General features: G+C 66.3%; 53 protein-coding genes (1 of these 53 running past the window's edge). 33 read left to right on the top strand and 20 right to left on the bottom strand.

Features of this window, described 5'->3' with window-relative positions:
* Positions 1-446 precede the first annotated feature (446 nt).
* Positions 447-1,658, top strand: coding sequence for an APC family permease (locus QW861_RS29940; RefSeq protein ID WP_315753885.1), 1,212 nt, complete (start codon positions 447-449; stop codon positions 1,656-1,658).
* An 82-nt stretch (positions 1,659-1,740) separates the two neighbouring features.
* Positions 1,741-3,036 carry an MgtC/SapB family protein gene (locus QW861_RS29945; protein WP_315753883.1) on the top strand — a complete coding sequence of 432 codons (1,296 nt, stop codon included), beginning with the start codon at positions 1,741-1,743 and terminating at the stop codon, positions 3,034-3,036.
* 20 nt (positions 3,037-3,056) lie between these two features.
* On the opposite strand, the gene QW861_RS29950 is transcribed toward QW861_RS29945, so the two are convergent.
* The 5 genes from QW861_RS29950 to QW861_RS29970 all read right to left on the bottom strand — a co-directional run bounded on the left by QW861_RS29950 (position 3,057) and on the right by QW861_RS29970 (position 8,946).
* On the bottom strand, positions 3,057-5,018 hold the full coding sequence (locus QW861_RS29950; protein WP_315753881.1) for a putative bifunctional diguanylate cyclase/phosphodiesterase: 1,962 nt from the start codon (positions 5,016-5,018) through the stop codon (positions 3,057-3,059).
* 248 nt (positions 5,019-5,266) lie between these two features.
* Positions 5,267-5,824, bottom strand: a complete 558-nt coding sequence (locus tag QW861_RS29955; protein WP_006610584.1) for an HNH endonuclease — start codon at positions 5,822-5,824, stop codon at positions 5,267-5,269.
* A gap of 220 nt (positions 5,825-6,044) precedes the next feature.
* Entirely contained in the window at positions 6,045-7,016 is a 972-nt protein-coding gene (locus QW861_RS29960; RefSeq protein WP_315826615.1) for a peptidyl-alpha-hydroxyglycine alpha-amidating lyase family protein, read from the bottom strand.
* Between the two features lie 75 nt (positions 7,017-7,091).
* Positions 7,092-8,183, bottom strand: coding sequence for a DUF2855 family protein (locus tag QW861_RS29965; RefSeq protein ID WP_315826616.1), 1,092 nt, complete (start codon positions 8,181-8,183; stop codon positions 7,092-7,094).
* 109 nt (positions 8,184-8,292) lie between these two features.
* Positions 8,293-8,946 (bottom strand): DNA-3-methyladenine glycosylase 2 family protein, encoded by a 654-nt coding sequence (locus QW861_RS29970; protein WP_316193849.1) that lies wholly within the window; start codon positions 8,944-8,946, stop codon positions 8,293-8,295.
* Between the two features lie 93 nt (positions 8,947-9,039).
* On the opposite strand from QW861_RS29970, the gene QW861_RS29975 reads away from it, so the two are divergent.
* The 3 genes from QW861_RS29975 to QW861_RS29985 all read left to right on the top strand — a co-directional run bounded on the left by QW861_RS29975 (position 9,040) and on the right by QW861_RS29985 (position 12,488).
* On the top strand, positions 9,040-9,906 hold the full coding sequence (locus tag QW861_RS29975; RefSeq protein ID WP_315753873.1) for a nucleotidyltransferase domain-containing protein: 867 nt from the start codon (positions 9,040-9,042) through the stop codon (positions 9,904-9,906).
* The gene (gene gluQRS / locus QW861_RS29980; protein WP_315718164.1) at positions 9,906-10,775 is read left to right on the top strand and encodes a tRNA glutamyl-Q(34) synthetase GluQRS; all 870 of its coding nucleotides are present in this window, start codon (positions 9,906-9,908) and stop codon (positions 10,773-10,775) included. Before QW861_RS29975 ends, gluQRS begins: the two co-directional genes overlap by 1 nt.
* A 558-nt stretch (positions 10,776-11,333) precedes the next feature.
* The gene (locus QW861_RS29985) at positions 11,334-12,488 is read left to right on the top strand and encodes an ATP-binding protein (RefSeq protein ID WP_409999241.1); all 1,155 of its coding nucleotides are present in this window, start codon (positions 11,334-11,336) and stop codon (positions 12,486-12,488) included.
* Here the strand turns inward: QW861_RS29985 and QW861_RS29990 are convergent.
* Entirely contained in the window at positions 12,415-13,308 is an 894-nt protein-coding gene (locus QW861_RS29990) for a YihY/virulence factor BrkB family protein (protein ID WP_315718152.1), read from the bottom strand. The two genes, QW861_RS29985 and QW861_RS29990, sit on opposite strands and share 74 nt — an antisense overlap.
* A gap of 130 nt (positions 13,309-13,438) precedes the next feature.
* Here QW861_RS29990 and QW861_RS29995 point away from each other — a divergent pair, with 130 nt between their 5' ends.
* From QW861_RS29995 to QW861_RS30020, 6 genes are all read left to right on the top strand, one after another.
* Entirely contained in the window at positions 13,439-13,633 is a 195-nt protein-coding gene (locus tag QW861_RS29995; protein ID WP_315718162.1) for a twin transmembrane helix small protein, read from the top strand.
* 45 nt (positions 13,634-13,678) lie between these two features.
* Complete coding sequence (locus QW861_RS30000; protein ID WP_315736202.1) at positions 13,679-14,251, top strand: cob(I)yrinic acid a,c-diamide adenosyltransferase; 573 nt, start codon at positions 13,679-13,681, stop codon at positions 14,249-14,251.
* A gap of 133 nt (positions 14,252-14,384) precedes the next feature.
* Positions 14,385-15,134 (top strand): electron transfer flavoprotein subunit beta/FixA family protein, encoded by a 750-nt coding sequence (locus tag QW861_RS30005; RefSeq protein WP_315718150.1) that lies wholly within the window; start codon positions 14,385-14,387, stop codon positions 15,132-15,134.
* Positions 15,134-16,078 (top strand): electron transfer flavoprotein subunit alpha/FixB family protein, encoded by a 945-nt coding sequence (locus tag QW861_RS30010; RefSeq protein ID WP_315718148.1) that lies wholly within the window; start codon positions 15,134-15,136, stop codon positions 16,076-16,078. The genes QW861_RS30005 and QW861_RS30010 overlap by 1 nt, the downstream gene beginning before the upstream one ends.
* A 99-nt stretch (positions 16,079-16,177) precedes the next feature.
* Entirely contained in the window at positions 16,178-17,056 is an 879-nt protein-coding gene (locus QW861_RS30015) for a 3-hydroxybutyryl-CoA dehydrogenase (RefSeq protein ID WP_315718147.1), read from the top strand.
* An 80-nt stretch (positions 17,057-17,136) separates the two neighbouring features.
* Complete coding sequence (locus tag QW861_RS30020) at positions 17,137-17,334, top strand: putative motility protein (RefSeq protein ID WP_315718145.1); 198 nt, start codon at positions 17,137-17,139, stop codon at positions 17,332-17,334.
* 9 nt (positions 17,335-17,343) lie between these two features.
* Here the strand turns inward: QW861_RS30020 and tlpA are convergent, their stop codons facing one another.
* The gene (gene tlpA, locus QW861_RS30025; RefSeq protein WP_315753871.1) at positions 17,344-18,033 is read right to left on the bottom strand and encodes a thiol:disulfide interchange protein TlpA; all 690 of its coding nucleotides are present in this window, start codon (positions 18,031-18,033) and stop codon (positions 17,344-17,346) included.
* Positions 18,034-18,131: 98 nt separating this feature from the next.
* Here tlpA and argH point away from each other — a divergent pair, with 98 nt between their 5' ends.
* The 5 genes from argH to argC all read left to right on the top strand — a co-directional run bounded on the left by argH (position 18,132) and on the right by argC (position 22,866).
* Positions 18,132-19,523: an argininosuccinate lyase gene (argH, locus tag QW861_RS30030; RefSeq protein ID WP_316193850.1), complete on the top strand. Its 1,392-nt coding sequence runs from the start codon at positions 18,132-18,134 to the stop codon at positions 19,521-19,523.
* Positions 19,524-19,606: 83 nt separating this feature from the next.
* Positions 19,607-19,900 (top strand): LPS translocon maturation chaperone LptM, encoded by a 294-nt coding sequence (gene lptM, locus QW861_RS30035; RefSeq protein WP_315718142.1) that lies wholly within the window; start codon positions 19,607-19,609, stop codon positions 19,898-19,900.
* Positions 19,901-20,176: 276 nt separating this feature from the next.
* Positions 20,177-21,442: a diaminopimelate decarboxylase gene (gene lysA / locus QW861_RS30040; RefSeq protein WP_316193851.1), complete on the top strand. Its 1,266-nt coding sequence runs from the start codon at positions 20,177-20,179 to the stop codon at positions 21,440-21,442.
* Positions 21,443-21,533: 91 nt separating this feature from the next.
* Positions 21,534-21,821, top strand: coding sequence for a hypothetical protein (locus QW861_RS30045; RefSeq protein WP_316173137.1), 288 nt, complete (start codon positions 21,534-21,536; stop codon positions 21,819-21,821).
* Between the two features lie 70 nt (positions 21,822-21,891).
* The gene (argC, locus tag QW861_RS30050; RefSeq protein WP_316193852.1) at positions 21,892-22,866 is read left to right on the top strand and encodes an N-acetyl-gamma-glutamyl-phosphate reductase; all 975 of its coding nucleotides are present in this window, start codon (positions 21,892-21,894) and stop codon (positions 22,864-22,866) included.
* A gap of 99 nt (positions 22,867-22,965) precedes the next feature.
* Here argC and QW861_RS30055 read toward each other — a convergent pair whose 3' ends face one another.
* On the bottom strand, positions 22,966-23,790 hold the full coding sequence (locus QW861_RS30055) for an SDR family NAD(P)-dependent oxidoreductase (protein ID WP_316193853.1): 825 nt from the start codon (positions 23,788-23,790) through the stop codon (positions 22,966-22,968).
* 53 nt (positions 23,791-23,843) lie between these two features.
* A complete protein-coding gene (locus QW861_RS30060) occupies positions 23,844-24,830 on the bottom strand; it encodes an alcohol dehydrogenase catalytic domain-containing protein (protein WP_316193854.1) in 987 nt (328 codons plus the stop codon).
* 132 nt (positions 24,831-24,962) lie between these two features.
* Here QW861_RS30060 and QW861_RS30065 point away from each other — a divergent pair, with 132 nt between their 5' ends.
* The 3 genes from QW861_RS30065 (at position 24,963) to QW861_RS30075 (ending at position 29,605) form a co-directional block, all read left to right on the top strand.
* On the top strand, positions 24,963-25,817 hold the full coding sequence (locus tag QW861_RS30065) for a LysR family transcriptional regulator (protein WP_041751260.1): 855 nt from the start codon (positions 24,963-24,965) through the stop codon (positions 25,815-25,817).
* Between the two features lie 448 nt (positions 25,818-26,265).
* Entirely contained in the window at positions 26,266-29,106 is a 2,841-nt protein-coding gene (locus tag QW861_RS30070; RefSeq protein ID WP_316193855.1) for a hypothetical protein, read from the top strand.
* 46 nt (positions 29,107-29,152) lie between these two features.
* On the top strand, positions 29,153-29,605 hold the full coding sequence (locus QW861_RS30075) for a hypothetical protein (RefSeq protein ID WP_316193856.1): 453 nt from the start codon (positions 29,153-29,155) through the stop codon (positions 29,603-29,605).
* An 86-nt stretch (positions 29,606-29,691) separates the two neighbouring features.
* On the opposite strand, the gene QW861_RS30080 is transcribed toward QW861_RS30075, so the two are convergent.
* A complete protein-coding gene (locus tag QW861_RS30080) occupies positions 29,692-30,516 on the bottom strand; it encodes a hypothetical protein (RefSeq protein WP_316193857.1) in 825 nt (274 codons plus the stop codon).
* Positions 30,513-31,100, bottom strand: a complete 588-nt coding sequence (locus tag QW861_RS30085; RefSeq protein ID WP_316193858.1) for a hypothetical protein — start codon at positions 31,098-31,100, stop codon at positions 30,513-30,515. Before QW861_RS30085 ends, QW861_RS30080 begins: the two co-directional genes overlap by 4 nt.
* A gap of 1,256 nt (positions 31,101-32,356) precedes the next feature.
* Here QW861_RS30085 and QW861_RS30090 point away from each other — a divergent pair.
* A complete protein-coding gene (locus tag QW861_RS30090) occupies positions 32,357-34,999 on the top strand; it encodes a TIGR02302 family protein (RefSeq protein ID WP_316193859.1) in 2,643 nt (880 codons plus the stop codon).
* A gap of 65 nt (positions 35,000-35,064) precedes the next feature.
* On the opposite strand, the gene QW861_RS30095 is transcribed toward QW861_RS30090, so the two are convergent.
* The gene (locus tag QW861_RS30095) at positions 35,065-35,895 is read right to left on the bottom strand and encodes a MurR/RpiR family transcriptional regulator (protein WP_316171800.1); all 831 of its coding nucleotides are present in this window, start codon (positions 35,893-35,895) and stop codon (positions 35,065-35,067) included.
* 225 nt (positions 35,896-36,120) lie between these two features.
* On the opposite strand from QW861_RS30095, the gene QW861_RS30100 reads away from it, so the two are divergent.
* Positions 36,121-38,469: a phosphocholine-specific phospholipase C gene (locus QW861_RS30100; protein ID WP_316193860.1), complete on the top strand. Its 2,349-nt coding sequence runs from the start codon at positions 36,121-36,123 to the stop codon at positions 38,467-38,469.
* 55 nt (positions 38,470-38,524) lie between these two features.
* Here the strand turns inward: QW861_RS30100 and QW861_RS30105 are convergent, their stop codons facing one another.
* Both QW861_RS30105 and greA read right to left on the bottom strand, forming a co-directional pair.
* Positions 38,525-38,989 carry a metallophosphoesterase family protein gene (locus QW861_RS30105; protein WP_315753845.1) on the bottom strand — a complete coding sequence of 155 codons (465 nt, stop codon included), beginning with the start codon at positions 38,987-38,989 and terminating at the stop codon, positions 38,525-38,527.
* 29 nt (positions 38,990-39,018) lie between these two features.
* Positions 39,019-39,501 carry a transcription elongation factor GreA gene (greA, locus tag QW861_RS30110; RefSeq protein WP_315753843.1) on the bottom strand — a complete coding sequence of 161 codons (483 nt, stop codon included), beginning with the start codon at positions 39,499-39,501 and terminating at the stop codon, positions 39,019-39,021.
* 221 nt (positions 39,502-39,722) lie between these two features.
* Here greA and QW861_RS30115 point away from each other — a divergent pair, with 221 nt between their 5' ends.
* The 7 genes from QW861_RS30115 (at position 39,723) to QW861_RS30145 (ending at position 46,243) form a co-directional block, all read left to right on the top strand.
* Positions 39,723-40,538, top strand: a complete 816-nt coding sequence (locus QW861_RS30115) for an IclR family transcriptional regulator (RefSeq protein ID WP_315753841.1) — start codon at positions 39,723-39,725, stop codon at positions 40,536-40,538.
* Positions 40,539-40,566: 28 nt separating this feature from the next.
* Complete coding sequence (locus QW861_RS30120) at positions 40,567-41,511, top strand: dihydrodipicolinate synthase family protein (protein WP_315753839.1); 945 nt, start codon at positions 40,567-40,569, stop codon at positions 41,509-41,511.
* A 72-nt stretch (positions 41,512-41,583) separates the two neighbouring features.
* Positions 41,584-42,411 carry an ABC transporter ATP-binding protein gene (locus QW861_RS30125; RefSeq protein WP_315753837.1) on the top strand — a complete coding sequence of 276 codons (828 nt, stop codon included), beginning with the start codon at positions 41,584-41,586 and terminating at the stop codon, positions 42,409-42,411.
* The gene (locus QW861_RS30130) at positions 42,404-43,243 is read left to right on the top strand and encodes an ABC transporter permease (RefSeq protein ID WP_315753835.1); all 840 of its coding nucleotides are present in this window, start codon (positions 42,404-42,406) and stop codon (positions 43,241-43,243) included. The genes QW861_RS30125 and QW861_RS30130 overlap by 8 nt, the downstream gene beginning before the upstream one ends.
* 21 nt (positions 43,244-43,264) lie before the next feature.
* Positions 43,265-44,335, top strand: coding sequence for an ABC transporter substrate-binding protein (locus QW861_RS30135; RefSeq protein ID WP_316193861.1), 1,071 nt, complete (start codon positions 43,265-43,267; stop codon positions 44,333-44,335).
* Positions 44,332-45,039 (top strand): SDR family oxidoreductase, encoded by a 708-nt coding sequence (locus tag QW861_RS30140; RefSeq protein ID WP_315718115.1) that lies wholly within the window; start codon positions 44,332-44,334, stop codon positions 45,037-45,039. The genes QW861_RS30135 and QW861_RS30140 overlap by 4 nt, the downstream gene beginning before the upstream one ends.
* Before the next feature lie 34 nt (positions 45,040-45,073).
* On the top strand, positions 45,074-46,243 hold the full coding sequence (locus QW861_RS30145; protein ID WP_316193862.1) for a mandelate racemase/muconate lactonizing enzyme family protein: 1,170 nt from the start codon (positions 45,074-45,076) through the stop codon (positions 46,241-46,243).
* Positions 46,244-46,631: 388 nt separating this feature from the next.
* Here the strand turns inward: QW861_RS30145 and QW861_RS30150 are convergent, their stop codons facing one another.
* Together QW861_RS30150 and QW861_RS30155 are read right to left on the bottom strand one after the other, a co-directional pair.
* Positions 46,632-47,012 (bottom strand): response regulator, encoded by a 381-nt coding sequence (locus QW861_RS30150; protein ID WP_315718112.1) that lies wholly within the window; start codon positions 47,010-47,012, stop codon positions 46,632-46,634.
* A 54-nt stretch (positions 47,013-47,066) separates the two neighbouring features.
* Positions 47,067-47,921 carry an MJ0042-type zinc finger domain-containing protein gene (locus tag QW861_RS30155; RefSeq protein WP_316187402.1) on the bottom strand — a complete coding sequence of 285 codons (855 nt, stop codon included), beginning with the start codon at positions 47,919-47,921 and terminating at the stop codon, positions 47,067-47,069.
* A 214-nt stretch (positions 47,922-48,135) separates the two neighbouring features.
* On the opposite strand from QW861_RS30155, the gene ftsE reads away from it, so the two are divergent.
* The 4 genes from ftsE (at position 48,136) to QW861_RS30175 (ending at position 51,505) form a co-directional block, all read left to right on the top strand.
* Complete coding sequence (ftsE, locus tag QW861_RS30160; RefSeq protein ID WP_006615648.1) at positions 48,136-48,795, top strand: cell division ATP-binding protein FtsE; 660 nt, start codon at positions 48,136-48,138, stop codon at positions 48,793-48,795.
* Entirely contained in the window at positions 48,788-49,756 is a 969-nt protein-coding gene (locus QW861_RS30165) for an ABC transporter permease (RefSeq protein ID WP_316186161.1), read from the top strand. The genes ftsE and QW861_RS30165 overlap by 8 nt, the downstream gene beginning before the upstream one ends.
* Positions 49,757-50,011: 255 nt before the next feature.
* Positions 50,012-50,725, top strand: coding sequence for a YdcF family protein (locus QW861_RS30170; RefSeq protein ID WP_315718108.1), 714 nt, complete (start codon positions 50,012-50,014; stop codon positions 50,723-50,725).
* A gap of 12 nt (positions 50,726-50,737) precedes the next feature.
* Positions 50,738-51,505 carry a lysophospholipid acyltransferase family protein gene (locus QW861_RS30175; protein ID WP_315718107.1) on the top strand — a complete coding sequence of 256 codons (768 nt, stop codon included), beginning with the start codon at positions 50,738-50,740 and terminating at the stop codon, positions 51,503-51,505.
* A gap of 3 nt (positions 51,506-51,508) precedes the next feature.
* On the opposite strand, the gene QW861_RS30180 is transcribed toward QW861_RS30175, so the two are convergent.
* Positions 51,509-52,105 carry a gamma-glutamylcyclotransferase gene (locus QW861_RS30180; protein WP_409977989.1) on the bottom strand — a complete coding sequence of 199 codons (597 nt, stop codon included), beginning with the start codon at positions 52,103-52,105 and terminating at the stop codon, positions 51,509-51,511.
* A 99-nt stretch (positions 52,106-52,204) separates the two neighbouring features.
* On the opposite strand from QW861_RS30180, the gene QW861_RS30185 reads away from it, so the two are divergent.
* The gene (locus tag QW861_RS30185; RefSeq protein ID WP_315826643.1) at positions 52,205-53,389 is read left to right on the top strand and encodes a DUF2125 domain-containing protein; all 1,185 of its coding nucleotides are present in this window, start codon (positions 52,205-52,207) and stop codon (positions 53,387-53,389) included.
* Positions 53,390-53,391: 2 nt separating this feature from the next.
* Here QW861_RS30185 and QW861_RS30190 read toward each other — a convergent pair whose 3' ends face one another.
* The 3 genes in view from QW861_RS30190 to QW861_RS30200 are tightly spaced (at most 37 nt apart) and all read right to left on the bottom strand, a layout consistent with a single transcriptional unit that may run on beyond the window.
* Positions 53,392-54,327 carry a prephenate/arogenate dehydrogenase family protein gene (locus QW861_RS30190; RefSeq protein ID WP_315753824.1) on the bottom strand — a complete coding sequence of 312 codons (936 nt, stop codon included), beginning with the start codon at positions 54,325-54,327 and terminating at the stop codon, positions 53,392-53,394.
* Complete coding sequence (hisC, locus tag QW861_RS30195; RefSeq protein WP_316176006.1) at positions 54,324-55,421, bottom strand: histidinol-phosphate transaminase; 1,098 nt, start codon at positions 55,419-55,421, stop codon at positions 54,324-54,326. Before hisC ends, QW861_RS30190 begins: the two co-directional genes overlap by 4 nt.
* Positions 55,422-55,458: 37 nt before the next feature.
* Positions 55,459-56,162: the 3' portion of a chorismate mutase gene (locus QW861_RS30200; protein WP_315718102.1), read on the bottom strand. It continues 130 nt past the right edge of the window; 704 of the gene's 834 nt are visible here — the last part of the coding sequence; its start codon lies off the right edge, out of view; its stop codon occupies positions 55,459-55,461.

The raw sequence follows: 56,162 nt of genomic DNA on the forward strand, positions 1-56,162 counted from the left end.
GCGTTGACCGTTTCTTTCGAATGCCCATCGCAACCTCCTCATCGAGTGTTGCGACGACCAATTGAATCCGCCGGTCGCTCCGGCTGAACCTGTGGTTCCTGCCCCGTGCATTTTCTCCGCACGGGGGCCACGGGCCTCGGCCGAGGCTCGGTCTTCCCTGCGCCCTCTCGTTTCGAGAGGAGATCGATCAGCACAGCTCGGGCCCATCGCGCCGCGAGAGCGCGAAGTCATGTCTCGACGCGGCGCATCTCAAGTTGGCCGATGGCCGTGAAGGCGAACGCGCCTCGCGAAGAAGGCCCGGCGGCCGAATGCCGCAGCAGCCGGCCGCGGGCGCGCGCTCCGGATTGACCGGGATCAAGAGCGCTCGCGCTTGCTCCCTTAAGCCCCTACAACTCTGTTGTTCGTTGTGATCAAGAATGGACGTCGTGGTGCCGCAAGATCCAATCGTGCCTCCATCTGGCTTGCGGCGGCGGCTCGGACTGCCGCTGCTGGTCCTCTACGGCACGGGCGTGACCGTCGGGGCCGGCATCTATGTCCTGATCGGCGCGGTCGCCGGTCATGCAGGAGTCCATTCCTCCTGGGCCTTTGCGCTGGCGGCCTTCGTGATGGCGTTCACCGCCGCCTCCTATGCCGAGCTTGCGACCCGCTATCCCGTGAGCGCCGGCGAGGCCGCCTATGTCCGCGCGGCCTTCAAGTCGCGGCTGCTCTCGACGGCGGTCGGCTCGCTGCGACTCGCCACCGGCATCATCGCGGCGGCCGCGGTGACGCTCGGCGGCGCCGGCTACATCCGGCAACTGATCGATCTGCCGACGCCGCTGATCGCGATGGCCATCGTGGTCGCGCTCGGCATCGTGGCGTCCTGGGGCATTCTCGAATCGGTGATGCTCGCCGGACTGCTGACCTTGATCGAGACCGGCGGACTGGTGTGGATCGTCGTCTCGGCCGTTCACTCCGGCGTCGCGTTCGGCCCTGCCTTGCTGACGCCGCCGCCGCTCGATCTCGGCGTTCTTTCCGGCATCACCTTCGCCGGCCTGCTCGCGTTCTTCGCCTTCGTCGGCTTCGAGGACCTCGCCAACGTCGTGGAGGAGGCCAAGAGCCCGCAGCGAAGCATTCCGTGGGCGATGGCGCTCACGCTGCTGATCACCTCCGTGCTGTATGTGCTGATTGCTGCGATCGCGGTGACCGCCGTGGCGCCGGGCATGCTGTCGGCCTCTCCGGCGCCGCTCAGCCTGGTGTTCAATGCCGTCGCAGGCATCAGCCCCGCCACCTTCACCGCGATTGCGATCGTGTCCACGCTCAACACCATTCTCGCTCAGATGACGATGACGGCGCGCGTCGTCTATGGCATGGCGGGGCAGGGCGACCTGCCGCGCATCGCCGGCCGCGTCGATCCGCGCACCGGAACGCCGCTGATCGCAACCGGCCTCGTCATGCTGGCGGTCGCGATCCTCGCGCTGGCCTTCCCGCTGGAGCGGCTGGCGGAAGGCACCTCGCTCGCGACGCTGACGATCTTCGCCATCGTCAATCTGTGCCTGCTCCGTATCCGCATCTGGCGCATCGGATCGGATGCCGCCCATGTGCGGGTGCCGCTATGGGTCCCCGCACTTGGTCTCATCACGTGTATGCTGATGATCGTCAGCGCGTTCGTCGCGGCCTGAGCGGACCGATGGGAAACCTTGCGGCGATGTACCGGGTTGCCCGATGTCCCCCGGCGCAGACCTGGCGGTTTGACGTAGGACCATGTCGATGCCGGATCTCATGAGCCTCAGTCCCGCGATCATCAAGATCGTCGTCGCGCTCGGCATCGGGTTGCTGATCGGCTTGGAGCGCGAGCGCCGCAAGGGCGAAGGGCCCGGGCGCTCGCCCGCGGGCTTGCGAACCTTTGCCGTCGCGTCGCTGGCCGGCGCGGTGAGCATGCTGATCGGCGGCAAGCTGCTGCTGGCCGTCGTCACCGCTGGAATCATGGTCCTCACGGCGATCGCCTATTGGCGTTCGCGCAGCGACGATCCGGGACTGACCTCGGAGGCGGCGCTGATCCTGACCGTCCTGCTCGGCGGCCTCGCCACCGAGCAACCTGCTCTGGCGGCGGGCGTCGCCGTCGTGCTGGCGGTGCTGTTGGCGGCCCGGCCGGTGCTGCACGACTTCGTCCGTTCGGTGCTCAGCGAGAGCGAGCTCAAGGACGGCCTGATCTTTGCCGCGGCCACGCTGGTCGTGCTGCCTCTGCTCCCGGATCAGCCGATCGGTCCGTACGGCGCGCTCAATCTGCGCGGCATCTGGACGCTCGTCGTCCTGATGATGGCGATCGGTGCCGCCGGACATGTCTCGATGCGGCTGCTCGGCGCACGCGGCGGGCTCGCCGTGTCCGGCTTCGCCTCGGGCTTCGTCTCCAGCACGGCCACGATCGGCGCGATGGGCGCACGGGCGCGCAAGGCGCCGGAGCTTGGCGGCGCCGCAGCCGCCGGCGCGGCATTGTCGACGGTCGCGACCATCGCCCAGCTCGCCGCGGTGCTGGCCGTCACCAGCCTCCCGGCGCTGCAGGCGCTGCTGGTCCCGCTGCTCTGCGCCGGCGCGGCGGCGGCGATCTACGGCGCGATCTTCACGATCGTCGGCTTGCGGCAGAGCGGTTCCGCCGACCTGCCGCCCGGACACGCCTTCAGCCTGCCGGGCGCGCTGTTGCTGGCGCTGACGATCTCTGCGGTGCTGGTGCTGTCGGCCGCGTTGCGCGAGGCGTTCGGCGAAGCCGGCCTGGTGGCGAGCGCTGCCGTCGCCGGTCTCGTCGATACCCATGCGCCGGCGGTGGCCGCGGCTGCGCTCGCCGCGTCGGGCAAGATCGGCGCCGCCGATGCCGTGGCTCCGGTGCTCGCGGCGCTGTCGGCGAACACGATCAGCAAGATCGTGGTGGCGTGGACCAGCGGCGGGTCGTCCTTCGCCCTGCGCCTCGTCCCCGGCCTCGTCCTCGTCATCGCAGCCGCCTGGGCCGGCGCCTTCGGACCGAGCCTTGCCCATGGTCTTGCCGATGTGCTGGTCCATCCGTGAGCGCGACGTCCGCGCAGCACCTACGCGCTGCGCGGCAAGCGCTCGACCGCGGCAGCAGCACCGCTGCGATGCTGGACGAGCCACGCGATGGCGTCGTCCTCCTTCATCGGCTTGCCATACAGCCAGCCCTGTCCGTAGGAGCAGCCGAGCATGCGAAGGCACTCGGCGTCCGCCTCGCTCTCGACGCCCTCGGCGATCATGCGGTGGCCGAGCGGCAGCGCCACCGCGGTGATGGCGGCGACGAGCTGCTGATCCCGTCGGTTGCCGGCGATGCCGTGGATGAAGGAGCGGTCGATCTTGATGGTGTCGATCTCGACCGCCATCAGGTTCGCGATCGAGGAATGGCCGACGCCGAAATCGTCGATCGCAAGACCAAAGCCGTATTGGTCGATCAGCTTCAATTCGTCGGCGCAGCGCTTGGGATCGAACATCGCCTCTTCGGTCACCTCGATCTCGATCCGGTGGGGATCGACGCCGTAGCGCTCGGAGACGGTCTTGAGGGTCTGCGCCGGCGAGTGAAGCGGGAATTCCCGCGGCGAGACGTTGATCGATACCCGGATGCCGTGCGCCTTCTTGCGGTCGAGCGCGCGCAGGAACGCGCAGACGCGCTCGCCCACGAACTCCGTGAGCTGGCCGGACAGGCGCAATCGGATCGCCGCGGACACGATGTCCGGCGGCGGGATCAGTCCGGCGCTCGGGTGCTTCCAGCGCAGCAGCGCCTCGAAGCCGATGACCTCCTGCGTGGCCATCGCGACCTGGGGCTGGAATTCGACGTGGAGCTCGCGGCGGGCCAGCGCGGCGGGGAGCTCGGCATCGAGCCGGCGCTGCTGCGTCAGCTCGGACTGCATCTTGGCGTCGAATACGCGCATGCAGGCGCGGCCGTCGTCCTTGGCGCGATAGAGCGCGACGTCGGCGCGGGCGGAGAGCTCTTCCAGATCGATCGGGCCTTCCGCATGCGCCGCGATGCCGATCGAGCAGCTCACGGGCAGCACCTGGCCCGCGATCGCGAGCGGCTGCGCGAGGGCGGCCATCAGCCATTCGGCGAGTGCGACGGACCGGCTCGCCACGTCGTCGCCCTGCATGACGACGACGAACTCGTCGCCGCCCAGGCGGACCGGCAGATCGTCGCCGCGGCAGGCGGATTGCAGCAGCGCGGCGATGGCCTGAATGACCCGGTCGCCGGCATCGTGGCCGCGCGCGTCGTTGATGGTCTTGAAGTTGTCGACGTCGATCAGGAGGAATGCGACCCCGCGTCCGGAACGGCACGCCGCGGCGGCCACGGTGCGGAAATGGCTGCGATTGGCGAGCCCGGTGAGCGAGTCCGTGCGAACCAGACGCTCCAAAGCGTGGTTGGCCTCGGCGACGGATTCCGCCAGCACGGTCGCCTCGATGGCGGTCTTCTGGCTCGCGATGAAGTTGCGCTCGCCGAGCCGCGCTGCGCGGAACAGCATGAAGGTCAGGAAGGCGACGTCGACCGCGACGATGTAGTCGACGTCGCTGCCCGAGATCAGCATCCGCAGCACGGTCGCGCCCATCAGCGGCGCGCCGAACGCGATCGCCATCCTCGAATAGGCGAGACTCTGGATGATGGCTCCGGTGGTGGTGCCGGCCATGATGAAGACGACGTCGTTGACGTTGTGCGCGTGGGAGAAGGCCGGCAGCGCGATCGGGACGATCGCCCACAGCACGCCGCTGGCGAAAGCCATGATGGTGAGATTGCGCAGCACGCGCTGTGGATCGCGCTCGATCCGTCCGGACGATTTCAGGTACGACACCCATCCGGCGCGGAACGCGGCGAAGACGATGGCTGCGCCCAGCCACCAGAAGATGAGGGTGCCGCCCTCCCTGAGATACAGCAGCAGCGCCAGCGACGTTGCGATCGCCACATTGGCGAACATCGTGAGGGAAATGTTCTGCAGCGAGCTGGCTGCCTGGGCTTTCGCGAGCGCCGCCGCTTTGCACTCGGTGGTTGCGGTCTGCATGCGCGGAACGGACGGCCCTGCTGGATCGGTGACGGAAGCGGGCAGCCATGGCGGCGGCCCATGCGGCAACGCGCGAGCATGCTGAACAGGGACCTAAAGTGGAGTTAATCCAGTCCGATATATGGCCGGACGGCCGGGCCATTCGGCCTGCGGATCTGGCGGCCGAGCGTTCGCAGACGCCAGCGAGAGCAGCATGTCGCCGCCGCCGGGGCGATGTCCAGCATCAACACCGACAACGGGCCGATCCGCTACGGATCGAGCTCGGTGTCCCAATAGAGATAGTCGAGCCAGCTGTCGTGCAGGTAGTTCGGCGGGAACAGCCGGCCGTTGCGATGGAGCTGGTGGACGGTTGGCGCATAGGGCGCCTGCTTGGGGAACATCTTGGCCTGCTGTGGCGTCAGATTGCCCTTCTTCAGATTGCAGGGCGAGCAGGCGGCGACGACGTTCTCCCAGGTGGTCTGGCCACCCTTGCTGCGGGGGATGACGTGATCGAAGGTCAGGTCGTCGCCGGAGTGGCAGTACTGGCAGGCGAAACGGTCGCGGAGGAAGACGTTGAAGCGGGTGAAGGCCGGATGCGTCGACGGCTTTACGAAGGATTTCAGCGAAACCACGCTGGGCAGCTGGATTTCGAAGGACGGACTTCGGATCGCGCGGTCGTAGTATTCGACAATGTTGACGCGATCGAGAAACACTGCCTTGATCGCGTCTTGCCACGACCAGAGAGACAGCGGGTAGTAACTCAGCGGCCGGAAGTCCGCGTTCAGCACCAACACCGGCCAACCGCCTTGCGAGACATGTGCGTTCAAGTAACGCTCCTGGCCTCCATAACGGCTGCGAAGCAGCATGCCCTGACATACTACATGCAGCGTGACGGGATTGTGAAGCCCCAAGAATGGCTTGACATGGCTTCTCCCGCCTTTGGAGCTGCCGTCCAAAGCGCGTCAGAACCGTGGCAGAGCGCCCGATCCGCCGCACTGCAAATCAGTTGCATGTCTTCCGGCACGACGACCAGCAGGACGACCAAGGTCAGCCCGGGACCCGCTCCAGCTTCTGCAGGCAGCGGTGGATCCTGACCTCGTCCGGCATCGGCCGGTCCGGGAAGCTCGTGCTCCAGTTGGTGACGCCGACCTCGCCGACATAGATGTCGCCGCGGCTGTCGATGGCGAGGCCGTGCGGGGCCAGGAAGCGGCCGGTTTCCAGGCCCGGACCGTGCTCGCCGCCGAGCCGGGCGATGCGCCGGCCGGTGGCGTCGGTGATGGTCAGCCGCGGTCCGAGATTGGGAACGTTGAGGTTGACCGGCATGCCGGGGCCGAGCTCGCCGATGATGAAGGTCTTGCGCCCCGCGCCGCAGGCGCACAGCGCGCAGGGCCGATGCAGATTGTTCCACTGCGTCTCGTAGCGGCCGTCGCCGTCGAAGATCTGGATGCGGTGGTTCTCGCGATCGGCGACATAGACAAAACCGTCGGCATCGGTCGCGATGTTGTGAACGATGTTGAACTGGCCGGGATCGGAGCCGGGCTCGCCCCAGCTGCGGATCAGCCGGCCGTCGGGTGTGTATTTGTGGACCCGCGCATTACCGTAGCCGTCGGAAACGTAGATCTCGCCCGAGGGCGACAGCGCGGTGTGGGTGCAGCGGTTGAACGGCTCGCCGCTCATGAACGGCGCCGGACGCTCCGGCAGGCCGATGGTCAGCAGCACCTTGCCGTCATCCGTGCATTTGCGCACGGTGTGGTCGCCATCGTCGGTGCAGTAGAGATTGTCCTCGCTGTCGATCGACAAGCCGTGGGCGCGGCTGAACAGGCCCTCGCCCCAGCTCTTGATGAAATTGCCGTCGCGGTCGAACACGATCATCGGATGGGCGCCGCGATTGAAGGCGTAGACGCGATCCTTGCTGTCAACGGCAACCGAGGCGACGTCGGTGAGCGCCCAGCCCTCGGGCAGCTTGGCCCAGTCCTTGACGACGCGATAGCTGTAATTGCCCGTTCCGAGAATGGACATCGCCTCGCCTCCCTGCCTCTGCGCAACCTCAGTCCGGGCAACGCTACACGGGTTTGGTCGCGGGTGAAAACCTGCTTACGTCGCCATCGTCAGCATGTGGCCCTCATGCGGCGGAATATGACCTTGCAAGGTGTCGAGATAGACGCGCTGTACGGCCTCCGGTCCGCGTCCTTCCGTGATCGTGAGCCAGCCGTCGAGCCGCGGGGCGAAGTCCCGCCACGCCGCGCCGAGCCGGCTTTCGATGCCGCCGGGTCCCCATTCCCTGGCACGCTTCCTGATCTGGTCGGGCGCGAAGAACCAGGTGGGCGGGGCACCGGGAAGCATCTCTGCATCATCGCTGCCGTCCTGATGCGTCAGCCCGACGCGGCCGGAATAGACGAGGTTGTCGCCGTAGTGCCGATGCAGCGCGGCGCGGAGGCTGGCGTTGCCGGCCATGTCGACGAACGCCGCGCGCGACCTCGCGTCGAGCCCGTCGACCGCGTCGTAGGTCACGACCGCGTCGTAGCAGCCGAGCGAGCGGACGAAGGCCGCATTCGATGGCGAGGTCAGCCCGATCACGCGGATGCCCTTGCGCCGCGTATGCAGGAGGTGGGCGAGACCGAACGCGGTCTTGCTCGAGGCCGAGGACAGGATGACGGTTGTGGCGCCGAAATGAGCCTGTTCGGCGAGAAAGTCGTCGACCAGGAACGACAGCATGAACAGCGGGCGCAGCAGCGCCTGATCATCGCCTTGCCGTCCGGCAAAGGCGGGATCGTCGCCCACCCGCGCATAGGCGTTGTAGACCGGCGCGACGCCCTGGCGGTGCGCGGCCGCGTCGCGCAGGCCGCGCTTGCCGACGTCGGCGGCCTCGATGACGAGATGCGTCGCCATCGGGAAGTAGCCGAACAGGCGCTCGCCTTGCGCGACGGCAGGATGGCGGGACGCGATCACGTCGCCGAAGCCCCACACGGGAATGATGCCGAAGCCGTCGGGCGCGGGAAACAGTTGCCAATATTTCAACTGCTCGCCGAGCAGCGCGTAGGTGATGTTGTTGGCGGTGAAGGCGAAGCGGTCGACCTTCACCAGCAGCGCCTCGGCAGGAAGCGCGTCGCCATCGGGAAGCTCGGTGACGATCGTCTTGCACTGCTGCAGATCGCCGCGTGCGACGATGAAATCGGACGATTGCATGATGAAGACCTCGGCCGTTCGTTTGCTGTGCGTCGTGGCGCGATCCTGGCCGACATCGATGACCGTTTTGCAACCCCAACTTTGTTTGAAACGCCGTTCACCGGAGTTGTTAGTTCGCCGGCGTGATCACGCCCTCGCGCTTCTTGACGACGCGGTAATAGCTCCACCACAGGTGCGCCGCCGCACCGCGCAGCGGGCGCCACGCTTCGGCCAGCGGCATCATCTGCTTGGCCGTAGGCCGCGTCGCAAGCCCGAGCCCGACCTTGACCGCCTCCTGCACGGCGAGGTCGCCGGACGGCCAGGCGTCGCCATGGCCGAGGCAGAACAGCAGGTAGACGTCGGCGGTCCACGGTCCGATGCCGGGCAGGGCGGTCAGGGTGGCGTGCGCGGCGTCGGCGTCCTCATTGGCGAGCACGTCGAGGTTCAGCCGCCCGGCGCCGAGCTCGCGCGCGATGTGCTTCAGCGTCTTGATCTTGGCGGCAGAGAGGCCGAGCCGCCCCAGCCGGTCGGCGCGGGCGCGGCGGACGGCGTCGGCATCGAACGGATCGAATGCCGCCTGCAGCCGGCCCCAGATCGCGGCCGCGCTCGCGGTCGAGAGCTGCTGGCCGCAGACGATGTGGGCGATCCCGGCGAAGCCCGGCTCACGCCTCCGGAGCGCCGGCATGCCGGTCGCTTCGAGGACGGGCGCCAGCCGCGCGTCCTGCTTCACCAGGTCGCGGATCGCGTCCTCGAGAACGGCTTGGCTGTCGAGGTGAAGGGTCATGGCGTCGCCGAACGCAAGGCTGGGCCATGTCGCGCCGGGTGGACGGCAGGAAGGCCCAGGGCTAAGGCAGCGTCAGTCACGGCTGGAACTCTCATGAGCTTGCGTAGCATCCCCTCCGACATGGCCCGCCACAAGGTCGCCGGGATCGACTCCCTGCTGGATCGCGTCGTTGCCGAGCACGGCGTGTTTCTGCCGCTCGCCATCGAGAGCGGCAGCCGCGCCTGGGGCTTTGCCTCGCCCGACAGCGACTATGATTGCCGGTTCGTCTATGTGCGGCGCGCCGCCGATCATATCAAGCCATGGCCGGTGCGCGACGTCATCGAGTTTCCGCTCGAAGATGATTACGACGCCAACGGCTGGGACCTGGCCAAGGCGGTACAGCTGCTGCTGAAGGGCAATGCGGTCATCATCGAATGGCTGCGGTCGCCGGTGGTGTATCGTGGCTCCGCTTGGTTTCGTGATGACTTTCTCGCCTTCGCCAGGAGCGTGGCGAGCCGCGATGCCGTGGCGCGGCACTATCTGCATCTCGGTGAACGGCAACGCCGCGCGTATTTCGGCGACGGCACGGAGGTTGCGCAGAAGAAGATCTTCTACGCGCTGCGGCCAGCCGCGACGCTGCGCTGGCTGCGCCTGCACCCAAGGGAAGCGGTGGCGCCGATGCATTTTCCGACCTTGATGGCGGAGTGCGATCCGCCCGCGGCCTTGCAGGCGGAGGTGGCCGAGCTGATGCAGCGGAAAGCCTCGACCCGCGAGCTCGGCATCGCACCGCTGCCGCCCGTGGTGGCCGCGTTCGTCGATGCCGAGTTCGAGCTGGCCCGGTCGGCCTTCAGCGAATGCCGCAGCAGTACGGCCGAGATGATGCAGCAGGCAGAGCACTTCTATCGGACCGTGGTCGAGCGTCTGGAACGCGAAACGCAGGCAGGAGAGGCGCAGGGCTCTGTGGCGTCGAACTCATCATGATGCCACCCGTTTTCCGATTTGCCCCCAGCCCCAACGGCTATCTGCATCTCGGCCACGCTTTTTCGGCGCTGTTGAACTTCCAATGCGCGCAGCGGAGCGGCGGCCGCTTGCTGCTGCGCATCGAGGACATCGATCCGACCCGCTGCCGCCCCGAGTTCGAGCAGGCGATCTATGAGGACCTCGCCTGGCTCGGCATCGCCTGGGAGCAGCCGGTGCGGCGGCAATCGGAGCACCTTGCCGAGTACCGCGCTGCGCTGGACCGGCTGCGGGGCATGGGGCTGGTCTATCCGAGCTTCGAGAGCCGGGCCGAGGCCGCGCGGATGGTCGCGCAACGGGATGCAGAGGGGGCTTGGCCGCGCGATCCGGATGGCGCGCCGCTCTATCCGGGGACGGCGACCTCGCTCTCCGAGGCGCGCCGTGCGGCACTGATGGCCAGCGGCGCGCCCTATGCCTTGCGGCTCGACATGGCCGCCGCGGTCGCGCGCGCCGGCCGGCCGGCCTGGGACGAGCATGGCGCCGGGCCTTCGGGCGAGAGTGGCAGGGTCGCAGCAAGGCCGGAGGCCTGGGGGGATGTGGTTCTGGCGCGCAAGGAGACGCCGACCAGTTATCACCTCTCCGTCGTGCTCGACGATGCCCTGCAGGGGGTGACCGAGGTGGTGCGTGGGCAGGACCTGTTTCATGCCACCAGCGTGCACCGGCTGCTGCAGGTCCTGCTCGGCCTGCCGGCTCCGGCCTATCGGCATCACCAACTGATTCGCGACGCGCAGGGCCACAAGCTGTCCAAGTCCTCCCGGGCGACGGGATTGCGCGCCTTGCGTGCGGAAGGCGTCTCGCCGGCGGAAATCCGACACAGGATCGGCATGGTCTAGCCGCGTCCTGCCGCAAGCCCCGATGTCTCCCCACGTTTCCGGCGGGGACAACCTCCGGGGCATCGTGACACCCGGAAACGACCGTGCCATGCTGCTCAATGGCGCGGGTAATCGGGAGCTTCAATCGAAAGCGGCACGACGAGACATGACAGTACAAGTGCCCCTTCGTTTTTCGGAGTTCATGTCACAGGGGCCATGATGAAGCGCGTTCGGAAGATGAGTACGGGGCGTCGGGCCCGACCGGCCAAGCCGGCTGCGCCCAGGTCCGCCGGCGCGTCCAGAGCGCCCGCGGAAAAGGCGCCCTCCAGGACGACATCCCCGAGGATGCCGTCGTCCGCAGCACAAGCGCCGAAGACACAAACGCAGAAGACCAGGGCCGCGAAGGCGGCGCCGGCCAAGGAGCGCACCAAGGCGCGACCGCTCAAGAAGCACGTTCCTCAGGTCACGGCGATGGCGGGGAGCCGGCGAAGCGCGGCCAAGTCCGGAGTGAGGAAGCCCGAGACCGCGAAGTCCGTGCCCAAGGCTGCCGCTGGATCACCAGGAGTCGTCGAAGCCGCGCTGGCGGTGTTCGCCCATGAAGTGCGCACGCCCCTGACTGGCATTCTCGCCATCAGCGACCTGCTCGCCACCTCCGAGCTTGGCGAGCGCGAGCGGCGCTGGGTCGATACGATCAAGGCCGGCGCGGAGCATCTGTCGAGCCTCGCCACCCTGTTCGTCGATGCCGCCAAGGACGAGACCACCGGCGCGCTGCCGCGTGAGGATCTGTTCGATCTGCGCGTGCTGGCGCGGGCCGCCGGAGACTCGCTGTCGGGCCGCGCCGCCGCCAAGGGGCTGGATGTCAAGGTCCACGTTTCCGACGACTTGCCGGGACTTGTGATCGGCGACCCCGTGCGGCTGCGCGCTGCGCTCGAGAACCTGATCGACAATGCGGTGAAGTTCACCGAGCAGGGGGGCGTGGCGCTGGAGGTCGTTCCGGCACGCCGCGGCGGTCGCGGCAAGCCGAGCAGGGGCGCAGGCCGAGGCGCGGGCAGGGGCAGCGCCGCGATCGCCTTCCACGTCTCGGATTCGGGCATCGGCCTGACCCTGAAGGAGATCAAGCGGCTGTTCCGGCCGTTCAGCCAAGCCAATGTTTCGATTGCCTCGCGCTTCGGCGGGGCCGGACTCGGACTGTCCTCGGTCCGGCAACTGGCGCGCGCCATGGGCGGCGATGTCGCAGTGGCGCCGCATGAAGGCGGCGGCACGACCTTCACCCTGACGGTGACGCTGACCGTTGCGGCCACACCGCACGCCACCGCCGGCGGATCGGAAGATGGTGTCGCCCTCGCGCCGACGCGGCCCCTGCGGATCCTCGGGGTGGAGGACAATCCGTTCGGCCGCGTGGTGCTCAACACCATCCTCAATGAACTCGGCCACCAGGCCGAGTTCATCGGCCGCGGCGAGGCGGCGCCGGAGCGGATCGCGGCCGGCAATTACGATGCGGTGCTGATGGACATGGTGCTGCCCGGCATCAACGGCGTCGAGGCGATTGCTCGCATTCGCAAGCTGGACGCGCCCCACGGGACTATCCCGATCATCGGCGTGTCCGGACGCGGCGAGGACGAGGCGGCCTCGCGGGCTGCCGGCGCGGACGCGTTCCTGCTCAAGCCCGTTTCGCCGCGGGCTCTAGCGACTGCGCTTCTTGGAGCGACACGCCGCGCGGCAGCCGCGACTTGATGATCGAAGCGTTCAATTCGCCGCCATACACGAAGATCGCGGCGATGAAATACAGGAACACCAGTGCGATGATCACCGATGCGAGCCCCGCATACATCGTGACGTAGTTGTTGGCGAAGCGCGCCAGGTACTGGCCGAACACGATCCCTGACACCAGCGAGGCGATGAAGGTGAAGACGATGCCGGGCAGGATCTGCATGAAGCTGCGCCGCCCCGCCGGCAGCCAGGCGTGCAGGATGAACAGCGCGACGACCAGCGCGCTGATGGTGATGCCGTAGCGCGTCAGGTTGACGAAGCGCTCGTTGGCTTCGACCGCCAGCGGCAAATAGCGCCGGGCGGTGGCGAGCATCAGCGGGCCGAGCACGATCAGGAACGACATCGCCAGCGCCGTGAACGCGGCGACCAGGGTATAGCCGATCGATTCCAGCCGCAGCCAGTACCAGCGGCGCTGCTCGATCACGCCGTAGGCGCGGTTGAGCGCGACCCGCAGCGCCTCGACGCCGTTCGAGGCGAAGTAGACCGCGAGCACGGCGCCGATGGTCAGCGCATCGGTCCGGGTCGTGGTCAGCACGTCGTGGATCTCGCCGGTCAGCGCATCCGCCACCTGCGCCGGCCAAGTCTCGAGCATCAAGGTGGCGGCCTGGTCGGCCAGGTCCTTGGAGCCGAGAAAGCCGGCGAGCGAGGTCAGGACGATCAGGAAGGGAAACAGCGCCATCAGGGTCGACAGCGCGATATGGCTGGCGATCGCCCAGCCGTCGTCGGCGAGGAAGGTGTAGAACGCGTCCATGACGACGTGGAAGATGTAGCGAAGCGCCTTCACCTGTCCCTGCACTCCGCGAAAGAACGTGATTTGTACAATCCGATATTACGGGTCCAAAAGCCAGAAGTTGCAGCGCCGGCTGCGCGGATCCGCCATGGCGCTCTTGCGTTTGCGGTGTTATCTAGCACCGATGGCTTCACTTCTTGGTAAATTCATCCTTCCCATCGCCGTTGGCGCGGTCGCCCTGGTGCTGTTTCTCGGCCTCGTCAACATGACGCGCGGCGGCTCGCCGAACCTGTCGCAGAAGCTGATGCGCTGGCGGGTGATCCTGCAGTTCGTCGCGATCGTTGTTGCCATGGCGGCGATCTGGGCGATGGGGCGCTGAGACCGAGACGCCGAGGCGTCGAGAAACGGACGTTGAGAACGCAGCATGGTGGTCCTGAATCGCATCTACACACGGACCGGTGACGACGGTACGACCGCGCTCGGCAATGGCGAGCGGCGCCCCAAGTACGATCTGCGCGTCTCCGCCTATGGAACCGTTGACGAGACCAACGCTGCGATCGGTGTGGTCCGGCTGCATCTGGCCGATGCGCCCGAGATCGATGCGATGCTCGGCCTGATCCAGAACGATCTGTTCGACCTCGGCGCCGATCTCGCCGTGCCGCAGCGCGAGGGCAAGGCGGAGCGGCTGCGCGTCGTCGCGAGCCAGGTCGACCGCCTGGAGCGCGACATCGATACGCTGAACGAGCGGCTCTCGCCGCTGACGTCGTTCGTGCTGCCCGGAGGGACTGCGGCGGCGGCGCATCTGCATGTGGCGCGTACCATTTGCCGCAGGGCGGAACGGATCATGACGGAACTCGCCGGCAAGCCTGACGAGCCGGTCAGCGAGGCCGCTATTCGTTATATGAACCGGTTGTCGGATTTCCTGTTCGTGGCCAGCCGGGCGGCAAACCGGAACGGCGCCGGCGACGTGTTGTGGGTGCCGGGCCAAAACCGTTAACCCGCAAAACCGTTAACGCGGGGGCGTGCGGGCCTGCGTTTTTTCCCCCTCGCGCGTTGACCGGGGGGTACGGGGGCTTTAGGTTCCGCGCCCGAAAGGTCAACCCCGGACAATTTAGAGCGAAAGAGGATCGATGAAGGTTCTGGTGCCGGTCAAGCGGGTGGTCGATTACAACGTCAAGGTCCGCGTCAAGAGCGACGGATCGGGCGTTGAGCTCGCCAACGTCAAGATGTCGATGAATCCGTTCGACGAGATCGCCGTCGAGGAAGCGCTGCGGCTGAAGGAAGCCGGCAAGGCGACCGAGGTGGTGGTGGTCTCGATCGGGCCCGCGCAGGCGTCCGAGACGATCCGCACCGCGCTCGCGATGGGCGCCGACCGCGGCATCCTGGTCAAGGCCGAAGGCAACGTGGAACCGCTGGCGGTCGCGAAGATCCTCAAAGCCGTGGCGCAGGACGAGCAGCCGGGTCTGATCATCCTCGGCAAGCAGGCGATCGACGACGATTCCAACCAGACCGGCCAGATGCTGGCCGCGCTGCTGGGCTGGGCGCAGGCGACCTTCGCCTCCAAGCTCGAGGTCGAGGGCTCCGATTTCAAGGTCACCCGCGAGGTCGACGGCGGCCTGCAGACCGTGAAGCTCAAGGGGCCGGCGATCGTCACCACCGACCTGCGTCTCAATGAGCCGCGCTACGCGTCGCTGCCGAACATCATGAAGGCGAAGAAGAAGCCGATCGCCGAGAAGACCGCCGCCGACACCGGCGTCGATCTCACGCCGCGGCTCGAAGTGCTCAAGACCACCGAGCCGGCGGGCCGCAAGGCCGGCGTCAAGGTCAAGGACGTCGCCGAGCTCGTCAACAAACTCAAGACCGAGGCGGGGGTGCTCTGATGGCCACGCTGCTGATTGCCGAACACGACAATGCATCCATCAAGGACGCGACCAACAAGGCGCTGACGGCGGCGACAGCCCTCGGCGCCGATGTCGACGTGCTGGTCGCGGGCCAGGGCGCCAAGGCTGCGGCCGAAGCCGCCGCCAAGCTCGCAGGTGTCAAGAAGGTGCTGCTCGCCGATGATGCGGCCTACGCGCATGATCTCGCCGAGCCGCTCGCCGACCTCGTCGTCAAGCTCGCCGCGAACTACGACGCGATCGTCGCGCCCGCGACCTCGCGCTTCAAGAACGTGATGCCGCGCATCGCCGCTTTGCTCGACGTGATGCAGGTGTCGGAGATCATCAAGGTCGTCGCGCCCGACACGTTCGAGCGGCCGATCTATGCCGGCAACGCGATCCAGACCGTGAAGTCGAAGGATGCCAAGAAGGTCATCACCGTGCGCACCTCGACCTTCGCCGCCGCAGGCGAGGGCGGCAGCGCGTCGGTCGAGACCGTGGCGGCGGCCGGCGATCCGGCGCTGTCGACCTTCGTCGGCGAGGAGGTCGCCAAGAGCGACCGTCCCGAGCTGACGTCGGCCAAGATCATCGTCTCCGGCGGCCGCGCGATGCAGAGCCGCGAGAACTTCGCGAAGTACATCGAGCCGCTCGCCGACAAGCTCGGCGCCGGCGTCGGCGCCTCGCGCGCCGCGGTCGATGCCGGCTACGCGCCGAACGACTGGCAGGTCGGTCAGACCGGCAAGGTCGTGGCGCCGGAGCTGTATGTGGCGGTCGGCATTTCAGGCGCCATTCAGCATCTGGCCGGCATGAAGGACTCCAAGGTGATCGTCGCGATCAACAAGGACGAGGACGCGCCGATCTTCCAGGTGGCCGATTACGGTTTGGTGGCCGATCTCTACCAGGCGGTTCCCGAGCTGACCGAGGCGCTCGGCAAGCTCGGCAAGTAACGCTCAAGACACCGGCCGCGTGGGACCGCGGCGGCCGGTGTTCTCACTTCCAAGGGCATGGGCGGGCGCAGCAGGCGTGCCGTTCGGGTGGATGACAACATGGCTCAGATCAACAAGCTCGGAGTGATCGGCGCAGGACAGATGGGCAACGGCATCGCGCACGTTGCCGCGCTGGCCGGGCTCGACGTGGTGCTCAACGACGTCACTGCCGACCGGTTGAAATCGGGCATGGCGACCATCAACGGCAATCTGACCCGCCAGGTCGCGAAGAAGGTGATCTCCGAGGACGCCCGCAACCAGGCGCTCGGCCATATCTCGATCAGCGAAACCCTCGATGGCCTCGCCGATTGCGATCTCGTCATCGAGACCGCGATCGAGAAGGAGGACGTCAAGCGCAAGATCTTCCACGATCTCTGCGCGGTGCTGAAGCCGGAGGCGATCATCGCCTCCAACACCTCGTCGATCTCGATCACCCGGCTCGCCGCCTGCACCGATCGCCCCGAGCGCTTCATCGGCATTCATTTCATGAACCCGGTTCCGCTGATGGAGCTGGTCGAGCTGATCCGCGGCATCGCCACCGACGACGCCACCTTCGAGGCGGCCAAGGAGTTCGTCGGCCGGCTCGGCAAGCAGGTCGCCGTCTCCGAGGACTTCCCGGCCTTCATCGTCAACCGCGTGCTGCTGCCGATGATCAACGAGGCGATCTACACGCTCTATGAGGGCGTCGGCAATGTCGAGGCGATCGATGCGGCGATGAAGCTCGGCGCGCATCACCCGATGGGGCCGCTCGAGCTGGCCGATTTCATCGGTCTGGATACCTGTCTGTCCATCATGCAGGTGCTGCATGAGGGGCTGGCGGATTCCAAATACCGGCCGTGCCCGCTGCTGGTGAAATATGTCGAGGCCGGCTGGCTCGGCCGCAAGACGCAGCGCGGCTTCTACGACTATCGCGGCCCGAAGCCGGTGCCGACCCGCTGATTTTACCGCCGCCGGGCTCGACCGATACGCTTCGTTAAGGCACACGGCTTAACCTCGCCGTAACGAGAGGTTGTACGCGTATGGACATGAGCTTGGTGGCTGCGGTCATGGCGCAGCAGGCGAGTGCGACACAGCAGCAGGTCGCCACGTCGGTGCTGAAGCAGAACCTGAACGCCCAGAAGGATGCGGTGCTGACGCTGCTCGGCGGCGCGCAGCAGACATTGTCGCTCGCCAATGCCGGCCCCGGCGTCGGCGGCAATCTCAACATCGCCGCCTGAGTTCTCCGATTAGAGTCCCGCGGCGGCCTTCGCCGTCGCCGCCTGGATCAGCTTGACCGCGTCGGCGCTGTCCCACTCGGCGGGACCCGCGATGGTCGCGATCTCGCAGCCATTGCCGTCGACCAGCACCGAGGTCGGCATCCCCAGCGCGCGGCCGACCGCCTTCAGATCCTGGAACACCTTGGCCTTCGGATCGGCGAAATAGGTGAGCTGCGTCAGCTTGGCGTCGGCGAGGAACGTCTTTGGCTTCTCCGGGTCGCGGGTGTCGATGTTGACCGCGACCACCTGGAAGGCGTCGCCGCCGAGCTTGGCCTGCAGCCCGTCCAGCGCCGGCATCTCCTTGCGGCAGGGCACGCACCAGGTCGCCCACAGGTTCAATAGCACCGTCTTGCCACGGAAATCCGACAGCTTCTTCGCCGCCCCCGTGCCGTCCTCGAAGGTGAGATCCGGCAGCCGCAGCGGCACTGTTGCCGCCGTCAGCGCCGCCACCTCGCCCTTGATCAGCGGTGCGATCCGCTTGGCGGTGTCGACCGCCGCCTGACAGGCCTGGTCGCCCGCCGGCCGTCCCTTCAGCAATCCGCCAAAGGTCACCACCGCGATGCCAGCCACGGCGACCACCGCCACGGCACCGGCCGCGAGCAGCGTCCGCCGCGAGGATGCGGGGCGGGCAGGGGACGGGTCAGGCTTATCGTTTGTCATCTCGGGTCGGTTGCGGCTATCAGAGGCGCGAATTTCGGGATACCGGACGGTGTGTCCCATCCAGCGGCGGTCAGCAAGGTCTTGGAAGCGGTTCAGGCATGAGCAACACGATGTGGGGCGGACGGTTCTCGGAGCGTCCCGACGAGATCATGGAGGACATCAACGTCTCGATCGACGTCGATCGCCACCTTTACGCGCAGGATATCGCCGCTTCCAAGGCGCACGCCGCCATGCTCGCCGCCCAGGGCATCATCACCGCGGGTGATGCGAAAAATATGGCTAAGGGTCTAGACACGATTTTGTCAGAGATCACCAAGGGTTCGTTCGAGTTCAAGCGGGCCCTGGAAGACATCCATATGAATGTCGAGAGCCGGCTCTCCGAGCTGATCGGCCCCGCCGCCGGCCGCCTGCACACCGCGCGCTCGCGCAACGACCAGGTCGCGACCGACTTCCGCCTGTTCGTCCGCGACACCATCGACGACATCGACGCGGCGCTCGCCGCCTACCAGCACGCGCTCGCCAGCCGCGCGCTCGAATACGCCGGCACGGTCATGCCCGGCTTCACCCATCTGCAGACCGCCCAGCCGGTCACCTTCGGCCACCATCTGCTGGCCTATGTCGAGATGGCCGGGCGCGACCGCGGCCGCTTCATCGATGCCCGCAAGCGGCTCAATGAATCGCCGCTGGGGGCCGCCGCGCTCGCCGGCACCTCGTTCCCGATCGATCGCCACGCCACCGCCGAGGCGCTCGGCTTCGAGCGCCCGATGGCCAATTCGCTGGACGCCGTGTCCGACCGCGATTTCGTGCTGGAGACCCTCTCGGCCGCCTCGATCTGCGCCGTGCATCTGTCGCGCTTCGCCGAGGAGATCGTGATCTGGACCTCGCCTTTGGTCGGCCTGATCAAGCTGTCGGACAAGTTCACCACCGGCTCCTCGATCATGCCGCAGAAGCGCAACCCGGATGCCGCCGAGCTGGTGCGCGCCAAGACCGGCCGCGTCATCGGCGCGCTGAACGGGCTCCTGATCGTCATGAAGGGCCTGCCGCTCGCCTATCAGAAGGACATGCAGGAGGATAAGCAGGGCGCGATGGAGGCGTTCGCGGCGCTGTCGCTCGCCATCCGCGCCATGACCGGCATGGCGCTCGACCTCGTGCCGGACGAGGCCCGCATGAAGGCCGCCGCCGGCGAGGGCTATGCGACGGCGACCGACCTCGCCGACTGGCTGGTGCGCACCCTCAAGATGCCGTTCCGCGAGGCCCACCACGTCACGGGCCGGATCGTGGCCTTGGCCGCCAAGCAGGGCGTCGCCCTGCACGAGCTGCCGCTGAAGGCGATGCAGGAGGTCGAGCCGAAGATATCAGCCGAGGTGCTCGGCGTGCTCTCGGTCGAGTCCTCGGTGAAGAGCCGCACCAGCTACGGCGGCACCGCGCCGAAGAACGTGGTCGCGCAGGCCAAAGCCTGGCTGAAGCGGCTGGAAAAACAGCGAAAGTAGGGCTCCCGTTCGAAATTTGATCGGCCCGGCGTGGCACTCCCGCACTCGTCAGGCCGGTGCATTCTCTGTATGGTGCCGCCCGCATGGGGATTTCACACGTGAATCGCGCTCGCCGTCCAACCTCCGCCGCCCGGGTCCTGCTCGTCCTGGGCGCTTCAGCCCTTCTGCTGGCCGCCTGCGGCCGCAAGGGTCCGTTGGACCTGCCGGCCAACTCCCCGCCGGCGCCGCAGATGTCGGCCGCTCCCGCCGACACCGCGACGGATGCCGCCAACAAGCCCGGCCTGTTCAACTCCGGCTACGGCGCCGACGCCGCCCCCGCCGCCACCCGCGGCCAGAAGAAACCCTTCATCCTCGACCCGCTGCTCGACAGCAAATAGAGCTCGAACTCCCTCTCGATCAGCGCTCGATGCCACCCTCCCCTGGAGGGGGAGGGTCGCCTCACGTTGAGCGCAGCGAAACGTGAGGCGGGGTGGGGTGATCTCTCCACGCGCACCGTCCTCGCGGCTTCACCCCACCCCGCTCGCCCGCTGCGCGTGCGATCGACCCTCCCCCTCCAGGGGAGGGTGGCAGCGCGGGTTTGACAATCCACCCCATTTCCCGGCAATTCGCCGCCACAATCAACCTTCTCGCGGCCCCGTGCGCGGATCAGACCCATGAATCACTTCGACTACCGCGACGGCGTGCTGCACGCCGAGGCCGTCAATCTCGCCGAGCTCGCAGCCCGCGTCGGCACCCCGTTCTACTGCTACTCCACCGCCACGCTGGAGCGGCACTACCGCGTGTTCGCCGACGCCTTCGCCGGCCAGGACGTGCTGATCTGCTACGCGATGAAAGCCAACTCCAACCAGTCGGTGCTGCGCACCCTTGCCAAGCTCGGCGCCGGCGCCGACGTCGTCTCCGGCGGCGAATTGAAGCGGGCGCTGGCGGCCGGCATCCCCTCGCGCAAGATCGTGTTCTCCGGCGTCGGCAAGACCGAGGCCGAGCTGCGCGCCGCGCTCGCGGCCGACATCCACTGCCTCAACATCGAATCCGAGCCCGAGCTCGATCTGCTTGCGCGGCTCGCCCAGGAGACCGGCCACACCGCCCGCATCTCCGTGCGCGTCAACCCGGACGTCGACGCCGGCACGCACGCAAAAATCTCGACCGGCAAGTCGGAGAACAAGTTCGGCATTCCGCTGGAGCACGCCCGCCGCGTCTACGCCCGCGCGGCGAAGATGCCGGGCATCAAGGTCACCGGCGTCGACGTCCATATCGGCAGCCAGATCACCGATCTCGGTCCAATGGAGACGGCGTTCCGCATCCTCACCGAGTTCGTGCAGACCCTGCGCGCCGACGGCCACGACATCTCCCATGTCGATTTCGGCGGCGGCCTCGGCATCCCCTATCACATGGACCGTGCGGTGCCGCCGGAACCCGCCGCCTATGCCGCGATGGTCAAGCGCGTCAGCCACAATCTCGGCTGCACCCTGATGTTCGAGCCCGGCCGCATGATCGTCGGCAATGCCGGCATCCTCGTCGCCAAGGTGATCTACGTGAAGCACGGCGAGGCCAAGAACTTCGTCATCATCGACGCCGCGATGAACGACCTGATCCGCCCGACGCTCTACGAGGCCCATCACGACATCCTGCCGGTGATCCAGCCCGCGCCCGGTGCGCCGTCGTTCACAGCCGACGTCGTCGGCCCGGTCTGCGAAAGCGGCGACTACCTCGCGCTCGACCGCACGCTGCCCGAGCCCAAGCCGGGCGATCTCCTCGCCATCATGACATCAGGCGCCTACGGCGCCGTCCAGGCCTGCACCTACAACACCCGCGCGCTGGTGCCCGAGGTGCTGGTCAAGGGCGACCAGGCCGCCGTGATCCGCCCGCGGATCGAGGTGGAGCAGCTGATCGCGATGGATACGCCGGCGCCGTGGCTGTGAGGGGCAAATCTTTGTAGATTGGCGGTTCGTCGATCTACCGCCTCCGCGCAGCGCTCTTCGTGCGGCGTCACGGCAACCGGGAAATAGCGGGATGAGTCTTGACCATGCCCTGGTTCGAGAGCTGCGCAAGGCAGCCGAGGCCGGTGCTCCCGCATCGCAGCTTGTGTTGATGGTTGGTCGCCACCTGGATGCCCTCGATACCAACTTTCGTCTGTACGCGATTGCTTATATGCGGGAAGCGTTCTTTCTATCAGTGCGCGAGGCTAGCACGGTCGGGGCGCTTTCGATTTTCCCGGACGGGAATTCATCTGCGGAGCAGATCGATGACGAGATGAGGCCGATTCTCAACGCGACACGACCGAGATGGGTGTCGCAATAGGAGCGAGCGTCGCACTCCGCCAGCCCGAAGTCACTCAACTATCCCCTCACTTCACCATCAGGACACCCCCATGAGCATTCGCGTCGGCATCGTCGGGATCAGCGGTTTTGGCGGCGGCGAGGCGATGCGCCTGGTCGCGGGGCATCCGGCGTTCGAGCTGGTCTACGCCGCGGGCGAGGGCAGCGCAGGCCAGCGGCTGGCGGAGCGCTTCCCCGGCGTGCCGGCCAGGCTCGCCGATCTCGTGATCGAGAAGTGGGACCCCGCGCGCTTGCCGCAGCTCGACGTGCTGTTCGCCTCGCTGCCCACCGGCGCCTCGCGGGAGGCGCTGGCACGCGTGCCTGCGCACGTGAAGATCGTCGACATCGGCGGCGACCACCGCTACGCCGACGGCTGGACCTACGGCCTCGCCGACGTCTGGCCCAGGGAGATCGCGGGCAAGACCCGCATCGCCAATCCCGGCTGCTTCCCGGCGGCGGCGCTGACTCCGCTGGCGCCGCTGCTCGCCGACAAACTGATCTCGCCCGACAACATCGTGATCGACGCCAAGACCGGCATCTCCGGCGCCGGCCGCGGCGGCGACAGCAAGTTCGGCTACGCCGAGAGCAACGAGAACCTGATCCCCTACGGCCTGCTCAAGCACGTCCACATGTCCGAGATCATCAGCACGATCGCGCGGATCAGCGGCGGCAGCGCCGCCGGCCTCGTGTTCACGCCGCATCTGGTGCCGATGACCCGCGGCATCCTCGCCACCATTTACGCCCGCGGCCGCGCCACCACCGCGCAGTGCCTCGACGCCGCCCGCCGCTTCTACGCCGACAGCGCCTTCGTCCGTGTCACCGACAAGCCGCCGCAGACCAAATGGGCCACCGGCTCCAACCTCGCCTTCGTCAGCTACGCCGCCGACCCCGACCGCAACCTGGTGATCGCGCTCGGCGTCGTCGACAATCTCGGCAAGGGCGCAGCCGGGCAGGCGGTGCAGAATGCGAACCTGATGTGCGGGCTGCCGGAGACCGCGGGGCTGGAGGGGGCGCCGGTCTGGCCGTGAGGTCGGCCGCGATTGTCACAGCAGCGGGAGACGGCACGGGTGATCAAATGGCGTCTCTCCTCAGCGTTTGATCCGGTGCACCGTCACCGTGGTCCCCACTCAGAAGCCCGTCGAGAGCGCGACCTCGCGCCATCGGGCGATGATGGCGGCGTCGGAGGCGTGCTTCGCCTCGATCGCCGCGACGGTGTCGGCCCCCAGTGGTAACCGCACCGGCGGGTCGGGCTCGCCGGCGAAGTCGACGAGCACCCGCGCGAGCTTGTCGGGATCGCCGGGCTGGGCGCCGTTGACGGTGCCGGCGTTCGCGCGGACCCGACCTGCCGTCGCGCTGTAATCGGGGATCACGATGCGGCTGACCTTCAACGACGAGGCGTCCATGAAGTCGGTCCGGAAGTAGCCCGGCTCGATCGCCGTCACATGGATGCCGAGCGGCCTGAGCTCGGCGCGCATCGCCTCCGACAACGCCTCGACGGCGAACTTGGTCGCGCCATAGACGCCGAAGCCGGCCGAGCCGCGATAGCCGCCGATCGACGAGATGTTGAGGATGCGGCCGGACCGCGCCTTGCGCATGTGGGGCAGAATGGCGCGGGTGACGGCCAGGAGCCCGAACACGTTGGTGCGGAAGACGGCCTCGATCTCCTCTCGGCTGGCTTCCTCGACCGCGCCCATCAGGCCGAAGCCGGCGTTGTTGAGGAGCACGTCGATCCTGCCGAAGCGGTCGATCGCCGCCTGCGCCGCCGCGACCGCCTCGCTCTCCCTGGTCACGTCGAGCGCGAGGGCCAGGAGGTCGGGATGCGCCCCGATGCGATCGACGATCGCCTTCGGATTGCGGGCGGTCGCCACGACGGCGTCGCCTCTGTCCAGCGCCCGCTGCGCGACCAGCGCGCCGAAGCCGCGCGAGGCCCCTGTGATGAACCAGACTCTCATCGGACTATTCCTCGATATTGCCGTTGCGTGTGAGGCTCGTGGGTCGCGCCGGCTCATGCCGCCGCGATGTCGATGGCGATCTTGCCGGTGCCGCCCGTCTTGAGCGCGTCATAGGCCGCACCGACGTCCTCGAGGGCGAACCGGCGCGAGTCGAGCAGCGGCGTGAGCTTGCCGGATTCCACCAGCTGTGCGGCCTGGGCGAGGATCTCGCCGTGATGCCGCCGTCCCTTGCCGTCGAGCAGCGGCAGCAGCGTGAAGACGCCGGAATAGGTGCCGCCCTTGAACGACAGCGGCGCCAGCGGATGGGTGCCCCAGCCCAGCGACGAGGTGACATGGCCGAACCGAGCGACCGCGGCGAAGGCGGTGTCGAGCGCGCCGACCGTGTCGTAGACGACGTCGAAGCCGCGGCCCGCCGTGATGCGCTCGACGGCGTCGGCGATCGGTTCGTTGCGGTCGATGAAAACAGCGCCCAGGCGCTCGATCACCGGCCGGCTCTCTGGACTTCCCGTTGCGAAAACCGTTGCGCCGAAGGCGAGGCCGAGCTGGACGACGATGTGACCGACACCGCCGGCGCCGCCCAGGACGAGCAGCGTCTGTCCCGGCCGGATGCCGACGCGATCGACCAGACCTTCCCAGGCCGTGATCGTCACCAGCGGCAGGACGGCCGCCTCGCGCATGCTGAGGTTCGCCGGCTTGGCCGCGAGCAGATCCGCGTCGGCGCTGACATATTCGGCCAGCGTTCCCGGGTGGCCGCCGACTCCGCCGACCATGCCGTAGACCTCGTCGCCCGGACGAAACCGGGTGACGCCTTCGCCTGGGGCCTCGACCGTGCCGGCCATGTCCAGGCCGAGGATGGCGGGGGCCGGGTGCCTGGCATGGGCGGCCTGGCCGGCGTGGATCTTGGCGTCGAGCGGGTTGGTGCCCGCCGCGGCGATGCGGACGAGGACCTCGCCGGGTCCCGGCGCGGGGCGGCTGATCGGGGTGACGCGCAGCGGCGCGCCGGTTTCGTGGAGAATGGCAGCCTTCATCGAGATGGTCATGGCGACCTCCTGTTGTGATGGAGGCATCATCGGCGTTCGTGCCATGAATGGACATCATCGAGTTCGTATGTAATCCATTCAGTTTTGAATGGGCGTCTCGTGTCCGTCGCCCCCGTCGTCGAAAGGCCTCGCATGGAGTGGAGCGACCTGCGGATCTTCCTCGCCATCGCGCGCGAGGGCACGCTCGGCGCGGCCGCGCGCCGGCTCGGCCTGTCTCAGCCGACCATGGGACGCCGCCTGGCGGCGCTCGAAGCGGCCGTGAGCCAGACGCTGTTTCAGCGCACGGCCGAAGGCTTCGTGCTGACTCACGAGGGCACGGCGGTGTTGGCCCACGCCGAGCGGATGGAGGAGGAGGCGCTCGCGTTCGAGCGGCGCCTGGCGGGCGCGCAGGCGCAGCTCGACGGTTTTCTCAGGATCTCGTCGTCGGATTGGTTCGGCCGCCTGATGCTGACGCCGGTTCTGGCCGAATTCGGCCGGCTGCACCCGCGCGTCTGTGTCGAGCTCTTGACCGACGCGCGGCTCTACAGTCTTCCCCGCCGCGAGGCCGATCTCGTGTTTCGCATCCGCGCGTTCGACGAGCCGGAGGTGATCTCGCGGCGGCTCCTGCACATCCCCTATGCCGTGTACGGCCCGCTCGACGGCCCGCAGGCCGTCGAGGGCGATGGTCAGGGGATCAGGGTCGTCACCATGGACACGGCCTTCGCCGACATGCCAGATGCGCGCTGGCTGGCGAAGCGACTGCCGAAGGCCGAGGTCGCGATGCGCAGCAACAACCGCGACGTTCAGGCCATGCTGTCAGCGCAAGGCGCGGGGCTCGCCGTGCTGCCCCGGCCGCTCGGCGACGCGACGCCGGGCCTGCGGCCCGTCGACATCGGCGAGCAGCCGCCGGGGCGGGACACCTATGTCGGCTATCACCGCGATCTGCGCCGGCTCGCCCGGCTGCGGGCGCTGCTCGACCTCGTCATCTCGCAACTGGCGTCCGCGTGAGATGCGTTTGACACTGCGGCGCTCTGGATCTCGTCCCCCGCGTGCCTCGAGTTTTGTGCAGTGTCACCGTAATTCCCGTGAGGCCAAGGGCGACCAGGCCCGCGTGATTCGACCGGATCTAGGCCGATACCCCTGATCGCGATGACATGCCGGCGCCGGAGGGTGAAGTATTTGCGAGCTGGCAATCCGTTAGCCAAATAGCTTTCGGTCAGTCGCGGCTTGGTATTGTCACCACAATCAGGCTTCTCCACCGAATGGAGTTGACGCCCCGTCGGAGCCGGAATGACTCTCGCGCCGCTGGAAAAGGTATGGACCGGTATGAGGATGCTGGTGCGGCGCATGGGATCAGGACGGACTGATCATGCGGCGGTGACATGTCGATCTGGCTTGTGCTTCGGCCGGAAATCGCGCAACATCTGATTGCATTTCAGTCACAATGGCCCTTTGCATGGCCGCCGCTGCTATTAAATCCGTCATTTCAGCGCTGCAATTGCGCGACGACCGCACGGTCCGCGTAATTGTCTTTCGCATGCTGCTTCGTTCGGTGTACGTGAACTCCCGGAGTTCGTTTGCCTATCTCTACGATCTCGATCCCCATGAATTCAGGTACCCCAGAGAAACGTATCCGCCGGACATTCTTCAGCGCTATCTTGGGCTCGACTACAGAAGGGAGCTCAATGCGGTTGTTCCGGCACTCGCATTGCGCTCGCTGTTGCGCGCCTGGCTGGATTTCTTTGGCTACCCGCTGACGACAGACCTCCGCTTCCTTCCGCATGGGAGTAGACGTCAATGGGATGAGGAGTTTTGGCATTTTCTTGTCCATCGCAGCTCGATCCGCGAATTAGCGCGGGCCTCGATTGCTCTCGATCCGGCGCTTAGCTCGCTCTTTGGCATACGGGATTTTGTTCCGTTTGTTGTTGGTCTGCTGGAGTTACAGCCGGAATTGCTCGTCCTCTTGGCGCGGAGAGATGTTGAAAGGGACTTTTGGGACCTAGTCAGAGAGCCGCTCTGGCCATCGGAATACCCCGGGGACTTCTCGGTTGGTTGGTTCGGTCGCATATTCCTGTTCGAGCGTTATGCTAGCGAGAACAGCTTGTATTCTTGGCTTGACGGCGTCGCGCGGGGAGAGCCTCGCTTTGCCCGCGCCGAGCATGCTTTACACGACCTCGACCGGTTTCTCGCGCTGCAGGGACGCGACCGAGATGAGGATCGGTTCAGTGCGAGTCAACCTTCACCACGTCCTTCAGAGTCGATTGCGCAGCATTACGAGGAATTAGAGCGGCGCCAGCGGGATACAGCCGAGCTGGCCGCGGAAGCGCGCTCCGTGCTAGATGGTATGGAGCAAGAGATCGCGAGGGCACAAACCAAACCGGAGCCACCGTCGGTCACACCGCTGTCGCCGCCCCGAGCGCCCCGGTCTCCGCGGTTGTCGATGTTCCTGTACGGCTTAGCATCGGCGGCCGCGAGCAAAGTAGCCGGTTGGCTCTCCAGCCCGTTGACTGGCCGCTATCTGCCGGCCAGCGGCGCTGCCGACGTCGCGAGCGACGCCCGCTACGGCGACGCGTCCCGCTACACCGATATCTCGATTTTTAACGGCGCGCCGGAGCGCCTCGGAGCCCGGGTCGAGCCGGACTGCTGCCTCGTCTTCAACAGGATCTACACGCTCGAAGCCGCGATCCGGCATGTGCCTATCGGCCTTCCCGCCGAGGGCGAACGAACCGATGTGACGCCCCTGATATCCCAGACCGGTCCCTCCGAACTGCTGGCCGTGCTGACATCAGATGACGTTGCGCCCGGGCAGGCCGGCGGTGTCGATATTCCTTTCCCCGTGCAAACCGTCCTGGTGCCTGTGGCGGGCGATTCCGAAAGGCAGGCGCTGTTTCGCATCACCCCGCTGGGCGGCACCGGCACAACGAGGCGCTGCAACCTGGTGCTTCGGCTCTACTACAAGCTCGACTTGATTGATCAGATCCGGATTTCCGTCCTGATCGGCGCGGCGGAGATCGCGATGGAGCCCGGCGCAACGCGGCCGGTGCTGTTTCTGGAGACGGTCAGGAACAGGGCGCTGCCGGATTTTGCACTCGACCTCGCGCCGCGCTCGCTCAACATCGTCGTGTCGCGACCGCCTGATGGTGCCAGGACGCGGCTCGATTTCGTGCTGCCCCAACATGACCTGCATCTCGTCGGCGCGGTGAACATCACGAACTCCGAATTGGGCGATCTGCTCTCGAAGATTCGCGACCGGCTGTTCGACATCGCTTTGGACGCGCCGGTCGGAACGACTGATGCCGATCCGCTAGCTTTCAGAGACCAGATGCGCCAACTGGCGCAACTAGGCGAACAGGCCAAGCAGATGCTATTCGACTTCGGCAAGGCCGACGCGCAGGCAAGCCTGCGCAGGATCGAGGAAGTGCTGAGAACCGCACTGCCGCGCAGGTCAATCGTGCAGATTGCAATCGACGAGACGGCACATGACTTCCAGTTTCCATGGTCGATCCTGTTCTGCGGGGCCGACTGGCGTACGGCCAGCGACGTCGCCGATTTCTGGGGCTTCCGTTTCGTCATCGAGGAAAAACCGGCTTCGATCCTGCTGGCGGATCCGGCGCCCGCTGCCACCCGCGACCTCAGCTTCGCCTATTGGGACAAGTTTACGACCCTGAAGGCCCAGAACGCCGCATTGGCCGGAGGAACGAACGCGACGCCGCCGGTAGCGGTGAAAAAGATCGACTCGCGCAAGCAGTTCGTGAGCGCGCTGACCGGGGATGTGTCCGACATTCTCTACGTTTTCTCACACGGCCTCAGCCGCTCTCCCGATCAATCGGTGCTGACACTCCTGCTGGAAAAGCTCGCGCATGCACCTGGGACGCCGTTTCGCGATGAATTGATAGCGCTGTTCAAGGTGATCGATCCAACGGAAACCAATGACAGCTGGATCAAGCTGACGAAATCATCGGTATCCTGCGCCGACGTGCAGTGCGACGAATATGTGCTGAACCGCCATCCGATCATCATTCTCAACATGTGCCAGTCCGCGGTGTTGTGGCCGGGCGTCTCCAGCAGCTTCGTGCGTCTGTTCCTGCAGCGCCGGGCCTCTGCCGTGATCGGGACTGAATGCACGGTTCCGGAGAATTTCGCCGACTGGTTCGGCCGGTTGATGCTGGAACAACTGTTCAAGGGCGAGCCGCTCGGGGTGAGCTTCCTGCACGCGCGCGAGGAGCTTGCGCGCGCGAACAGCCTGCTAGGTCTCGCATACTCGCTCTACGGGTCCGCTTCGGCGGGGCTTGCCTGATGATGACGTCAACTGCGTCGAGCCGTCGATGGCAATGGAGGATGGGATGGCAGATGATCTAAAGACGATTGGTGAAGATCTGGCGGGCTATGACGAAAGTAACCTGATTGAGATGCTTGGCATCAGGGCTAGGCAGATCCAGTCTAACCACACGATCGCCGGCGAGTTTTCACCCGACGTTACCTATGACGCGAAATTCATGGGCCCTCTCGACGACATTAAGGCGCTAGGCCTGCGGATTCTCAACCGATGGAATAGGGAATTGTTCAACATCGTCTGCGGCGCATCGAACGACGACAAGGAGGACCGCACGAAGATTCTCAACGCTTTGACGCTAGGGGAAGGCGCCGCGATCGCAGCACTCATTCCGGTTCTAACCGGCCTCGGCCTCGCGCCTGCGCTCGCCGCCGTGCTGGCAGCGATCATCGTTAAACGCTTCCTTGGCACCGCATTGGATACAATCTGCGATGCATGGGGGCAGCAGGTCAAAAAAACATGACAGCGATCGTGGTGACAGGGCAGGAAACTATCGCATGGTCAGATTTACCCGTCGCGGAGGTTTGCATCAGCCGCCGCTAGGCGGTCTTATTCAGTGAGCGCAAATTTTGGGTTTTTCAGAACGATTTCGCTGATGTCGGAATAGAACGAGTAGAGGTTTGGACCTTTGATTGGTGCAAGGCCGGGATGAGCGGAGTTGTTGCGAAACTCGAAACAGTAGCGAAGTCGCTCATGTTGGTTTCCGTCGATCAACTCCAGAAACTCCAAGACCCACAGCAAGTCCGTATCGAAGATCCTCTGCAGTTCAGATAGAGACTCGACCTCGTACTTTTTTTTGTAAAATTTGTAGCGGCCGGTCGTCTTCGCGGTCATTGACGCGGTCGCGGCTGAGAATTTATCGTACCCGATTTCGGCGAGCTTGGCTTGAATTCTTGCTATCGTTGCGCACCAGCCCAAAACAATGCATCCGCGCAGTGCATTCACGTCTAGGCATCGCTGGGCTTCGGCGAGATATTCTCCCTCATCCGTTGAAAGCCCTTCGATGTAAGGTGCGATGCTTAGGGCCGAAGTAGCCACAAAGGAGGCCGTTTCGATATTGTGGATCAGATCCCGGTATTCGATGACAGCTTCGGCGATAATAGCCATGAGCGGGGCCTTCATGGGCTTTTGCTTCTTGGCCTCCCGTAGCATGCGATCAAAAATGTCGGTTCCGCGGTCAACCAGTCCGGCAGTTACGTTTGAGCCTTGCAAGACTGGCCGAACCTTATCGAACCAAAATGCCGCTACGCCTTGCGCATCGGACAATAGGCTTCCTGCTTGAATCCGGGACCCGCTATACCGTCCGACTCGCTTCTGGATATCGGCAACGGCACTGAAGTGCGATCGAGTAACTTCAAGGAGCTTATCTTTCACTGCCCTAGCTCTTTGATGACCTCAGCCAGCTTGTCCATGCCAGTGCCCGAAAGCTCAACTATCGTGTCGTCGGTAACTCCGTCCTTGCCTACCCCCTTGAACAAGTCGCGCTTAAACAGCTTGTTAAAATTCCCATCGAACAAGCCGTCATCGCGAGCGCTTCCACGAAGCTCGGCATAGGTCGCACTCAAGGAATTGTTGAGTAGGCCGTTCTCCAAGATCACCATCAACACCTTGGTGAGTTGCGATTTGGCAATGGCGCCGTTGGGCATCTTATAGACCGGCAAGAGCGGTTCGTGGTCAAGCATGAACAGCTTTCCGAGGTCCTCCGGTTCAAGCTTCTGCCGCCGCAAAAATGCGAGCACATTGGGCGGAAGCTTCTTGCTCGGAGGCGCCGCAGGTTTTATCTCCGCCCCCGCGTCTTGCCGTTCGGCGTTAGGTTCTGCAGCGGGCTTCACCTTGGAGAAGACCGCGTCGAACAGAAGCTCGAAGCATCGCTGTTGCAGTGCTTCCGGCACCGTTTTGACGATTTCGAGGATCTGGGCGATGTCATCCTTCGCCTTGGCAAAATCCAGCTTTGACATTTTAAGTACCTCTGCAATGTTTACTAGTTCAAAAACATCCGACGGTTGCAAGCGGATTCCGGCGCTCGCGATCGATATTCGGGGTATAAGTTTCCTGGCTACAACTGTTGCATTTGCTGCGGCGAAGCTGGTCCGTTGAAGTGCAAGTTCATCATTGAGTACCCCCCGGCTGTAGGGAGACTCATCAACACTGCGGCTGCGGACGGGCGTTGCCGCGAAGTGCAGTCAAGTGCACCTATCTCGCTCAGCTAAATGCTGCGTGTGCACTAATCAAGCTGGCGGTATTCGCCTGGATGGAACGGCTCCGACGCTTGCAATCGACAATTTGGCTCACCGTGTCCAATGCATCTGCCGTTTTTTGCTTCGAACAAGTAGCTTCACGAACACTTTCAGCGCGCTTGCCCCGTTCAGCCGCTACACAAAACATTCTTCTTGCGCTTTATCCGAAATCGTGCTCTACTCCCTGCATCCCGTCCCGCTGAGGGGGCGCTTCGCGATCGTCACGGACGTCGGGTGCGGGATGCGGTGGGCGCATTGGGACGCAGCGTGGGCTTGCTCGCGCGGACGAACGATCCCGGTGCGACGATGAAGTCGCGTGGTTCTGGCATCCCGGTGCTGATGCCAAGTGGGCGATGACGTGTCGTCCGCGACGGGGCCAACAAGCCGGTCCCCGGGAAGATCGCGTATAAATCGTAACACCATCGCGCAGGGAAGGCCGGGTGATCTCGGCTGAGCCTGTGGTTCTGCCGCGTGCTTTTTTGCTGCACGCGGACCATGGGCGCCGGCCGGCGCCCGGTCTTCCCTGCGCCCTCGCTTCTCGAGAGGGTGAGATGTCGGGTATCACTCGGGCGCCGAATGCGTCGCGAGAACGATGGTGCTCGTTTTGCTAATGATTTCCTCCGCGGAGTGTTTGATCACGTGCATCGTGACGTTCGCCACGACGTCATTGCGAGGAGCGCAGCGACGAAGCAATCCAGAGTCCCACCCGGCGCCCTGGATTGCTTCCGCCTTCGCCCGAAGGGCTTTGGCGGACACGTCGCTGCGCTCGCAATGACGGAGTTTGGGGTGTGCGGCGTGGATCTCTCCGTTGTCGCCGGGCGGTCTGCTGTCATCAGGGTGCCCCCGTAGCTTTCCGGGAACCCGGCCGGTCACACTCCCGTGTGAACCGCGGCCGGCGGCGGGAAAGCCCGCGCAGAGCGGGTGCCTCACGGCTGCCTTTGTGCTAGGGTGAACATCCGGGCAACCTGGAGAGATTGTTGAGCGGCATCACCCCCGAGCCGGCCGGGCCGGCAAGCAGCACGCCCGATGGCCTTGCGCATGATGGCCTGGCGCGGCTGAAGCTGGCGCAGGCGCTGAAGCGGGCGCGCCTCGCCATCGCCTGGGAGCGCGGCTGGCCGCATCTCGCCCGGCTGCTCACGGTCGTCGGCCTGTTCCTGATCGTCTCCTGGGCCGGCCTCTGGCTCGGCCTGCCGTTCACGGTCCGCATGATCGGCGTCGGGCTGTTTCTGCTGCTGCTGCTCGGCGCCGCCGTGCCGATGCTGAGATATCGCTGGCCGACCCGCGACGAGGGCCTGGCGCGGCTCGATCGCGGCTCGGGCATCGCCCATCGCCCCGCCACCGCTCTCACCGACACGCTGACCACCAAGGATCCGATCGCGCACGCGCTGTGGCAGGCGCAGCGCGAGCGCACCTTGGCCTCGATCAAGCGCATCCGCGCCGGCACGCCGCGGCCGCGGCTATCGCTGCACGACCCCTGGGCGGTGCGCGCGCTGGTCATCGTGCTCTTGGTCGCGACCTCTATCGCGGCCGGCGACGAGCGGGCACTGCGAGTGGCCTCGGCGTTCGACTGGAACGGCGTGCTGACGCCGATCACGGTCCGCGTCGATGCCTGGGTCAAGCCGCCGCTCTACACGGCGAAGCCGCCGATCATCCTGTCCGCCGCCAACAAGGAAGGCGCGGTGCCGTCGAGCGGCCCGATCGTGGTGCCCCAGGGCTCGACGCTGATCGTGCGTTCCAGCGGCGGCAATCTCGACATCATCACGTCAGGCGGCGTCGCCGAGGCGGCGCCCGGCGAGGTCGCGGCCGGCGAGGCCGCGCCGAAGGGCACCACCGAGAAGCACTACACGATCAAGACCGACGGCACCGTTCACGTGCGCGCGCCGTCGGGGCAGCCGCAATGGGTGTTCGCCGCGACGCCGGACAAGCCGCCGGTCATCAGCATGGCCAAGGACCCCGAGCGGCAGGCGCGCGGCTCGCTGAAGCTGTCCTACAAGCTCGAGGATGATTACGGCGTCACCGAAGCCCGCGCCAAGGTCGCTGCGCGGCCTGTCGAAAGCAAGGCTGCCGAGAGCAACGAAAGCAAGACGGCCGACGCGCCCGCCGCGCGGCCGCTGTTCCAGCCGCCGGAGTTTCCGCTGGTGCTGCCGAACGCGCGCACCCGCAACGGCGTCGGCCAGACCGTCAAGGATCTCAGCGAGGACCCGTACGCCGGCGCCGATGTCACGCTCACGCTGACGGCCAAGGACGAGGCCGGCAACGAGGGCACCAGCGAGCCGTTCGAGACCAGGCTGCCGGAGCGGCTGTTCACCAAGCCGCTGGCGCGGGCGCTGATCGAGCAGCGGCGCATCCTCGCGCTCGACGGCAACCGCAACGCCGACGTGTTCACCGCGCTCGACGCGCTGGCGATCGCGCCGGAGCTGTTCACGCCCGAACTCGGCCAGTATCTCGGCCTGCGCTCGGTGATGCGCCAGCTCGAGGCGGCGCGCACCGACGATGCGCTGCGCGAGGTGGTGGCGAGCCTGTGGGCGCTCGCCGTCACCATCGAGGACGGCAACATCTCCGACGTCGACAAGGCGCTGCGCGCGGCCCAGGACGCGCTGAAGCAGGCGCTGGAGCGCGGCGCCAGCGACGAGGAGATCAAGAAGCTCGCCGAGGATCTGCGCAAGGCGATGGACAACTACATGCGCCAGCTCGCCGAGCAATTGCGCAACAACCCGCAGATGGCGCAGCGGCCGCTCGATCAGAACACCAAGATCCTGCGCCAGCAGGACCTGCAGAACATGATCGACCGCATGGAGCGGCTGTCGCGGCAGGGCGACAAGGAGGGCGCGCGCGAGCTGCTCGAGCAGTTGCAGCAGATGCTGGAGAACCTGCAGATGGCGCAGCCCAACCAGGGCGGCGACAACGACATGGAGCAGGCGCTCAACGAGCTCGGCGACATGATCCGCAAGCAGCAGCAGCTCCGCGACAAGACCTTCAAGCAGGGCCAGGACTCGCGCCGCAACCGCAACAAGCAGCAGGGCGACCAGGACCAGGGCATGGGCGACCTGCAGCAGGACCAGCAGGCGCTGCGCGACCGCCTGAAGCAGTTGCAGGACCAGCTCGCCAAGCGTGGCATGGGCCAGCAGGGCGAAAAGGGACAGAAGGGTCAGAAAGGCCAGAAGGGGCAGCCCGGCCAGCAAGGCGAGCAGGGGGATCAAGGCGACCAGGGCGATTCCGGCGACGGTCTCGACGATGCCGACAGCGCGATGGGCGATGCCGGCAGCCAGCTCGGCGACAACAATGCCGACGGCGCCGTGGAATCGCAGGGCAAGGCGCTGGATGCGTTGCGCAAGGGCGCGCAGAGCCTCGCCGAGGCGATGCAGCAGGGCGACGGCGACCAGCCGGGCGACGGCCCCGGCCAGCGCGCCGGCCGCCAGCAGGGCGCGCAGCAGACCGACCCGCTCGGACGTCCGATGCATCCCGGGCGCGACATCGACGATTTCTCCCAGAAGATTCCCGGCGAGATCGACGTGCAGCGCGTCCGTCGCATCCTCGAGGAGCTGCGCCGCCGGCTCGGCGATCAGTCGCGGCCGCAGCTCGAGCTCGACTACATCGAGCGGCTACTGAAGGATTATTGAGGATGGATCGGCCACGGGAGACCATCCCCGTGGCTCATCGTTGTTTTGACCGGAGGCCGCGCAGTTCAGTAGCGCTTCTCGGACAGGATGCGCGCCGCGTGCTGCAGCCGGTCGACCGAGCGCTCGGTGTCGGTCAGCGCGCAGCAGCTGACCAGCGTGTCGATGATCGCGAGCTGCGCGACCCGACTGCTCATCGCCTCCGGGCGATAGCGCGTCTCGTTGGCGACGGTGTAGAGCAGCACCTCGCAATGCGCCGCCAGCGGCGACTTGCCGAGCCGGGTGATGCCGATGGTGCGCGCGCCCGCGGCCTGCGCCAGCCGGGTCGCGAGCACCGTCTCGACCGTGCTGCCCGAATGCGACACCGTGACGGTCGCGACGTCGGGCCCGGTCATGCCGGCGCTGACCGCCTGGACATGCGAATCGACGATCGCATTGGCCGCCAGCCCGAGCTGCAGCAGCCGGTACGACAGGTCCTGCGCGATCGGCGCCGAACTCCCGATGCCGTAGATCTCGACGCGCCGCGCCTCGCGCAGCAGCTTCGCCGCCTGCGCCAGCGCGTCCATCGACAGCAGCCGCCGCGTCTCCTGCAGCGAGGCGGCATGGGCCGCGAAGATGTGGTCGGTCACCGTCGCGGGATCATCGCCGCGATGCAGGTCCTCCTGGATCAGCCGGACCGGCTCGATCAGGTCCCGCGCCAGCATGATCTTGAGCTCCTGGAACCCGCGCACCCCGACCCGCCGGCAGAACGACACGATCGTCCCCTCGCTCACGCCGCAGGCTTCCGCGACCTCGGTGATCGACATGTGGATGAACGGCTCCGGCCGGGCGATGACCAGCTCCGCGATCTGCCGCGCCTTTGGCGGCAGCTCGTTCTGCAGCTCCCGAATACGAAACAAGATGCCGTTCACGCCCGGCCCAGAACGAAAGGTCGATCCCGTCACGCTGTGCCCCGATACGCTGTGCCCGATGCTGAGGAAATCTCATTCAGTTTCATTTCGTAGATAAAAATTTCACAGCTCTGTCAAGTCGCGCTGATACGCCAGGGACGTTCGCAGGAGCAGGTCGGGCTCGCCCCGCCAACCCTGAATACGTTCTTCAAGATTTCAAAAGGTCGTATCAGCATGACAACACGTCGCGATTTCTTGGCAGGCGCCACGGCGGCGGCTGCCTTCGCCAGCATCCGCCAGGCGCTGGCCATTCCGGCACGGCGCCGGACCGGCACCATTCAGGACGTCAAGCACATCGTCATCCTGATGCAGGAGAACCGCTCCTTCGATCACTACTTCGGCACGCTGCGCGGCGTCCGCGGCTTCGGCGATCGCTTCCCGATCCCGCTGGAGAGCGGCAAGCCGGTCTGGTTCCAGTCCGACGGCAGCCGCGAGATTCCGCCCTATCACCGCGACTCCACGACCTCCAACGCGCTGGTCGGCTACGGCACGCCGCACTCCTTCGGCGACAGCCAGGCGGCGTGGAATCAGGGCAAGATGGGCTATTGGGCGAAGTACAAGACGCCCTATGCGATGGGCTATTTCGGCCGAGACGACATTCCGTTCCAGTTCGCGCTCGCCGAGGCGTTCACGATCTGCGACGCCTACCACGCCTCGATCACCACCGGCACCGATCCCAACCGCATCGTGTTCTGGTCGGGCTCCAACTTCAATCCGGCGCTGCGCGCGCAGGGCATCAACTCCACCACCAACGATTCCGAGCCCAACAACCTGCGCTGCTGGCCGAACCCGCACAATTGGGTCGCCGGCCAGCCGCAACCGCAGGCGAGCTACAAATATGTCGGCAGCGACTTCGCCTGGGACACGCTGCCCGATCTGCTGAACAAGGCCGGCGTCAGCTGGCACATCTATCAGGACATGAACGACAACTGGACCGGCGCGATGCACGGCTGCCTGGCGTTCTCCAGCTTCCGTCATGCCCAGCCGGGCGATGCGAACTACGTGCACGGCCTGACCGGCGGCCCGGATTATCTCGACCGGCTGAAGGCCGACGTGATGGCCGGCACCTTGCCGCAGGTGTCGTGGATCCTGCCGACGCAGGCCAACTCCGAGCATCCCGGCGGCGGCAGCCCGACCCGCGCCGGCAATTTCACCGACCAGGTGCTGGAAGCCCTGACCGCCAATCCCGAGGTCTGGAGCCAGACCGTCTTCTTCCTGACCTTCGACGAGAATGACGGCTTCTTCGATCATCTGCCGGCGCCCGCAGTGCCGTCCTACGACATCAACGGCAAGCTGATGGGCAAGGCGACCTTGCCGCTCGACGGCGAGTATTTCTCCAACACCGTCGGCAACGTGCTGACTGCGACCGACACCATCAGCGGCAACATCCGTCCCTGGGGCCTCTCCGCGCGGGTGCCGATGTACGTTGTTTCACCTTGGAGCAAGGGCGGCTGGGTCAACTCGCAGGTGTTCGACCACACCTCGATCGGTCGCTTCCTCGAGAAGCGCTTTGCGATCAAGGTCGACGCCATCAGCCCCTGGCACCGCGCCGTCTCCGGCGATCTCACCTCGGCGTTCGACTTCGCCAGCCCGAACGATCCGCGCTTCCCGGAGTTGCCCGATCAGAGCAACTGGCAGGCCTCGGACGCGCACCAGAAGACGTTGCCGGCGCCGGTTGCGCCCGCGACACCGCAGCCGCTGTTCCAGGAGAGCGGCGCGCGCTATTCGCGTCCGCTGCCCTATATCCTGCACGTCACCGCGAAGGTCGACGCCGCCGCGGGCAAGGTCAAGCTGTTGTTCGCCAACACCGGCTTTGCCGGCGCCGTGTTCCACGTCTACGACAAGCAGCATCTCGATCTCATTCCGCGCCGCTACACCGTCGAGGCCGGCAAGATGATCGACGATGAATGGAGCGTCGGCAGCGATGGCCTGTATGATCTCTGGGTGCTCGGCCCGAACGGCTTCCATCGTCATTTCAAGGGCGACCTCGACAAGGTCAGGTTGTCGAATGCCGCCAACCCGGAGATCTTCGTCGGCTACAACGTCTTCGAGGGCGGCCTGCACATGCAGCTGCGCAACGACGGCCATGCCCGCGTGAGCTTCACGGTGAAGTCCAACGAGATCTATGGCCCGTTGCAGGCCGTCACCGCCTCAGTCTCGGCCGCGCTGGAGCCGCAATGTCCCGGCTTCGGTCCGCGCCCGGGCTTCCATCCGGTGGGTTTTGGCGTGGTGCCGGGCTTCCGGTCGGCGCCCGACTTCGATGCTCCCGGCTTCGGCTTTGGCGCACCGACCTTCTTCCCCGGACCGAGCCATGGCGGCCCATCGACGTCGTGGACCGTCAAGGTGTCTGCGCCCGGCCGTCACGGCGAGCTCTACTGGCATCTGCGCAAGTCCGGCCTGTGGTACGACTTCGTCGTCACCAGCGACACCGACGACAGCTTCTACCGGCGCATCGCCGGACATGTCGAGACCGGCCGTCCCTCGTTCAGCGATCCCGGCATGGCGCTGGCCGATCGCTTCTGATCGATGCATCCACGAGATTTGCGGAGGGCGCCCATGGGCGCCCTTTCGCTTTGCGTCAGCCGCTGCCGAGATCGTGGATCGCGGGTGACAGTTGGCCGGAGGAGATGTTCAGCGTCGCCAGGGTGATCGGCAGCTTGAAGCGGCGCGGCCCTGCGCTGCCCGGATTCAGGTAGAGCACGCCGTTGTGTGTCTCGACGCCTGCGCGATGCGAATGACCGGACACGACGATGTCGATACCCGCCGTTGCAGGGTCGATCGCGAGGTCGTGGACGTCGTGCACGACATGGACGGCACGCGTGCCGAGCCTGACGGTCTCGGTCGCAGGATATGCATTCGCCCAATCTGCCGTATCGATGTTGCCGCGGATCGCAGTCACCGGCGCGATCAGGCGAAGCCGCTCGACGATCTCGTGCCGGCCGATATCGCCGGCGTGGATGATGTGGTGGACGCCCGACAGACATCGCACTGCCTCCGGCCGCAGCAGCCCATGAGTGTCGGAGATGATTCCAACTTTGAGCATCGTTTCCTGCCGGCGTGATGGGCATCGCCTCAGGCGATCGTGAGAATCTCCAGCTCTTGTCCGGTGACCTCGACCATGTCGCCGGCCGATTTGCCCATCAGCAGGCGAGCCACAGGGGAGACATAGGAGATCATGCCGCGCTTCGGATCGGCCTCGTCCTCGCCGACGATGGTGTAGGTCTGGACGCGGCCGTCGCCGCGCTTGAACGTCACCGTGCTGCCGAACGCGATCTGCTCCGTCGATGTCGGCGCCGGCATCACCTGCGCGGTCCGCACCCGCGCTGCAAAGTAGCGCGCGTCGCGCAGCGGCAGCGCCGACTCCCGTCGCCGCTCGTTGACGTCCTCGATTCCCTGGGCCGCCTCAAACGCCGCCTGCGCTTCGCGCAACTGCTCCTCGAGCGCCTTGAGTCCGGCCGCGGTCACGAGGTTCGGATGCGGCGAGACCGGCCGGTCGGGCAGTTGCGTTTCGGCCGCCGTCTCGGCGCTCTCTTCCTTGGTGAATGCGACGCTCACGCCGGACTCCTGAAAAGGGCCGCGAGATGTCGCGGCCCTCAGGGAGAGATCATGCCGGCTGCGCGGATTTCAAGCCGTGTCGCATGCCGCGCGCGAGCGCGCTTGACAGCAGCGGCTACGCGCATTCTAATATACGAACTATAGTTCGCAATCCGAACCTTAGTCAATCCGAATGCCGGTCGTCAAGGCCGGCGTCAAGCAGGAAACGTCGGAGCCTCCACGTGGACGAGGACAGCAAGGCTGGCAAAAGCGTCGTGCAGTCGCTGGCCAAGGGCTTTCAGGTGCTCAATGCCTTCACCAGCGAGGAGCCCGAGCTGGTGCTCGCCGACGTTGCGCGCCGCGCGGCGCTCGACAAGGGCACCACGTTCCGCCTGCTCAACACGCTCGTGATGCTCGGCTATGTCGAGAAGGTCGGCGACTCCAGGCGCTTCCGCCTGACGCTGAAATGCCTCGATCTGGGCTTCAACGCGATCGCGCGCTCGGAGCTACGCACACAGGCGCGCCCGATCCTGCGCAGCCTGGTCGGCGAGATGAACGAGGCTGCCTCGCTCGCGGTGCTCGACGGCAGCGACATCGTCTATGTCGAGCGCATCCAGGCGGGCCTCGTCCGGCTCGGCGTCGACGTCCGCATCGGCAGCCGCGCGCCGGTCTATTCGACCGCCGTCGGCCAGGCGATCCTGTCATTGCTGCCGGTCGAGACGCAGATCGAGGTGCTCGAGGCGCAGCCGCGCATCAAGCGCACCGAAACCACGATCACCGATCTCGACGCGCTGCTGCAGCGCCTGTGCGAAGTGAAGGCTGCCGGCTACGCGCTGTCAAATCAGGAAAATGCGCCGGGGCTGTGCGTGCTCGCCGCGCCCGTCATCGACCGCGACGGCATTCCGCTCGCGGCGATCAGTATCGCTGCGCCCACCATGCGCATCACCGCGGACGACTTCGAGCGGCTTGGCGTGGCGCCGCTGCTCAGAGCGGCAGCCCAGCTGTCCCGGGCTCTGGAGGCCATGGGCGGGGCGACTGCGACGGTCGCGAAACGATGAACGTCGATGTGACGAAACAGGAGCAAGCATGAGCGTCATGACCAATTTCAAGGGGATCATCCCGGCGATCGCCGTCCCCTTCAACGCCGACCATTCGATCGACGAGGCCGAGCTGACGCGCTATGCGGCGTGGCTCAGCAAACGACGCGGCATCGTCGGCATCATGACCAATGGCCACACCGGCGAGGTGTTCAGCCTCACGGCGAAGGAGCGCGCGGAGGTGACGCGCATCGTCGCCAAGGCGCTCACCGGCATCTGCCCGACCATCTCCTCCGTCGTGTGCGAAGGCATCAAGGACGGCATCGAGCATGCGCTGATGGCGAAGGAAGCGGGCGCGACTGCTCTCGACATCATGCCGCCCCATCACTGGCTGCGCTTCGGCTTCAAGCGCGAGCACTGCCTGGATTATTTCAGCGCCATCGGCGAAGCCACCAGGCTGCCGCTGATCGTGCATGTCTATCCCGCCTGGACCCGCGCCTCGTTCTCCTCGGAGCTGCTCGCCGAGCTCGCCCGCCTCGACCACGTGCAGGCGTTCAAGATCGGCACCCGCGAGATGAACAAATACGCCCGCGACCTCAAGGCGATCCGCGCCGCGGCGCCGCACAAGGCGCTGCTGACCTGTCATGACGAATATCTGCTGGCCTCGATGGTGCAGGGCGTCGATGGTGCGCTGGTCGGCTTCGCCTCGCTGATTCCGGATCTGATCTACGATCTGTTCGCTGCCGTCACCGCCGGTGACCTCAAGCTTGCGATGAAGCTGCAGGCCATGATCGATCCGCTCAAGGACGCGGTGTATGGCGGCGGCGAGCCGACCGGGGAGGCGCATGGCCGCATGAAGGCGGCGATGCAGGTCGCCGGCGTGATCCGCGATGCCACCGTGCGGCCGCCGACGCATGCGCCGAGCGCCGAGGAGATGGCCGCGATCCGCGCCGCGGTGGCCGCGGCCGGGCTGACGGCGAAGGCTGCGGCCTGAGCTTGCGAGAGGCGACGGCCGGTGCCGGCCGTCGCCCCGTGATCACAACAAAAAGACACCGGGTGGACGCTGATGCTGACGATGGATGTCGACGATGCACCCCGGCGCGCTGCGGCTGCGCCCGAGGCTGTGCTCATTGCGATCGATCAACTGTCGAAGACCTACGTCTCGGCCTCCGGCGCGGCGGTCCATGCGCTGAGCCGGATCTCGCTGGATATCAAGCCGGGCGAGTTCGTCTGTGTCGTCGGTCCCTCCGGCTGCGGCAAGAGCACCTTGCTGCGTCTGCTCGCGGGGCTTGATAGTTACAGCGACGGCCGGCTGCTGCTCGATGGCGAGGCCGTCGCCGGTCCCTCGCGCAAGGTCGGCGTCGTGTTCCAGGCGGCCAACTTGCTGCCGTGGATGACGGTGCGCGACAATGTCGGGCTGCCCTTGCGCGTCGGCGGCAAACATGCGCCGGCCGGCGATCGCATCGAGCAGCTGCTCGCCGTTACCGGTCTCGGCGATTTCGGCGACAAATATCCCTATGAGCTGTCCGGCGGCATGCAGCAGCGCACCGGGATCTGCCGCGCGCTGGCGCGCGATCCCGAGATCCTGCTGATGGACGAGCCGTTCGGCGCGCTCGACGCACTGACGCGCGAGCGGCTGAACCTCGAGCTGCAGCGAATCTGGCAGGAGAACCGCAAGACGATCCTGCTGATCACGCACTCGATTTCAGAAGCCATCTTCCTCGCCGACCGCGTCATCGTGATGTCAGCGCGCCCCGGTCGCGTCCTGGCCGATCTCCAGGTGCCGATCCCGCGACCGCGCAGCTTCGATGACATCGTGCTGCATCCGGACTACGCGCGGCTCGCCAAGGAGGTTCGCGGACTGCTCAATGCGCAGGAGCTCGGCCATGACTGATCTCGCCAATCTCGCCACGCCCGCCATGTCGCATCAACAAGCCAAACCGCGCCGCCGCATCAACCTGGGATCGCCGATCGCCTGGATCGGCCTTGCCGTTCTGATCCTGAGCTGGATCACCGCGGTGAACCTGCTGAACATCCCGTCCTACATTCTGCCGAAGCCCGAAGCGGTCGTCCGCGCGCTGTGGTCCGGCCTCGCCGTCAGCCCGGCCAGCCCGCTCGGCTATTATTTGCCGCTGTGGAGCACGCTGAGCAACGCCGCCGCCGGCTGCGCCATCGGCGTCGGGCTCGGCCTCGTCATCGGCTCCTTGATGGCCGAGGTCGAAGCCATCGAGCGCCTGGTGATGCCCTATGCGTTCGCGCTGCAGAGCCTGCCCAAGGTGGCGATCGCGCCGCTGATCGTGATCTGGTTCGGCTTCGGTGACGGCTCGAAGGTCGCGATCTCGGCGCTGCTGTCGTTCTTCCCGGTGCTGATCAACAGCTTCACGGGGCTGCGCGCCGTCGAGCCCGAGCGTATCGACCTGATGCGCTCGCTGTCGGCCTCGCGCTTCGAGACCTACCGCATCGTCAAGCTGCCCAACGCCGCGCCCTTCATTTTCGCGGGCCTCGACATGGCGGTGGTCTATGCACTGCTCGGCGCGATCGTGGCCGAATTCCTCGGCGCCCAGCGTGGCATGGGGGTCGTCATCACGCAGGCGCAGGCGGTGTCGGACGTCGCCGGCGTGTTCGCCGCGCTGATCATTCTCGGCGTGCTCGGCATCGTGCTGCATGGGATCGTGCGCTGGTGCGAGGCCAAGGTCGTGCACTGGGGCGCCAACCGGAAAAAATAGGACCACAGGGAGGAACGAAGGATGGTTTCGCGCAGGTCATTCCTGAAGAGCAGTGCCGGCGCGGCGCTGCTGATGAGCGGCGCGCCGGCCGGCCTGATGGCGGCGGACGCGAAGAAGCTTCGCTTCGGCGTCGGGCTCAAGGCGCTCAACGCCACTATCATCAATTGCGTGATCGGCGAGGCGCTCGGCTACAACGCGCAGGAAGGGTTCTCGCTCGACGTCCAGGCGCTCGGCACCAATGCCAACGTCCAGGTCGCGACTGACCGGGGCTCCGTCTTCGTCGGCGTCGGCGTGCCGTCGACAGCGCTGCCGCTGCTCGCCAAGGGCGAATGGAGTGGCGCGAAACTGTTCTATCAATATACCTATCCGTACAAATGGGACATCGCCGTCCCGCCCGGCTCGGGGCTCAAGAGCTACACGGACCTCAAAGGCAAGAAGATCGGCGTGTCCGACTTCGGTGCCACCGAATATCCCGTCACCAAGAACGTGCTGAAGGCGCTGGGCCTGGATCCCGAGAAGGATGTGAGCTGGGTCGCGGTCGGCAACGGCACGCCGGCGGGCGTCGCCCTGCAGCGCGGCGTGATCGATGCGCTCGCTTATTTCGATACTGGCTTCGGCCAGATCGAGGCGGCCGGCATCGAGCTGGCCTATCTGCCGCGTCCGACCACGATCCCGATGGTCGGCGGCCAGTTCCTGATGGCGATGCCGCAGACGTTCGAGAAGGACAGGGATCTCCTGGTCGGCTTTGGCCGCTCGGTGTGCAAGGCGTCGCAATTCCTGCTCGCCAATCCGACCGCCGGCGCCAGGGCCTTTCTCAAGATGTACCCGGAGACGGCGCCGCGCGGTGCCAGCGAGGACGCGGCGGTCAAGGCCGTGCTGCAGTCGATCAGCCGCCGCATCAAGCTCTACGCGCCGCCTTATGCCGATACGAAGATGGGCGGGATCAACGAGCAAGAGTTCCGCACCGAGGCCGCGATGAACGGGCTGGACATCAAGGACTATGCTGCGCTCTACACCAATGAGCTGATCGACAAGATCAACAATTTCGATGCGGTGAAGGTCAGGGCCGAGGCGGCTGCGTACAAGGGATGACGGCACAGGACCACGACAGCAGCTCGGGCCTTCGCCATGCGGTGGTGACCGGAACCAGCTCGGGCATCGGCCGCGCCATCGCCGAGCGTCTGCTGGCGGACGGCTGGCGCGTGACCGGCATCGACCGCGCGGCCTCGGTGCTGTCGCACGAACACTTCGGTGGCTTCGAGGCCGATCTCGCCGAACCGCAGACGCTGATCGCGCGCCTTGCTGACGTCGGCGCCGTGACCGCGCTGGTCCACGCCGCCGGCTACATGCGTGTCGGCCGTCTCGGCGAGTTGCAGGCCGAGAGCAGCGAAGGGATGTGGCGCGTCCATGTCGGCGCCGCGGAGGCGCTGGCCAATGCGCTGGCGCCGCGCCTGCGCGAAGGCGGGCGCATCGTGCTGATCGGCAGCCGCACCGCCAATGGCGCGGCCGGCCGCAGCCAATACGCCGCGACCAAGGCGGCACTCACCGGCCTCGCGCGCTCCTGGGCGATCGAGCTGGCGCCGCGACTGATCACCGTCAACGTCGTCGCACCGGCTGCGACCGACACGCCGTTTCTGCGCGATCCCAGCCGCGCCGGCATCGCCCCGGTGCTGCCGCCGATGGGGCGCTACGTCGATCCGGTCGAGGTGGCTGCGCTCACCGCCTTCCTGCTGTTGCCGGAAGCGGGCGCCATCACCGGCCAGACCATCACCATCTGCGCAGGCGCCTCGCTCTGAAACGGCGCGTGCGACCCCGACCAGGAGAATGACCATGACCGTTCGTATCGTCGACGTCCGCGAGGTGACGAAGCCGATCTCGTCGCCGATCCGCAATGCCTATATCGACTTCACCAAGATGACGTCGAGCCTGGTCGCGGTCATCACCAATGTCGAGCGCAATGGCCGGCCCGTGGTCGGCTACGGCTTCAACTCCAACGGCCGCTACGGGCAGGGCGGCCTGATCCGCGAGCGTTTTCGCACGCGACTTCTGGAAGCTGATCCCACATCGTTGCTCGATGCCACCAAGGACAACCTCGATCCCGACAAGGCCTGGGCGGCGATGATGATCAACGAGAAGCCGGGCGGCCACGGCGAGCGTTCGGTCGCGGTCGGAACGTTGGACATGGCGATCTGGGATGCGGTCGCCAAGATCGCGGACAAGCCGCTGTTCCGCCTGCTCGCGGAGCGGCACGGCCGCAAGGCCGAACCGCGCGTCTTCGTCTACGCTGCCGGCGGCTACTACTATCCGGGAAAGGATCTCTCGGCGCTCCGCCGCGAGATGCGCGGCTATCTCGAGCGTGGCTACACTGTCGTGAAGATGAAGATCGGCGGCGCGCCGATCGACGAGGACCGCCAGCGCATCGAGGCCGTGCTCGCGGAGATCGGCCCCAACAATCAGCTCGCGGTCGACGCCAATGGCCGCTTCGACCTGGAGACTGCGATCGCCTACGCCAAGATGCTGCGCGACTATCCGCTGTTCTGGTACGAGGAGGCGGGCGATCCGCTCGACTATCACCTGCAGGCGACGCTGGCCGATTTCTATCCCGGCCCGATGGCGACCGGCGAGAACCTGTTCAGCCACCAGGACGCGCGCAACCTCATCCGCTACGGCGGCATGCGCCCCGATCGCGACTGGTTGCAGTTCGACTGCGCGCTGTCCTACGGCCTGTGCGAGTATCTGCGCACGCTCGACGTGCTCAGGACCTATGGCTGGTCGCCGTCGCGCTGCATCCCGCATGGCGGTCACCAGATGTCCCTCAACATTGCCGCCGGCCTCGGCCTCGGCGGCAATGAGAGCTATCCCGACCTGTTCCAGCCCTATGGTGGCTTCCCCGACGGCGTGAAGGTGACCGACGGCCACATCACGATGCCCGACCTCCCCGGCATCGGTTTCGAGGGCAAATCCGATCTCTATGCCGAGATGCGCGCGCTCAGCGCGTGAAGCTGAGCGGGGCGTCCGACGGCCGCCCCAGCCTCATTGCGAGCGCAGCGAAGCAATCCAGATGGTCTCCGCAGAGGGATTCTGGATTGCTTCGCTGCGCTCGCAATGACGGAGGAGAGAGGATCAGTTCCTTCAGCGACCTTTACGCAGGCGCGAGCCCATCAGGCACGTCCGCGCTCCATCGCACCCATCGCTGTCGTCCCGGGCAAGCCGCGATGGCGCGAAGCGACGGCGTGGCGCCGACCCGGGACCCATACCCCCAGGGAGATGTGATGGCGCGAGATGTGGGACCAGTCTTGTCCCTCAACGGCGGCGGTGGCTATGGATCCCTGCGTTTGCAGGGATGACAGCGCGGACTGCAGCAACGTCGAGGATCATCGTTGGCGCCCTACGCCTTCGCAGCCTTTGACGCCAGCGCGTCGGCGACCGCGGTGCGGATGTCGGCGATCGAGAACGGCTTGGTGATGACGTCGTGAGCGATCGCGCTGAGATTCGACGCCCGCTCGCGCTGATGGGCAAAGCCGGTCATCAGCAGGATGGTCAGGTCGGGAAAATCGCGTGCTGCCGACAGCGCCAGCGCGATGCCGTCCATGATGGGCATTTGGATGTCGGTCAGCAGCAGGTCGAAGGCGCCGGCCTCGCGCGTCAGGATGTCGAGCGCCTCGGCACCGTCCTGCGCCGTCACGATCTCATGTCCATCCATGGCAATGGCGCGCGCGACCAAGGTCCGCATCGAATCTTCGTCGTCGGCGATCAGCACGCGCGACATGTCGTTTCGTCTCCGTCTCGTGGGCCCCGCGGGCGACCCACGAGACCGGAACCATCATGCACTGCCGGCGGCGAGATCGCGCCGGTTGAAGAACCGTATATCGATATTGCGGCCTTCGGGAGGGGGCGAGGCGAGCCGCGACTTGAACGTCGTGCGCTCGCCGGGCTTGAGCGCGGTCTGCTCGAGCAGCGTGTTCCAGGCGTAGATCTCGGTGCCCTGCGCGTCACGGACGCTGAAGCGCAGCCGCGGCAGGTCGACCGATTTCTTCGTCAGGCTGACGATCGTCCCCTCGATCACCAGCACCGGCTTGCCGTCGACGGTTTCGGTCGCCACCTTCAGGTCCTTGAAGGTCAGGCCGCGCAGGTTCACCTCGAGCCCGACCAGCTTGTAGAACGAGGCCGTCTGCGGCAGCAGCCTGACGACGTCGGCGCGCCACACCACCAGCGCAATTGTGAGCGCCGCCATGGCGGCCGTCAGCACCGGCAGGTTCAACACCTTGTTGCCTGGGAAATCCGGCAACGTCGGGCGCCTGATGAGCTTGCGGAGACCGGCGAGGCGCGAAGCCCCGCTCTGCAACGGCTGCTCGGCATCGGCCGTGTCGTCGTCGGGCTCGGCGAGGGCATCCTCGGGCCAGCCGGCAGCCAGTGGCGGACTTTCCACATCGGGCGTCCGTTCGTCGTCGTCTTCCTGGCGCGCGAGGGCTTCCCACTCGTCGGCCGCGTCACGGGGCGCGGCCGCCGCGCCGGCCTCCGCCATGGCAGGCATGGGGGCGGGCGCCTCGACCGCATCCTCCGGTCGCGCCAGCCAGACCTCCTTGCAACGGGAACAGCGTACGCTGCGTCCAGCCATACCCAGGGTTGCCACGTCGATGGCATAAGATGTCGTACAATGAGGGCAAACGATGAACATCGCGCCTGTTCTCCAACGGCCATTGCCGCTTTGTTTCCGACAGTTCGTGCTACAAGGACCGCCATGTCGACGAACTTCGGAACTCAATCGCGCGAATGGTACACGGCGACCGTTAACGAACCGGAAACCATAACGGGCGCTCAATCGGGCCATCGTACCGCTGAGCTTGGAGCGTGCGGGTCTGCCGCGCACGCGGTCGAACGGAGCTGACGCTTTGGTTCGGTTCGAAAATGTTGGGCTGCGCTATGGATTGGGGCCGGAGATCCTCCGCGACCTCAGTTTCCAGATTCCGGCCCATTCCTTCCAGTTCCTCACCGGCCCGTCGGGCGCGGGCAAGACCTCGCTGCTCAAGCTGTTGTTTCTATCGCTGCGGCCGACCCGCGGCCTGGTCAATCTGTTCGGCTACGACATCTCGCTGCTCAGCAAGGAGGAGATCGCCGATCTGCGCAAGCGCATCGGCATCGTGCTGCAGGACTTCCGGCTGCTCGACCACATGACGACCTATGAGAACGTGGCGCTGCCGTTTCGCGTCATGGGGCGGGATGAATCGAGCTACCGCAAGGAGGTCATCGACCTCCTGAAATGGGTCGGCCTTGGCGAGCGCATGGACGCGCTGCCGCCGATCCTGTCGGGTGGTGAGAAGCAGCGCGCGGCGATCGCGCGCGCCGTGATCTCGCGGCCGCAACTGCTGCTCGCGGACGAGCCGACCGGCAACGTCGATCCGACGCTCGGGCGCCGCCTGCTGCGGCTGTTCATCGAATTGAACCGCTCGGGGACGGCGGTCATCATCGCAACCCATGACATCACGCTGATGGACCAATACGAGGCCCGCCGGCTGGTGCTGCATCAGGGACGATTGCACATCTATGAGTAGCGTAGACGATCGCGGCCTCCTGGTCGATCTCGGCGACGACCGCCCGCAACTGCCGGCGCAGGCCCGCATCGTGTCGCCGATCGTGCCGCGCGCCTCGATCGCCGGCCGCGCGCTGGTCGCCGTGGTGGCGATCATGACCTTCCTGGCCTCGATCACGACCGGCGGCGTGCTGCTGGTCAGCGAGTCCGCGGCCGAGTGGCAGTCGGAGGTTTCGAGCGAGATCACCGTCCAGGTTCGCCCCAAGACCGGCCGGGACATCGAGCGCGACATTGCCCTGGTGACGGAGGCGATGCGGGCGCAGTCCGGAATCGTCGAGGTCCGGCCGTTCACCAAGGAGGAATCCAGCAAGCTGCTGGAGCCGTGGCTCGGCAGCGGCCTGTCGTTCGACGAGCTTCCGGTGCCGCGCGTCATCATCGCGCGCGTCCAGCCCGGCACCAGCTTCGATCTCAACGCGCTGCGCAGCCGCGTGACCCAGGTTGCGCCGACCGCCAGCGTGGACGACCACCGCGCCTGGATCGAGCGCATGCGCTCGATGACAGGCGCGACGCTTTTCGCAGGCTTCGGCATTCTGGTGCTGGTGATCGCGGCCACCATCATCTCGGTGTCGTTCGCGACCCGCGGCGCGATGGCCGCGAACCGGCCGATCGTCGAGGTGCTGCATTTCGTCGGCGCCGGCGACCGCTACATCGCCAATCACTTCCTGCGGCATTTTCTGCAGCTCGGACTGGAGGGGGGCGTGATCGGTGGCGGCCTTGCGATGCTCGGATTCGGGTTCTCGGAGTCGATCGCCAACTGGTTCTCCGGCACTCCCGTCGGCGATCAGTTCGCGGCGTTGCTGGGGACATTCTCGCTGCGCCCGCTCGGCTATGTCGCGATCGCGCTGCAGGCCGTGGTGATCGCCGCGGTGACCGGCTGGGCCGCACGCCGGACCCTGTTCACGACCCTGGCGAGCATCGACTGATGGCGGCTTCTATCCCCAGCCGTCTCGTTGCGGATTTCACTTGGCCCGAAAACCGCCTAAAATCGTCTGCGCCGGGGTGAGGCAGGACGGGGTGAGCTGGGTCACGAACACGGCGGAGGTCGCGCGCCAGGATCGGCGGCGAGCGAACGTGATCGGGAGGCCGGCGAAACCTGCCTGCGTTCCCGGACTTGAACGACGGGATCGCGCGACGGCATGGCGCCGCGCGCAGGCAGGCAAGGACAAGCCAGGCGTTGCATGGAGCCGGAGACTGACCATAGCAGGCGAAAGCTGCCGCTCACCGTGGCGGTGTGGCGGACGCTCGCGGGCGCCGTGGCGACGCTCGGGGTCGGCTTCTTCGTCGCGGCGGTCGGCTTCGTCGGCTTCCTCTCGCAATTGCGGGGCGCCGAGATCCAGCCCGAGCGCAAGGCGGACGGAATCGTGGTCCTGACCGGCGGCTCGTCACGCGTATCGGACGCGGTGGAACTCCTGGCGGGAGGCTATGGCCGGCGGCTGCTGATCTCCGGTGTGCACCCGACCAACGAGGCCAGCGACATCACCCGGTCGCTGCCCGAGGCGCGATCATTCATCAACTGCTGCGTCGATCTGGATTATTCGGCGATCAATACCCGCAGCAACGCCGCGCAGACGCGGCGATGGGCGAGCGAGCGCGGCTTCAAGTCGCTGATCGTCGTGACGTCGAACTATCACATGCCGCGGGCCATCGTCGAACTGTCGCATGCGATGCCGAGCATGGATCTCATTCCCTATGCGGTCGTCGGCGAGAAATGGCGCGACGAGCCGTGGTGGACCAGCGCGCCGACGGTGCGACTTCTGCTGTCCGAATATGCCAAATATGTCGCCGCCGAGATGCGGCTGCGGCTGGCCGATCTCGGCCTCGATCTCGCGCCCGAGTTCGATCCGCCAACCGGCTCGGTGTCGCGCCGACCGACGACGGCGCAAGCCAATTGAACTGGGTTTCTGATGGTCTCGATCTTCCTGCGTTCGCTGCTGTTCAACATCCTGTTCTACCCGAACTTCGTGCTCTGGGCGTTGATCGCGTTGCCGACCCTGGCTATGCCCCGCAAGGCGCTGCTGCGCGTCGCCAACTGGTGGGCGCAGAGCAACATCTTGTTGATGCGCGTCGTCTGCAACATCCGCGTCGAATATCGCGGCGTCGAGAAGATCCCGAAGGGGCCGCTGATCGTCGCCGCCAAGCATCAGTCGATGTGGGAGACGATCTCGCTGCTGCATTTCTTCGATGCGCCGTTCTTCGTTCTCAAGCGCGAGCTGCTGCGGATTCCCTTGTTCGGACAGTATCTCGTCAAGGCGGACATGATCGCGATCGACCGCAGCTCCGGCGCCCGCGCGTTGAAGCAGGTGATGCGGCGGGCGGCAGAGGAGGTGAAGCACGGCCGTCAGTTTGTGATCTTCCCGGAAGGCACCCGGCGTCCGGCGGGCGCACCGCCGGACTACAAGGGCGGCGTCGGCCTGATCTACACGGATTGCGGCGTACCCTGCCTGCCGGTGGCCCTGAATTCGGGTCTGTTTTGGCCACGCCGCACATTTCTGCGCTATCCGGGCACGCTCGTCGTGGAGTTTCTCGATCCGCTGCCGCCTGGCCTGCCGCGCGATGAGTTCATGGCGCGGATTCAGAGCGTCATCGAAGAGGCGACCGGCCGGCTCGTCGCCGCGGGGCAGGCGGAACAGGCGCAGTTGTTTGGCCGGGTGCCGGCGCCGGTGAAGGCTTGAGGGCTATGTCTTGCTTGGCGCAGGATGCAGCGAGTGGCCGTCATCGTGCAGCATCGTCGCCAGCCGATGCAACTGCGCGTCGCGAAAGCCCTGCGCCTCGATCGCCTTCACGGTCGAGATCACGTAGTCGCGATTGGCGCCGGACTGGCCGTGACCCTGGCGCACATGGCGCAACTGCTCCTGTGGCGACAGCCGGCCTGCATATTGCACGTGGCCGCGATCGACCACGTAGACCAGCGCGCTCACCCGCTCGCGCGCGTCGTTTTCAAGCCAAACCGAGCGCGTCACTTCGCGATATACCGAGGTTACCTGCTCACGCGCCCGCAAATAGGCGATGGTCTCGTCGCGCTTGTCTGCTGCCACCCGGAACGCAATGCCGCGACACGCGCCGCCGCGATCGAGACCGAGCACGAGGCCCGGCTTCTCCGGCGTTCCGCGGTGGACGAACGAATACACACAGAGCGCGCGATGCTCGCCGATCAGCCGCGCCGGCACCTGCTCGAGAAAAGCGAATCCGGGCCGCCACATCAGCGAGCCGTAGCCGAAGACCCAGAGATCGCCGTGGGGAAGGTCGCGTTCGGAGAGGGTCATTGCGGACATCAATGCGGAAGCCTAAGTGTGATGCTCGCGAATTGTTAATTTAGATACACAATCCGTGATCGCCGAATTGCCAAAATTGCTGCCCAAAGGGTGTCCTGCATGTCTCGTTTGCCGCAAGCGCGCCGCAGGCGCTCTCGTTGGGGGCTCTTCATAGCTCCCGTTCTGCTCCTGATCGCCGCTGTTGCGTGGAGCGCATTCTGGTTCTTCGCCGCTTCGCAAGTGGATGTCCAGGCCGACGCTTGGCGTGCGCGCGAAGCAAAATCGGGACGCGTCTATGACTGCGCGAAGCGCTCGGTCGCCGGCTTCCCGTTCCGGCTCGAGGTTCGCTGCACGGATCCGAGCGTGGCCCTGTTCTCGCAGGCCGCGGGCACGCCTTTGATGAATGCCAGGCTCGACGAGATCCTCGTCGTCGCCCAGGTGTGGGACCCGAAGCGGCTCATCGCGGAGTTCAAGGGACCCGCTATGATCGCCGACGGTCGCGGACCCGCCTCGTTCTCCGTGAACTGGCGCGTCGGTGAGGCCAGCGTCCGCGGTCTGCCGGGGTTGCCGCAGCGCGCCGACCTCGTGTTCGAACAACCGACCATCGACCGCATCGAGGGCGGGACAGCCGTGCCCGCCGCGCGCGCCGATCACGTCGAGTTGCACGGCCGCTTCGCCGACGGCACGCCGTCCGACCATCCGGTGCTGGAGACTGCGCTGCAGATCGAAAGCGGCAGCATCCAAGGCAGCCATCCTCTGCTTGCCGAACCGTTCAATACCGACATCCAGGCCCGCGTCACGGGTCTCAAGGACTTCCGGCCCAAACCCTGGCCGGAGCGGTTTCGCGAGATCCAGGCGGCGGGCGGTCATGTCGAGATCGTCCAGTCGCGCATCCAGCAGGGCGAGCTGCTGGCCGTTGCGTCGGGCACGCTCAGCCTGACCGCCAATGGCGGCATTGATGGCGAAGTGCAAATGACGGTGGCCGGGATCGAAAAGGTCATTCCGGCGCTCGGTCTCGACAAGATGCTCGAAAACGGCGTGCCGCAGGGGACGCTCGATCGCGTAGCGCCGGGTGTGAAGTCGCAGGACGTCAACAACCTGCTCGGTGCGCTCGACCGCGCCATTCCCGGCCTCGGCAAGGTCGTCAAGCAGAACGCCAATGTCGGCGTCGCGCTCGGTATCAATGCGCTCGGCAAGGAGGCCACCCTCGAAGGGCGCAAGGCGCGGACCTTCCCGTTGCGCTTCTCCGATGGCGTCGTCGTGCTCGGTCCGTTCAAGGTCGCCCGCGTCCCGCCGCTGTTCTGACCTCAGCTCTTCTTCAACTGCGGCAGCGGCCGGCCGAAGTCCGGCGCCGCCGAATCCTGGCCGATATCGACGATGCCGCGGCGGATCGCACGGGTGCGGGTGAAGTGATCGAACAGCGCATCGCCGTCGCCGCGGCGGATCGCCCGCGTCAGCTTGGAGAGGTCCTCGGTGAAGGTGCCGAGCATGTCGAGCACCGCATCCTTGTTGCTCAGGAAGATGTCGCGCCACATCGTCGGGTCGGAGGCGGCGATGCGGGTGAAATCGCGAAAGCCGCCGGCCGAGAACTTGATCACCTCGGACTCCGTGACCTGCGCCAGCTCGTCGGCGGTGCCGACGATGGTGTAGGCGATCAGATGCGGCAGATGGCTGGTGATCGCGAGCACGCGGTCGTGGTGATCCGGCGTCATGATCTCGACCTTGGCGCCGAGCGCCGCCCAGAACGCGCGGAGACGATCGATCGCGTCGGCATCCACACCGTCGGGTGGCGTCAGGATGCACCAGCGGTTGATGAACAGCTCGGCGAAACCAGAATCCGGTCCCGAATTCTCGGTGCCGGCGACCGGATGCGCCGGCACGAAATGAACATGCGCTGGCAGATGCGGCGCCATGTCGCGAACGATGGCGCCCTTCACGGAGCCGACGTCGGAGACGATGGCTCCGGGCTTCAGGTGCGGCGCGATCTCGGCCGCGACCGGACCGCACGCGCCGACGGGAATGCAGAGGATGACGAGGTCGGCATCCTTGACCGCCTCCGCATTACTCGCCACGACGCGGTCGACGAGGCCGAGTTCGGCGACGCGCGCGCGCGTCTTTTCCGAGCGCGCGGTGGTGACGATCTCGCCGGCCACGCCCTGCAGCCGCGCCGCCCGCGCGATCGAGCCGCCGATCAGGCCGAAGCCGATCAGCGCGATGCGTTCGAACCGCCCCGCGACGCTCATTTCGCCCTCATGAATTCGCTGAGAGCCTCCACGAACAGACGATTGGCTTCCTCGGTGCCGATCGTCATGCGCAGCGCGTTCGGCAGCTTGTAGTTGGCGAGCGCGCGCAGCACGAGGCCGCGCCGGGTCAGGAATGCGTCGGCCTCGACCGCGGTCTTGCCCTTGTCGGTCGGGAAGTGGATCAGGATGAAATTGGTGACGCTCGGCGTCACCTTCAGCCCGAGCTTGCCGATCTCCTCGGTCAGCCAGTTGCGCCACGTTTCCGTGTGCGTCTTCGACATCTGCTGATGCGCGGTGTCCTCGATCGCGGCGACCGCGGCGAGCATCGCCGGCGAGGAGACGTTGAACGGCCCACGGATTCGGTTGATCGCATCGACGATGTGCGCCGGGCCGAACATCCAGCCGACACGGAGCGCCGCGAGGCCGTGGATCTTGGAAAAGGTATGAGTGACGACCGTGTTCTCGGTCGTCGCCACCAGCTCGAGCCCGAACTCGTAGTCATTGCGCGAAACGTAGTCGGCATAGGCGGCGTCGAGCACCAGCAGGACATGCGACGGCAGGCCGGCACGCAGCCGCTTGACCTCGTCGAACGGGATGTAGGTGCCGGTCGGGTTGTTCGGGTTGGCGAGCCAGACCAGCTTGGTGCGCGGCGTCACCGCGGCAAGGATGGCGTCGACATCGGTGCGATACTCCGTCTCCGCGGCAACCACGTTCCTGGCGCCGCAGGCCATGGTCGCGATCGGATAGACCAGGAAGCCGTGCGCGGTGGAGATCGCCTCGTCGCCTTGGCCGAGAAAGGTGTGTGCCAGCAGATTGAGGATCTCGTCGGAGCCGGCGCCGCAGACGATGCGGTCGGGATCGAGGCCGTAGGTGCGGCCGATCGCCTCGCGCAGCACCCGGGAAGTCCCTTCCGGATAATCTTCCAGATGCGTGGCCGCGCTCTTGAACGCCTCGATCGCCCTCGGCGAGGGACCAAACGGGGTCTCATTAGCCGACAGCTTGAAAACCTTGCGGCCAGGCTCCGGCTTGGGACTCTTGCCCGGCGTGTAGGGCGCGATGTCGAGGATGCCGGGGTTCGGCACGGGGCGGTTCATCATCAACTCCGGAAAATCATCACTGGCGCGAGGCGTCTCAGCTCGGAACCGTATAGCGTTTCGCATGGCCGCCGACGAGGGCCGTCGAGCGGACCGAGGCGCCCGCCGCGATCAGGGCAGCCTTGATCTTGTCGAGGTTCGACGGCGCCTCGATCGACACCAGCAGCGCGGCGCCGTCGAAGGCGGTATCGGGCACTGCGACCACGTCGGCCAGCGGCGACAGCGCGCGCGACACCTGCGCATTCCAGCCGGAGACGCGGATGCTCCAGGTCTCGACCTCCAGCACGAGCGCGTCGTCGGCGACCCGCGACACCGCGAACACCGGCAGCGCCGCCGGATGGTCGGCACGCTCGATGAACGGCATCCGGGCGATGATCTTCGGCGCGCCCACGGGCTCGAGCGTGATCCACCACGGCGTATGCCCCGATGTCGTCGACACCAGCGCAAGATCGCCCTTCGAGCGCGCCACGGCTTCGACGGCGGCCTGGGCGCTGAAATGGGCGACATAAGGCACCACGAAGCCGAAATGGAACCTGGCGGAATCGCGCATCGCGGATTCGCCGACCGACACGTCGGCGTGAACCGAGAACGGCGCCTGCACGTAAGTGAACGTCGAGACGATCACGCGCCAGATGCCCTCGACGGTGTCGAGCGGCAGGATGCCGCGATGGCGCTGCACCAGGCGCCGCATCATGTCGGCCTCTCGCGCCGGCCGGAATGCCGAGCCGACCTCCTGGGTCT

This window comes from Bradyrhizobium sp. SZCCHNRI1029, assembly GCF_032487555.1.
In the GTDB taxonomy this organism is placed as follows: domain Bacteria; phylum Pseudomonadota; class Alphaproteobacteria; order Rhizobiales; family Xanthobacteraceae; genus Bradyrhizobium.

Coding starts and splice junctions, on each gene's coding strand:
- QW861_RS29945 (WP_315753883.1), top strand. CDS start 1,741: ATGTCGATGCCGGATCTCATGAGCCTCAGTCCCGCGATCATCAAGATC.
- QW861_RS29950 (WP_315753881.1), bottom strand. CDS start 5,018: ATGCAGACCGCAACCACCGAGTGCAAAGCGGCGGCGCTCGCGAAAGCC.
- QW861_RS29960 (WP_315826615.1), bottom strand. CDS start 7,016: ATGTCCATTCTCGGAACGGGCAATTACAGCTATCGCGTCGTCAAGGAC.
- QW861_RS29965 (WP_315826616.1), bottom strand. CDS start 8,183: ATGCAATCGTCCGATTTCATCGTCGCACGCGGCGATCTGCAGCAGTGC.
- QW861_RS29970 (WP_316193849.1), bottom strand. CDS start 8,946: ATGACCCTTCACCTCGACAGCCAAGCCGTTCTCGAGGACGCGATCCGC.
- QW861_RS29975 (WP_315753873.1), top strand. CDS start 9,040: ATGAGCTTGCGTAGCATCCCCTCCGACATGGCCCGCCACAAGGTCGCC.
- gluQRS (WP_315718164.1), top strand. CDS start 9,906: ATGCCACCCGTTTTCCGATTTGCCCCCAGCCCCAACGGCTATCTGCAT.
- QW861_RS29995 (WP_315718162.1), top strand. CDS start 13,439: ATGGCTTCACTTCTTGGTAAATTCATCCTTCCCATCGCCGTTGGCGCG.
- QW861_RS30000 (WP_315736202.1), top strand. CDS start 13,679: ATGGTGGTCCTGAATCGCATCTACACACGGACCGGTGACGACGGTACG.
- QW861_RS30005 (WP_315718150.1), top strand. CDS start 14,385: ATGAAGGTTCTGGTGCCGGTCAAGCGGGTGGTCGATTACAACGTCAAG.
- QW861_RS30010 (WP_315718148.1), top strand. CDS start 15,134: ATGGCCACGCTGCTGATTGCCGAACACGACAATGCATCCATCAAGGAC.
- QW861_RS30015 (WP_315718147.1), top strand. CDS start 16,178: ATGGCTCAGATCAACAAGCTCGGAGTGATCGGCGCAGGACAGATGGGC.
- QW861_RS30020 (WP_315718145.1), top strand. CDS start 17,137: ATGGACATGAGCTTGGTGGCTGCGGTCATGGCGCAGCAGGCGAGTGCG.
- tlpA (WP_315753871.1), bottom strand. CDS start 18,033: ATGACAAACGATAAGCCTGACCCGTCCCCTGCCCGCCCCGCATCCTCG.
- argH (WP_316193850.1), top strand. CDS start 18,132: ATGAGCAACACGATGTGGGGCGGACGGTTCTCGGAGCGTCCCGACGAG.
- lptM (WP_315718142.1), top strand. CDS start 19,607: ATGGGGATTTCACACGTGAATCGCGCTCGCCGTCCAACCTCCGCCGCC.
- lysA (WP_316193851.1), top strand. CDS start 20,177: ATGAATCACTTCGACTACCGCGACGGCGTGCTGCACGCCGAGGCCGTC.
- QW861_RS30045 (WP_316173137.1), top strand. CDS start 21,534: ATGAGTCTTGACCATGCCCTGGTTCGAGAGCTGCGCAAGGCAGCCGAG.
- argC (WP_316193852.1), top strand. CDS start 21,892: ATGAGCATTCGCGTCGGCATCGTCGGGATCAGCGGTTTTGGCGGCGGC.
- QW861_RS30055 (WP_316193853.1), bottom strand. CDS start 23,790: ATGAGAGTCTGGTTCATCACAGGGGCCTCGCGCGGCTTCGGCGCGCTG.
- QW861_RS30060 (WP_316193854.1), bottom strand. CDS start 24,830: ATGACCATCTCGATGAAGGCTGCCATTCTCCACGAAACCGGCGCGCCG.
- QW861_RS30065 (WP_041751260.1), top strand. CDS start 24,963: ATGGAGTGGAGCGACCTGCGGATCTTCCTCGCCATCGCGCGCGAGGGC.
- QW861_RS30070 (WP_316193855.1), top strand. CDS start 26,266: ATGGCCGCCGCTGCTATTAAATCCGTCATTTCAGCGCTGCAATTGCGC.
- QW861_RS30075 (WP_316193856.1), top strand. CDS start 29,153: ATGGCAGATGATCTAAAGACGATTGGTGAAGATCTGGCGGGCTATGAC.
- QW861_RS30085 (WP_316193858.1), bottom strand. CDS start 31,100: ATGTCAAAGCTGGATTTTGCCAAGGCGAAGGATGACATCGCCCAGATC.
- QW861_RS30100 (WP_316193860.1), top strand. CDS start 36,121: ATGACAACACGTCGCGATTTCTTGGCAGGCGCCACGGCGGCGGCTGCC.
- QW861_RS30105 (WP_315753845.1), bottom strand. CDS start 38,989: ATGCTCAAAGTTGGAATCATCTCCGACACTCATGGGCTGCTGCGGCCG.
- QW861_RS30120 (WP_315753839.1), top strand. CDS start 40,567: ATGAGCGTCATGACCAATTTCAAGGGGATCATCCCGGCGATCGCCGTC.
- QW861_RS30125 (WP_315753837.1), top strand. CDS start 41,584: ATGCTGACGATGGATGTCGACGATGCACCCCGGCGCGCTGCGGCTGCG.
- QW861_RS30130 (WP_315753835.1), top strand. CDS start 42,404: ATGACTGATCTCGCCAATCTCGCCACGCCCGCCATGTCGCATCAACAA.
- QW861_RS30135 (WP_316193861.1), top strand. CDS start 43,265: ATGGTTTCGCGCAGGTCATTCCTGAAGAGCAGTGCCGGCGCGGCGCTG.
- QW861_RS30140 (WP_315718115.1), top strand. CDS start 44,332: ATGACGGCACAGGACCACGACAGCAGCTCGGGCCTTCGCCATGCGGTG.
- QW861_RS30145 (WP_316193862.1), top strand. CDS start 45,074: ATGACCGTTCGTATCGTCGACGTCCGCGAGGTGACGAAGCCGATCTCG.
- QW861_RS30150 (WP_315718112.1), bottom strand. CDS start 47,012: ATGTCGCGCGTGCTGATCGCCGACGACGAAGATTCGATGCGGACCTTG.
- QW861_RS30155 (WP_316187402.1), bottom strand. CDS start 47,921: ATGTTCATCGTTTGCCCTCATTGTACGACATCTTATGCCATCGACGTG.
- QW861_RS30165 (WP_316186161.1), top strand. CDS start 48,788: ATGAGTAGCGTAGACGATCGCGGCCTCCTGGTCGATCTCGGCGACGAC.
- QW861_RS30170 (WP_315718108.1), top strand. CDS start 50,012: ATGGAGCCGGAGACTGACCATAGCAGGCGAAAGCTGCCGCTCACCGTG.
- QW861_RS30175 (WP_315718107.1), top strand. CDS start 50,738: ATGGTCTCGATCTTCCTGCGTTCGCTGCTGTTCAACATCCTGTTCTAC.
- QW861_RS30180 (WP_409977989.1), bottom strand. CDS start 52,105: ATGTCCGCAATGACCCTCTCCGAACGCGACCTTCCCCACGGCGATCTC.
- QW861_RS30185 (WP_315826643.1), top strand. CDS start 52,205: ATGTCTCGTTTGCCGCAAGCGCGCCGCAGGCGCTCTCGTTGGGGGCTC.
- QW861_RS30190 (WP_315753824.1), bottom strand. CDS start 54,327: ATGAGCGTCGCGGGGCGGTTCGAACGCATCGCGCTGATCGGCTTCGGC.
- hisC (WP_316176006.1), bottom strand. CDS start 55,421: ATGAACCGCCCCGTGCCGAACCCCGGCATCCTCGACATCGCGCCCTAC.